Origin of the sequence: Serratia sp. (in: enterobacteria) (assembly GCF_052400455.1) — a bacterium.
Classification (GTDB): domain Bacteria; phylum Pseudomonadota; class Gammaproteobacteria; order Enterobacterales; family Enterobacteriaceae; genus Serratia; species Serratia ureilytica.
Genome location: NZ_CP185812.1, coordinates 1,765,051 through 1,822,721 on the forward strand (window position 1 = coordinate 1,765,051; position 57,671 = coordinate 1,822,721).

Sequence of the window (57,671 nt, forward strand, 5' to 3'; positions counted from 1 at the left end):
CTCGTTACAACAAATGGCGTTTGCCGGCGCGTAAAGTGGTCGCCAGATACCGGGCAAATGGCATTATATGGCGCGATACGACGCGCTCCGGCCAGTTATCGGTACTTTTTTTCGACAACGATTGGCAAATTAAGGGCTTTCGCGAACAATTAATGCCCCGTTGGTACCATCAGCGGTTTGGCGTAGAGGGTGATAATGAGTAAAATAGGCCGCTATTTCTTCCGATGCTGGTATTTGCATGATGAATGATAAAGATCTCTCGACCTGGCAGACATTCCGTCGACTCTGGCCGATGATCACTCCTTTTAAGACCGGGCTGATTGTAGCCGCCATTGCGTTGATTATGAACGCAGCGGGGGACACGCTGATGCTGTCTCTGCTTAAACCGCTATTGGACGATGGGTTTGGAAAAACCGACAGCAGCGTGCTGGTGTGGATGCCGTTGGCCGTCATCGCGCTGATGTTGATGCGCGGCGTAACCAGCTTTGTTTCAAGCTACTGCATTTCCTGGGTTTCCGGCATGGTGGTGATGCAGATGCGCCGCCGCCTGTTTGGCCACATGATGAGAATGCCGGTGGCCTTCTTCGATCAACAGTCCACCGGGACCCTGTTGTCGCGCATTACCTATGATTCCGAACAGGTGGCTTCCTCCTCTTCCAGCGCGCTGGTGACCGTGGTGCGCGAAGGGGCTTCGATCATTGGCCTGTTCATCATGATGTTCTATTACAGCTGGCAGCTGTCGGTGATCCTGATCGTGCTGGCGCCGATCGTCTCCATTGCCATTCGCCTGGTGTCCAAGCGCTTCCGCAACATCAGTAAGAACATGCAGAACACGATGGGGCAGGTGACAACCAGCGCCGAACAGATGCTGAAAGGCCATAAAGAAGTGCTGATCTTCGGCGGCCAGCAGGTGGAAACCGAGCGCTTTAATTCGGTCAGCAACCGCATGCGTCAGCAAGGCATGAAGCTGGTTTCCGCGTCTTCGATTTCCGATCCGATCATTCAGCTGATCGCTTCGCTGGCGCTGGCGTTCGTGCTGTTTGCCGCCAGCTTCCCAAGCGTGATGGAAACCCTGACCGCCGGTACCATTACCGTGGTGTTCTCGTCGATGATTGCGCTGATGCGTCCGCTGAAGTCGCTGACCAACGTCAATGCCCAGTTCCAACGCGGGATGGCGGCTTGCCAGACGCTGTTCTCCATTTTGGATATGGAACAGGAAAAAGATACCGGCACCCGCGAAGTGAAGCGCGCGAAAGGCGATATCGAATTCCGCAATGTCACCTTCTACTACCCGTCGAAGGAAACGCCGGCGCTGCGTGATATCAACCTGAACATCGCCGAAGGCAAGACCGTAGCGCTGGTGGGCCGTTCCGGTTCGGGGAAATCGACCATCGCCAACCTGTTGACGCGTTTCTATGATATCCAGGAAGGCGAAATTCTGATGGATGGCCACGATCTGCGCGAATACACCCTGGCTTCACTGCGTAATCAGGTGGCCCTGGTTTCGCAAAACGTGCACCTGTTCAACGACACCATCGCCAACAATATTGCCTATGCGCGTGAGAGCGAATACAGCCGCGAGCAGATCGAGAAAGCGGCCGAAATGGCGTACGCGATGGACTTCATCAACAAGATGGAAAACGGCCTGGATACGGTGATCGGTGAGAACGGCGTCATGCTGTCCGGCGGCCAACGCCAGCGCATCGCCATCGCGCGCGCGCTGCTGCGTGACTGCCCGATCCTGATCCTGGATGAGGCGACCTCTGCGCTGGATACCGAGTCCGAGCGAGCCATTCAGGCCGCGCTGGACGAACTGCAGAAAGACCGAACTTCACTGGTGATCGCGCACCGTCTGTCGACCATTGAAAAGGCGGACGAGATCCTGGTGGTGGAAGACGGCCGCATCGTCGAACGCGGTGAGCACGCCGAGTTGCTTGAGCGGCAGGGCGCCTATGCGCAGCTGCACCGCATGCAGTTTGGTCAATAATGATTGAGCGCATCTGGTCCGGCGGTTCGCTGCTTTATCTGGCGCTATTGCCGCTCTCGTGGCTGTATGGCCTGTTCAGTTGGCTGATCCGCCTCAGTTACCGCTGCGGCCTGCGTAAAAGTTGGCGTTCGCCGGTGCCGGTCGTGGTGGTGGGTAATCTCACCGCCGGCGGCAACGGCAAAACGCCGATGGTGATCTGGCTGGTGGAGCACCTGCAGCAACTGGGCTACCGCGTTGGGGTGGTGTCGCGCGGCTACGGCGGCAAGTCGGCGGTCTATCCTCTGGTGCTGGGTCAGAATACGTCGACCCGCGAGGCGGGTGATGAGCCGGTGCTGATTTATCAGCGTACCGGGGCGCCCGTGGCGATCGCGCCCAAGCGCGCCGAGGCGGTGCAGGCTCTGCTGCAACAACAGCCGCTGGATGTGATCATCACCGACGACGGCTTGCAGCACTACGCTTTACAGCGTGACTTCGAGCTGGTGGTCATTGACGGTGTGCGTCGATTCGGTAACGGCTGGTGGTTGCCGGCCGGGCCGATGCGCGAGCGCGCTGCGCGACTTGGCAGCGTCGATGCGCGCGTCGCCAATGGCGGCGTGGCGCAGGCCGGGGAAATTGCCATGCGTCTGCAGGCGCGTGATGCGGTGAACCTGCTGAGCGGTGAACGTCGCCCGGTGGCCGAGCTGCCGCGCGTGGTGGCGATGGCGGGTATCGGCCATCCGCCGCGTTTCTTCGCGACGTTGGAAAAGTTGAACGTCGAAGTCGTGCAGGAAGTGGCGTTTGCCGATCATCAGGAATATCAGCAGGCGCAGCTGGCGGCGTTGGTTAATGCAGATCAAACGCTGTTGATGACGGAGAAGGACGCGGTGAAGTGTCGCGCCTTTGCCCAGCCCAATTGGTGGTATCTACCGGTTGATGCGGTGCTACCGTCCGCTCAGGCTGAGCAACTGCTGCAGGATATCGAGTCCCTGCTGTCTAAGTAATCTCAGGATGCCAGCGTGACAAGCCCCAAGGCTTGCGCGCAGGCTTCCAGCGAGCGCTGCTGGGTTTGCTGATACAGCGCCAGCTCGTCGATCACCTCACTGCCCAACGCTTGTTCAAACGCTGCCCGGCTTGACGCCGCATTGTACTGTGTATGGCGGCTGTCCCCCAGATTCGATTGGAAAATCCCCGCCGCGCTGACCGGCAGAAAATCTTCATATACCAGTGGCTGGAAGCGAACGTGTTCTTTCTCGATCAGTTGCTCCAGGGTGCTGTGCTTATCCAGTGATTCTTTGGCCGCCAGACCGCATTCGGTCGGGAAATAGCGGAACCAGGCCAGCTGTTGCTCGCGCAGCGTGGCGTAATCATCCGGAAACGCCCGGAAGTTTTCTTCCAGCAGCTGATAATAGCGTTCGGCATTTTTCTCGCTCGGCGGCGCCTGCAGCGCATCGTTGGTGGCCTTCAGCAGGCGGTCGTAGAGTTCTCTTCCTTTAGTCGTCAGCGCCACACCGCGCTGTTCAATCTCGCCGAAGCGCGCGGTATGATGACCGGCGACGACGCGGCCGTCATGCTCGACGAAATCGACGCGTTCTTCCAACGCCTTGAAGCTGGTCTGGCGCAGCAGGATCGCGCGACGGCGACGCGGCGGGCCCTCAATGACCGCCTTGGGCGTAATGCCGCGGGCGGGCATCGCCTGCTGAACGCGATCGATATCCAGCGTGCGCGGTGTCAGATGATTGATATGCGGCCCTTTAAACGCCACCACGTCGGCGATCAAGCGATGCTGATCGTGCAACTGCCGGTATTCTTCGGCGCTGACCGTCGCCTGGTTGTGCCAGCGGAAGGTTTCCAGCGCTTGTTCGACAAATTCTTGCGCCTGCACTTCATTCAGCCCGCCTTGCGCTTCCTGCAGCGCGATCAGTTCCAACGCGCGATCGGTAAAGATGCGGCGGCGCGCCAGCAAGCGCTCGGCCAGCTCACGCAGCGCGGGATCTTCTATCAGCTCCAGGCGCAGCAGGGAGGTAAACACGCGGAACGGACTGATTTGCAGGGCGTCTTCGTGTACGGCGCGAAAGGCGGTCGAGTGGACGGGAACGCCTGCCACCGACAAATCATAGTAACCGACCGGCGCCATGCCCATCACCTGGAACAGACGGCGCAGGGTAGCCAGTTCGTCCGCCGTGCCGACCCGGATCGCGCCGTGGCGCTCCATCGCAAGGCGTTCGATCTCGCCGGTGATTTGCAGTTGATGAGCCAGTGCGGCATCTTCGCGCAGAACCTGTCGGTTGGTTTCCGCCACCAGTTCCAGCAGATCGCCGTACAGCGGTACCTCTTTTTGGTACATGTCCGACATCGCATGAGAGAATCTGGCGCGGATTTCATTAGGTGAAACGAACTGCTGGGCGGTCATGCGCATAGCTCCTTGATTCAGCATAATCTGAAAAATAGTGTTTTTAGCGGCAAAAGTGCTGGCGAAAAAGCCGTCTGCCTTGTTTTCCCCTCAAGTTTAGCCATCTGATTTGGGATTTGTTATAGACGTGGCAAGCATATTAGAGTTTTATGCGTTAGCTCTCATTTGCAGCGCACGGACGGACAAATGATGCCCCGGTGAGGAGGGGAACGCGATGGATCGGCCGCGGCGAGCGTTAAATTAAGTCATGCATATTCAGGGGGATAAAAATAAATTCGGCGTATTTATGAATTTAATGCAATAAACCCCTTGTGCATTCACCATTTTTATGAGTAAATGCAAGTCGGCCTGTGATCCAGACCTATTTATGTTCGAGTTTAGAGTTAAGCAGTTCCTCCAAAAACGTTATCATCCGATTCCGCTTCAAAGACGAACCTTCTAAGTACCTCCCATAAGTAATGTTTCTGAAATGGCCGCAATTGCCTCTTATGGCAGATTTTGTAAATATATTTAAAGGTAAAAGTAATGTCTAAGAAGACGGGTCAAGTTAAGTGGTTCAACGAAAGCAAAGGTTTTGGTTTCATTGAGCAGCACGATGGCGGCAAAGATGTATTCGTACACTTCTCCGCAATCATGACCGACGGTTTCAAGACCCTGGCTGAAGGCCAGCGCGTCGAGTACACCATCCAGGACAGCCCGCGCGGGCCGGCTGCCGCCAACGTAGTTGCTCTGTAAGAAGACAGGGAACGCGTATAAAGAGATCTTAATACAACCATGGTGACGCTTCAGCGCTGAGTCATGCGGAAGATATTAAGTTCAACAAGCCCGCCTTAGTGCGGGTTTTTTAATTTTTGCTCACGAGAGGTTTGTTACGAAAAACTTTAGGATGGGCTGGTAGCGTCCAGACAATATAAAAAATGACGTTGTCAAGGATGCTCAAGTAAAAGGATATAAGTTATGTTTAAAAATACTGTGTTAAAAATGGGCCGTGTGAAATGGTTTAATCAGGCCGAAGGCTATGGTTTTATTTCACCGGTAGATGGCAGCGACGAAATCTATGTCAATCGCAACGCTATCGCCAACACCAAAAATAAGTCGTTGAACGAAGGTCAGAACGTTGAGTTCTCGATCTATCGCAGCTCGCATGGGCTGTCCGCGGCAGACGTTATCGCGTTCTGATCGCATCCTCCTTCCTCGCCAGTGCCGGTGTCGCCACCCGCAAGCACTGGCGAAGATAAATCCCGCGATATCCACTATTATCAGGCCATTGCCTACTCGCCACGGATATCAGGATGACCACCCCGACCATTTCCCTTACCGCCGCTCGCGCGCTGCACCTTGCCGCCCAGGGGCTGCTTTCTCCGCTTAAACGCCAGGCTCGGCCCGATGACGTCGTGAGTGCGATCCAGCGCATGGGGCTGTTACAAATCGATACCATTAGCGTCGTTGCTCGCAGCCCGTATCTGGTGCTGTTCAGCCGTTTGGGAGCCTATCAGCCGGAGTGGCTTGAACAGGCGCTCGCCGGCCGCAAGCTGTTCGAGTATTGGGCGCACGAGGCCTGTTTCCTGCCGATCGAAGATTTTGGTCTGCTGCGCCACCGCATGCTAGCGCCGCATGATATGGGCTGGAAATACTCCGCCGACTGGGTGCAGCAGCATCAGGCCGCGATAGACAGCTTGCTGCGGCACATCGAACAACAGGGGCCGGTGCGCTCCGCGGATTTCAGCGCCGAGAAGAAGGGCAACAGCGGGTGGTGGGACTGGAAACCAGAGAAACGGCATCTGGAGATCCTGTTTACCGCCGGCAAGCTGATGGTGGCCGAACGTCGCAATTTCCACCGGGTTTACGATCTGACCGAAAGGCTGCTGCCGGCCTGGGACGATGCGCGGCATGCGCTGCCCGTGGAGCAGGCGCGCCGGCAGATGCTGTGCCGCACCTGCCGCTATCTGGGCATTTTCCGCGCCGAGTGGTTGGCGGACTACTATCGGCTGAAGCGCGTGGCGCCAAAAGCCTTGCTGGCAGCGCTGCAGGAGCAGGGCGAGATTACGCCGGTGCGGGTCGAGGGGCTGGAAGGGCCGTTTTATGTGCATGAATCACTGGCGGAACTGCTGCCGCTGGCGGAGCAGGGCAAACTCAAATCGACGGTCACCAGCCTGTTGTCGCCTTTTGATCCGGTGGTGTGGGATCGTCGTCGGGCGCTGGAGCTGTTCAACTTTGACTATCGGCTGGAGTGTTACACGCCGAAAGAAAAACGCCGCTACGGTTACTTCACGTTGCCGGTGCTGCATCGGGGCGATCTGGTGGGGCGGATTGATGCCAAGGCGCACCGGCGCCAGGGCATCTTCGAGATCATCAGTTTCCATGCGGAGCCGCAGGTGCGCTTCGGCAAACAGCGAACGCAGGATATCCGGCAAGCCATCGCGCGTACGGCTCATTGGCACGGCGCGCAACGCGTTGCGCTGGGCGACATTCCGGCGGCGTTGGCCGCTGAATGGGGAGCCGGCTGGGAAGTGGGATAACGAGCGACGCCGTCGGTGGGGTAAAACGAAGTTAAGCGCCGCTCGTTACAAAGGGGGCTCAGTGGCTGAAGTTAGCGAACAGAGCGATGATTTTATGCAGACGTTTGATCACGTATTACGGTCTTTTTTGTGATTTTAATCACAAAATTCTACGCCGTGTGGCGCCGCAGTTCAAGCCGTTGCGCGGGCGCCATGAGGAAATATCGGCGGCTTGGCGCCGCCGATGATTAACCTGAGGCCGGGCGTTATGCTATCCTCACAGCCTTCCCAGATGACCTATCCCCTTGCGGAGGATGCATGGACCACCGTTTACTCGAAATCGTTGCCTGCCCGGTATGCAACGGCAAACTCTATTTCAATAAAGAAAACCAGGAGCTGGTGTGCAAAGCGGACGGGTTGGCTTACCCGCTGCGCGACGGCATTCCGGTGCTGTTGGAAAATGAAGCGCGTGCGCTGTCGCTGGACGAGAAGCACGCATGAGTTTTATCGCTATTATTCCCGCCCGCTACGCCTCAACCCGTTTGCCGGGCAAACCGCTGGCCGATATTCACGGCAAGCCGATGGTGGTGCACGTGATGGAACGCGCCCGTGAGTCCGGCGCCAGCCGGGTCATCGTGGCGACCGATCACCCTGAAGTCGCCAAAGCGGTAGAAGCCGCCGGCGGCGAAGTGTGCATGACCAGCCCGGATCACCATTCCGGCACCGAGCGTTTGGCGGAAGTGATCGCGCACTACGGCTTTGCCGACGACCAGATCATCGTTAACGTGCAGGGCGATGAGCCGCTGATCCCACCCGTTATCGTGCGGCAGGTGGCGGAAAACCTGGCGGGCAGCCAGGCCGGCATGGCGACATTGGCGGTGCCGATCGACAGCGCCGAAGAGGCATTCAACCCCAATGCGGTGAAGGTCGTGATGGACGCGCAGGGCTACGCGCTCTACTTCTCGCGCGCCACCATTCCCTGGGATCGCGAGCGTTTCGCCGCATCGAAGGAGAGCATCGGCGACAGCCTGCTGCGCCACATCGGCATCTATGCGTACCGCGCCGGTTTCGTGCGCCGCTACGTCAGCTGGGCGCCGAGCCAGCTGGAGCAGATCGAGCTGTTGGAACAGCTGCGCGTGCTGTGGTACGGTGAAAAAATCCACGTGGCGGTCGCGAAAGCGGTCCCGAGCGTGGGGGTCGATACGCCGGAAGATCTCCAGCGCGTGCGCGACAGCATTCAACCCTGAGCCTGATTTCGTCGGCGCGGCGCGCAACGCGCCGACGATGCAATACCTCCCATTATTGATCCCCGTTTTGTTGATCTGCGTTGAAGAATTTTTCCGCTCACCGTTCGATGATGTTACGCATACCCCCCTTATTAGCCTGAGGTGAATGCCTTATGGAGCAGTTACGCGCCGAACTGAGCATCGTGCTGGGTGAGTCCGTCAGCCGGCTGGAGCGGGTGAGCGAGCAGCCTTATGCGCACATGTATTCACTGTACGATCGCCAGGGCAACGCTATCCCGCTGATGGCGAAAAGTTTTATCTGCCAGGGCATCGCCCAGCAGGAGGCGTACAAGCTGTCGATGCTGGCGCGCGACGGGGATATCCGCCTGCCCACGGTGTACGGCGTGGTATGCACCCACCAGGCGCCGTATACGGAAATCCTGCTGATCGAGCGTCTGCGCGGCGTGTCGGCCGAAGCGCCAACGCGTTCGCCGGATCGCTGGAACATGTTAATGGAGCAGATCGTTGACGGGATGTTGGCCTGGCACCGCATCGACAGCCATGGCAGCGTCGGCACCGTTGACAGTACGCAGGAGAATGACTGGTTTTGCTGGTATCAACAGCGGGTCGAAGTGCTGTGGGCGACGGTGGTCAATCTCACTACCCCGCAGCTGACCATGGCAGATCGGCGTTTGCTGTATCGCACGCGCGAAGCGCTGACCCATTTCTTCGTCGGTTTCGACGATCCCTGCGTCCTGGTGCACGGTAACCTGTCGCTGCGCAGCATGTTGAAAGATCCCAAAAGCGATCAGCTGTTGGCGATGCTTAATCCCGGTGTGGTGCTGTGGGCGCCGCGCGAATACGATCTTTTCCGCCTCTGTGAAGCGGGCATGCCCAGCCAACTGTTGTTCAGCTATCTGCAGCGGGCGCCGGTCGCCGACGCTTTCCTGGCGCGGCGCTGGCTGTACGTGGTGTGGGAAGCGGTAGGGCGTTTGATCCATACCGGCAAGCTGGAGCGGCAGCTGTTCGACTATGCGTCGCAACAGCTGCTGCCCTGGCTGGCCGGTTGAACGGGGCCTTACTCGGCGCCGGCGCTATCCGCGCCTTTCAGCCGCTGCCACAGACTGCCCAGCGTTTCATACCAGGCGCGCTCGGTATGGCCGAGGAACATGGACGACGGCGTGGCGCGATCCCAGATATTCAGCGGCGAGTCGATAGCCAATTGGTTGGCCGGGGCCGGGATCGGGTGCAGGCCCTTAGCCTCGAAGAAACGCATGGCGCGCGGCAGATGGTTGGCGGAAGTCACCAGAAGGAAGGGGTGTTCGCCGACCAACTTGGCGACCTGAGCGGCTTCTTCCTCGGTATCGCGCGGTTCCCCCAGGATCACCATGTCGCTGCGCGGCACGCCCAGGCTTTCCGCTACCAGCGCTGCCGTGGCGGCGTTGCTCTGCATGCGTCCGCCGGGCGCGCCGGTAAACACCATCCTGGCGCCAGGGTGCGCCAGATAGAGCCGCACGCCCTCCGTCACGCGCGGCAGACTGTTGCCGAGCAGGTTCGAGCTGGGTGCCCAGTCGGGATTGTAGGTATAGCCTCCGCCCAACACCACGATGTAGCTGACCGCATCGTTGCCGCGATATGTCTGGTATTCGGCTTCGATCGGCCGCAGCAGGCGGTCGGCCACCGGTTGCAGGCTGAAAAGCAGTAAAAACAGCCAGCTCAGCGTGAAAATCGTCTTACCGCTTTTTTGCCAGCGGGTGAACCACAGCAGCAGCAGCGCCAGCCCCATCAGCAGCATCAACAGCGGCAGCGGCATCAGCAGAGCGCCAAAGAACTTTTTCAGGTTGAACAGCATCGAAAATCAGATCCTTTTGAGTGAAAAAACGGCATCCAGGCATAAACAGGCCGCAAGAAGATACATTCTAAGCCAGTCTGTGCCAAAATAGCAGGTTTGAATGGGCGTGCGCTTTGCCGCCGACAAGACTGAGATCAGCGGAGCCGTTGTCCATGCAGGATCGTAATTTTGACGATATTGCTGAAAAATTTGCGCGTAATATTTACGGCACCACGAAAGGAAAAATCCGCCAGGCGGTGGTTTGGCAGGATCTGACCGGGCTGCTGGCCCAGTTGCCGCAGCGGCCGCTGCGCATCCTTGATGCCGGGGGCGGTGAAGGCCATATGGCTTGCCAACTGGCAGAATTAGGACATCAGGTGTTGTTGTGCGATCTTTCTGGTGAGATGATCCAGCGCGCCGCGCAGCTGGCGGAGCAGAAAGGTGTGAGCCAGAACATGCAATTCGTACAAAGTTCTGCGCAGGATATCGCTCAACATTTGGAACAGCCGGTTGATCTGATATTGTTTCATGCAGTGCTTGAATGGATCGCTGAACCCGTGGCGGCGCTGCAGGCGTTGTGCGATTGTCTGACGCCGGGCGGCGCGCTGTCGCTGATGTTCTTCAACGCCAACGGTCTCTTGATGCGTAACGTGGTGTTGGGTAACTTCCAATTGGTGGATCCCGAGGTCAGACGGCGCCGCAAGCGTTCGCTGTCGCCGCAATATCCGCACGATCCGCTATTGGTCTACGGCTGGCTGGAACAGCTGGGCATGCGCATCAGCGGCAAAACCGGCGTGCGGGTGTTCCACGACTATCTGCAGAGCAGACAGCTGCAAACCCAAAAATTTGAAGAGTTACTGGCGCTTGAACAGCACTATTGCCGGCAGGAGCCGTACGTGAGTTTGGGGCGCTATATTCACGTCATGGCGCATAAACCAAACCTGAAGGACGAACTATGAGTGAATTTTCCCAGACAGTACCCGAACTGGTCGCCTGGGCACGGAAAAATGATTTCTCTATTTCGCTCCCTACGGAGCGTCTCGCATTTCTGCTCGCTATCGCCACCCTGAATGGCGAACGGCTGGACGGCGAGATGAGCGAAGGTGAGCTGGTTGATGCATTTCGCCATGTCAGCAAGGGTTTTGAACAGACGCATGAAACGGTGGCGATGCGCGCCAACAATGCGATCAACGACATGGTGCGCCAGCGCCTGTTGAACCGCTTTACCAGCGAACTGGCGGACGGTAACGCGATTTACCGCCTGACGCCGCTGGGTATCGGCATTACCGATTACTATATTCGCCAACGCGAATTCTCCACGCTGCGTCTGTCGATGCAGCTGTCGATCGTGGCGCAGGAACTGAAGCGCGCCGCCGATGCCGCCGACGAGGGCGGCGACGATTTCCATTGGCACCGCAACGTGTTCGCGCCGTTGAAATATTCGGTGGCGGAAATCTTCGACAGCATCGACATGACGCAACGCGTGATGGACGAGCAGCAGCAGAGCGTGAAAAATGACATCGCGGCGCTGCTGAGCAAAGACTGGCGGGCGGCGATCTCCAGCTGCGAAATGCTGCTGTCGGAAACCTCAGGCACCCTGCGCGAACTGCAGGATACGCTGGATGCGGCGGGCGACAAGCTGCAGGCCAATCTGCTGCGCATCCAGGACGCAACCCTCGGCAACGTGGAGCTCGGCTTCGTCGACAAGCTGGTGTTCGATCTGCAGAGCAAGCTGGATCGCATCATCAGCTGGGGCCAGCAGGCGATCGACCTGTGGATCGGCTACGATCGTCACGTGCACAAATTTATCCGTACCGCTATCGATATGGATAAAAACCGCGTGTTCGCCCAACGCCTGCGCCAGTCGGTGCAAACCTATTTCGACCACCCGTGGGCGCTGACTCATGCCAATGCCGATCGTCTGCTGGACATGCGCGACGAAGAACTGGCGCTGCGCAGCGAGGAAGTGACCGGGGAACTGCCGCCTGATCTGGAGTTCGAAGAGTTCAGCGAGATTCGCGAACAGCTGGCGGCGATGATCGAAGAGGCGTTGAAGGTGTACCAGGAACAGCAGATGCCGCTCAACCTTGCAGCGGTGATGCGCGATTACCTGGCGCAATATCCGCGTGCGCGTCATTTCGACGTGGCACGTTTAGTGGTCGACCAGGCAGTGCGCCTCGGTGTGGCTGAAGCAGATTTCTCAGGGTTGCCGGCGGAATGGCAGGCAATCAATGATTACGGAGCCAAGGTCCAGGCCCATGTCATCGACAAATATTGAACAAGTAATGCCAGTCAAGCTGGCCAAAGCGTTGTCCAACTCGCTGTTCCCGGCGCTGGACAGCCAACTGCGCGCGGGTCGTCACATCGGTATCGATGAGCTGGACAACCACGCCTTTTTAATGGATTTCCAGGATGAGCTGGAAGAGTTTTACAACCGTTACAGCGTCGAGCTGATTCGGGCGCCGGAAGGTTTCTTCTATTTGCGCCCGCGCTCCACCACGCTGATCCCGCGTTCGGTGCTGTCCGAGCTGGATATGATGGTCGGCAAGATCTTGTGTTACCTGTATCTCAGCCCCGAGCGCCTGGCGCACGAAGGCATTTTCAGCCATCAGGAGCTGTACGATGAACTGCTGAGCCTGGCGGATGAGAACAAGCTGCTCAAGTTCGTCAACCAGCGCTCCACCGGTTCGGATCTCGATCGGCAGAAGCTGCACGAGAAGGTGCGCACCTCGCTCAACCGCCTGCGCCGCCTCGGCATGGTCTATTTCATGGGCAATGACAGCAGCAAGTTCCGCATTACCGAGGCGGTGTTCCGCTTCGGCGCCGACGTGCGCAGCGGCGACGATCCGCGTGAAGCGCAGCTGCGCATGATTCGCGACGGCGAGGCGATGCCGGTTGAAACCAGCCTGTCGCTTAACGATGAGAATGACGCTGAGGATCAGCAGGTTGATAACGCTCCTGACGGTGCAGAGGATGAACAGGAATGATTGAACGCGGTAAATTTCGCTCGCTGACGCTGGTTAACTGGAACGGCTTCTTTGCCCGCACCTTTGATCTCGATGAGCTGGTGACCACGCTGTCCGGCGGGAACGGGGCGGGGAAATCCACCACCATGGCGGCCTTCGTCACCGCACTGATCCCCGATCTGACGCTGCTGCACTTCCGTAACACCACCGAAGCGGGTGCCACCAGCGGTTCGCGCGACAAGGGCCTGCACGGCAAGCTGCGCGCCGGCGTATGTTACTCCACCCTCGACGTCGTCAACTCGCGCCACCAGCGCGTGGTGGTTGGCGTGCGTCTGCAGCAGGTGGCGGGACGCGATCGCAAGGTCGATATCAAACCTTTCACCATCCAGGGCCTGCCGACCGCGGTACAGCCGACTGAATTGCTGACCCAGACCGTGGGTGAGCGCCAGGCGCGCGTGCTGTCGCTGCAAGAGTTGAAAGAGCGCGTGGAAGAGATGGAAGGCGTGCAGTTCAAGCAGTTCAACTCGATCACCGATTACCACTCGCTGATGTTCGATCTGGGCGTGATCCCGAAACGCCTGCGTTCGTCCGCCGATCGCAGCAAATTCTATCGTCTGATTGAAGCGTCGCTGTACGGCGGCATCTCCAGCGCCATCACCCGCTCGCTGCGCGACTACCTGTTGCCGGAAAACAGCGGCGTGCGCAAGGCGTTCCAGGACATGGAAGCGGCGCTGCGCGAAAACCGCATGACGCTGGAAGCGATCCGCGTTACCCAGTCGGATCGCGACCTGTTCAAGCATTTGATCTCCGAGGCCACCTCCTATGTGGCGGCGGACTATATGCGCCACGCCAACGAACGCCGCATCCACCTGGACGGCGCGCTGGCGCTGCGCAGCGATCTGTTGGGCAGCCGCAAGCAGCTGGCCGCCGAACAGTATCGCCATGTGGAAATGGCGCGTGAGCTGAGCGAGCAGAGCGGCGCCGAATCCGATCTGGAAACCGATTACCAGGCCGCCAGCGACCACCTGAACCTGGTGCAGACGGCGATGCGTCAGCAGGAGAAGATCGAACGCTATGAAGCCGATCTGGAAGAGCTGACCTACCGCCTGGAAGAGCAGAACGAAGTGGTGGCCGAGGCGAGCGAGCAGCAGGCCGAGAACGAAGCGCGCGCCGAAGCGGCCGAGCTGGAAGTGGACGAGCTGAAGAGCCAGCTGGCCGACTACCAGCAGGCGCTTGACGTGCAGCAGACCCGCGCCATTCAGTACCAACAGGCGCTGCAGGCGTTGGAGCGCGCGCGCGCGCTGTGCCAACTGCCGGACCTGACCGCCGACAACGCTGAACAGTGGCTGGACACCTTCCAGGCTCGCGAGCAGGAGGCGACCGAAGCGCTGCTGATGCTGGAGCAGAAGCTGAGCGTGGCCGACGCCGCGCACGGCCAGTTCGAGCAGGCCTATCAGCTGGTGGGTAAAATCGCCGGCCAGGTCAGCCGCAGCGAAGCCTGGCAGTGTGCGCGCGAATTGCTGCGCGACTGGCCTTCGCAGCAACACCTCGCCGAGCGCGTTCAGCCGCTGCGTTTGCGCCTGAGCGAACTGGAACAGCGCCTGCGCTCGCAGCAGGACGCCGAACGCCTGCTGCAAGAATTTTGCAAACGCCATGGTCAGGAGTACCAGCCGGACGATCTCGACATGCTGCAGCAGGAGCTGGAAGAGCGCCTGGAAGCGCTGTCACAGAACGTCAGCGAAGCCGGTGAACGCCGCATGGAGATGCGCCAGGAGCTGGAGCAGATCCAGCAGCGCATCCGTGAGCTGACGGCGCGCGCGCCGGTGTGGCTGGCGGCGCAGGACGCCCTGAGCCAGCTCAGCGATCAGAGCGGAGAGCCGCTGGAAAACAGCCAGCAGGTGACCGAATACATGCAGCAGCTGCTGGAGCGTGAGCGTGAAACCACCGTCGAGCGCGACGAGGTGGCGGCCCGCAAGCGCGAAGTGGAAGCGCAGATCGAACGTCTCAGCCAGCCGGGCGGCGCGGAAGATCAACGTCTGGTCACTTTGGCCGAACGTTTCGGCGGCGTGTTGCTGTCGGAAATTTACGATGACGTCACCATCGACGACGCGCCTTACTTCTCGGCGCTGTACGGCCCTTCGCGCCACGCCATCGTGGTGCCGGATCTGTCGCTGGTGCGCGAGATGCTGGAAGGGCTGGAAGATTGCCCGGAAGATCTTTACCTGATCGAAGGGGATCCGCAGTCGTTCGATGACAGCGTATTCGCCGTCGAAGAGCAGGACAAAGCGGTGGTGGTGAAGATCGCCGATCGCCAGTGGCGTTATTCCCGTTACCCGGAAGTGCCGTTGTTCGGCCGCGCGGCGCGCGAAAACCGCCTGGAAGTGCTGCATGCCGAGCGTGAAACGCTGGCGGAGCGCTATGCCACGCTGTCGTTCGACGTGCAGAAAACCCAGCGTTCGCATCAGGCCTTCAGCCGCTTTATCTGCACCCATCTGGCGGTGGCGTTCGACGCTGACCCGGAAGCGGAGATCCGCAATCTGAACGCCCGTCGCGGCGAGATCGAACGTGCGCTGAACAATCACGAAGCGCAGAATCAGCAGCAGCGCCAGCAGTACGATCAGGCCAAAGAGGGCATTTCCGCGCTCAACCGCCTGATGCCGCTGGTGTCGTTGCTGAACGATGAAACGCTGCAGGATCGCGTCGACGAGATCCGTGAAGAGCTGGAAGAAGCGCAGGACGCCGCGCGCCACATTCAACAGCACGGGGTGTCGCTGACCAAACTGGAGCCGCTGCTGTCGGTGCTGCAGAGCGATCCGCAGCAGCATGAACAGCTGCAGCAGGACTACGCGCAGGCGCAAAGCGTGCAGCGTCAGGCCAAACAGCAGGCGTTCGCGTTGACAGAGGTGGTGCAGCGTCGCGCGCACTTCAGCTATACCGACTCCGCCGGCATGCAGAATGCCAACAACGATCTCAACGACAAGCTGCGCCAGCGCCTGGAACAGGCGGAAGCCGAACGCGCCCGCGCCCGTGAGCAGCTGCGTCAATATCAAACCCAGTTCACCCAATACAGCCAGGTGCTGGCCTCGCTGAAAAGCTCGTATGACGCCAAGCGCGACATGCTGAAAGAGCTGAGTCAGGAGCTGGTGGATATCGGCGTGCAGGCCGACGCCAACGCGGAAGCGCGCGCGCGTCAGCGCCGCGACGAGCTGCATGCGGCGCTGAGCAACAACCGCGCACGCCGCAATCAGTTGGAGAAACAGCTGACCTTCTGCGAAGCCGAAATGGACGGCCTGCAGAAGAAACTGCGCAAGCTGGAACGCGACTACCATCAGCTGCGCGAGCAGGTGGTGACCGCCAAGGCGGGCTGGTGCGCGGTGATGCGTCTGGTGAAAGACAACGGCGTGGAACGCCGCCTGCATCGCCGCGAGCTGGCGTATATGGATGGCGACGAGCTGCGCTCGATGTCGGATAAGGCGCTCGGCGCGCTGCGTCTGGCGGTGGCGGACAACGAACACCTGCGCGACGTGCTGCGTCTGTCGGAAGATCCGAAGCGGCCAGAGCGTAAGATTCAGTTCTATATCGCGGTGTACCAACACCTGCGCGAACGTATCCGCCAGGACATCATCCGTACCGATGATCCGGTCGAGGCCATCGAGCAGATGGAGATTGAGCTGGGCCGTCTGACCGAAGAACTGACCGCGCGCGAGCAGAAGCTGGCGATCAGTTCGAAAAGCGTGGCCAACATCATTCGCAAAACCATTCAGCGCGAGCAGAACCGCATTCGCATGCTGAACCAGGGGTTACAGGCCGTTGCTTTCGGCCAGGTGAAGAGCGTCCGTCTGAACGTCAACGTGCGCGAAGCGCACGCCACCCTGCTGGACGTGCTCTCCGAGCAGCAGGAACAGCATCAGGATCTGTTCAACAGCAACCGCCTGACCTTCTCCGAAGCGTTGGCCAAGCTGTATCAGCGTCTGAATCCGCAGATCGATATGGGGCAGCGCACGCCGCAGACCATCGGTGAGGAGTTGCTGGACTACCGCAACTACCTGGAGATGGAAGTGGAAGTGTACCGTGGCTCCGACGGCTGGCTGCGTGCGGAAAGCGGCGCCTTGTCTACCGGTGAAGCCATCGGTACCGGGATGTCAATTCTGGTGATGGTGGTGCAGAGCTGGGAAGAAGAATCCCGCCGCCTGCGCGGTAAAGACATCTCGCCATGTCGCTTGCTGTTCCTCGATGAAGCGGCGCGTCTGGATGCCAAATCGATCGCCACGCTGTTCGAGTTGTGTGACCGTTTGGAGATGCAGCTGATTATCGCGGCGCCGGAAAACATCAGTCCTGAGAAGGGCACCACCTATAAACTGGTGCGTAAGGTGTTCCAGAACCACGAGCATGTGCACGTGGTGGGGCTGCGCGGTTTCGCCAGCGAGCCGCCAGCGCTGGGTACTGCGCCGGTCGAAACGCCGTAACGCAGAAAAACGCCCTAAAAATCTGAAAATAGCCGCCGCAGGGTGGCTATTTTTTTGTGCGCGTGGATGATAGTCCTGCTTTTTTATCCGTTGAAAAGCGGTTAGTTTAATCAGATAAACAGTAATTCGACGTCCGCAGGGCGAAACGGCCTTTCTGTTTGTATACTGAAGCTATATGCAGTTTTTTGACGTTTTTTTTGTGAGCATACAGGGGGCAAGGGATGTTGCTTAAAAAGGGAAACTCTCTACGACGTTTGGCGCTGAGTGGCGCTATCGCCTGTAGTCTTGTGTCATCGTTTTCCGCATTGGCCACCGTAACGGCGTTACCGGTGGCATCAGCAGGCATGTCCGTTGCGCAGAGCCGTTCTGAACTGCTGGCCGCGTTGCCGCGCGGCATGGATCTGCACTACCTTTCCACGCTGGCGCCGCTGTATGCGGCGAATCATATGCAGCCGATGTGGCAGGATCGCGAGGCCGTTCAGCAGTTTCAACAGCAGCTGGCCGAGCTGGCGATGTCCGGCGTGCAGCCGCAGTTCACCCAATGGGTGAAGATGTTGACCAATCCGGCGCTCAATGACGTAGGCCGCGATGTGGTGCTGTCCGATGCGATGTTGGGCTATTTGCAGTTCGTGTCCGCTATCGGCGCCAACGGCACCAGTTGGCTGTACAGCAATATTCCCTACAAGCTTGGCTTGCCGCCCACTGCGGTGATCAACCAATGGCAGCTGGCGGTGCGTCAGGCGCGCACGCTGAGCTATGTGAATTCGCTCGCGCCGCAGCACCCGCAATACGCCAAGATGCATCAGGCGCTGCGCGATATGCTGGCGGATAACCGCCCCTGGCCGCAGGTGGGCAGCGGCCCGAGCCTGCGCCCAGGACAAATGAGCAACGATATTCCTGCGCTGCGTGAAATCCTGACGCGCACCGGCATGCTGGCCGCTTCGGCGCCGGAGGCCGAGCCGGAGCCGGCGGTCGTCTCGGCAAAGAGCAATGAGCCTGATGACGGCGGGCTGACGGTAGACGAAGAGAAGGGGCGTGTGACGGTCAGTCCGTCGGCGGCGCCGGTGACGGAGTTGACCGCTGAACAGACGCCGCCGCAGGTCGGCAGCGTGGTGAGCGACAACCTCTATACCAACGAGCTGGTGGAGGGCGTCAAACGTTTCCAGAAATGGCAGGGGCTGACGGCGGACGGCGTGATCGGCGTGCGCACTCGCGAGTGGCTCAACGTGTCTCCGAAAACCCGCGCCGCGCTGCTGGCGTTGAATATCCAACGTCTGCGAATTTTACCGGGGCATGTCGGCACCGGCATTATGGTGAATATTCCCAACTACTCGCTGACCTACTACCAGAACGGCAACGAAGTGCTGTCCTCCCGCGTTATCGTCGGGCGGCCGAGCCGCAAGACACCGCTGATGAGCAGCGCGTTGAACAACGTGGTGGTCAACCCGCCTTGGAACGTACCGACTACGCTGGTGCGTGAGGATATCGTGCCGAAGGCGATGCGCGACGGTAACTATTTCCAGAAACACGGCTATACCGTGCTGTCGGGTTGGAGCAACGATGCGGAGGTGATCAACCCGGCGATGATCGACTGGAGCATGGTCTCTGCGCGCAACTTCCCGTATCGCGTGCGCCAGGCGCCGGGTGCCACCAACTCGCTGGGGCGTTTCAAGTTCAATATGCCGAGTTCGGACGCGATCTACCTGCACGATACCCCGAACCACAGCCTGTTCCAGAAAGACATTCGCGCGCTCAGCTCCGGCTGCGTGCGGGTGAACAAGGCTTCCGATTTGGCGAATATGCTGCTGCAGGATGCCGGCTGGAACAATAGCCGCGTTTCCTCCACGCTGAAAGAAGGGAATACCACTTATGTGAATATTCGCCAGCGTATTCCCGTAAAACTGTATTATCTGACCGCCTGGGTTTCGGATGACGGCCAACCGCAATTCCGTACAGATATTTACAATTATGATAATACGGTGAGATCGGGCGCACAAATTTTGGCTCAGGCCAAAAAATTAATGCAGTAAATGCAGTAATTATAAATAAATAACGGTCAGAATGTTTGGCTATACCGCAGGCCCTCTTACCTGGGGGCCTGTAAACCTAGGCGTATCGCGGGTTGACTCAGCATACGCAGGCGGTTATGGTTCGGACAGTGCGCTGCTTTGTGCATTTATTTTGACATTCTTGCCGGGTTTAACAGAGTCATGGACAAAATTGATCATCATCGCCGTAAATGGCTGGCGCTAGGCGGCGCAGCTATGGGCATAGCGCTGCTTCCAGGGCAGGCGTTTGCCAGTCTTTCCACCGCTCGACCGCGTATTTTAGTGTTGAATAACCTGAATACCGGTGAATCTATTAAAGCCGAGTTCTTTGACGGCAAAGGCTACAATAAAGAAGAGTTGGTTCGGCTAAATCATCTGTTCCGCGATTATCGCGCCAACAAGGTTAAATCGATCGATCCCAGTTTGTTTGATCACCTCTATCGCCTGCAGGGGCTGCTGGGTACCAGCAAGCCGGTGCAGCTGATCTCCGGTTACCGTTCCGTAGATACCAACAACGAATTGCGTGCGCACAGCCGTGGTGTGGCCAAGCACAGCTACCATACCAAGGGCCAGGCGATGGATTTCCATATTGAAGGTATCCAATTGAGTAATATCCGTAAAGCGGCGTTAAAAATGCGCGCTGGTGGTGTAGGATATTACCCACGTAGCAACTTCGTGCACATCGATACCGGCCCGGTTCGGAGCTGGTAATCGCGGTGCCCTCAGTGAATAACGCCGCTCCTTGCGGAGGCGGCGTTATTGTCGTTGGAGCCTTATGAAATACCATCTTATTCCCGTTACCGCTTTTAGCCAGAATTGCAGCCTGATCTGGTGTGAAAACACGCAGCAGGCGGCGTTGGTCGATCCCGGCGGCGAAGCGGAAAAAATCAAAGCGGAAGTGGCGAAGCAGGGTGTGACAATCACGCAGATTTTGCTGACGCACGGCCATTTGGATCACGTCGGCGCGGCGGCGGAGCTGGCGGAACATTATCAGGTGCCGATTTACGGCCCGGATAAAGAGGACGCTTTTTGGCTGGATGGTTTGCCGGCGCAGAGCCGGATGTTCGGGCTGGAAGAGTGTGCGCCGCTGACCCCGACCCGTTGGTTGTCGGAAGGCGATGAGATGCAGGTGGGCGAGATGAAGCTCAAGGTGTTGCATTGTCCTGGGCACACACCGGGCCACATCGTCTTTATCAATGAGCAGGCGCGTTTGGCGCTGGTGGGTGACGTGCTGTTTAACGGCGGCGTGGGGCGCAGCGACTTCCCGCGCGGTGACCATCAGGCGCTGATCGCCTCTATTCGCACCAAGCTGTTGCCGTTAGGCGACGACATGCGCTTTATTCCCGGCCACGGTCCAATGTCGACCTTCGGTCACGAGCGCCAGACCAACCCGTTCCTGCGCGAAGAGCCGGCGGTGTGGTAACGATCATTTCCCGGCAGAAATAATTAAGGGGCGCATAGCGCGCCCCTTCAAACTGGTGGCTTTCGCCGACGCGCTTAGAGCACGGCGACGATGGCTTCACACAGCGGCGCCATATTGTCCGGCGTCATGCCCGCCACGTTCACCCGGCCCGAGTTCACAGCGTAAACGCCAAACTCTTCACGCAGACGCAGCACCTGCTCTTTGGTCAGGCCGCTGAACGAGAACATGCCGTTCTGCTGGATGATGAAGCTGAAGTCCTGCTGCGCGCCTTTCTCCTGCAGGGTGTTCACAAACAGCTGACGCATGCGGTGAATGCGTTGGCGCATATCGGTCAGCTCTTGTTCCCACATCGCGCGCAGCGCATCGTTACCCAGAATGGTGGCGACAACGGCGGCACCGTGTGACGGCGGGTTGGAGTAGTTGGCGCGAATGGCCGCTTTCACCTGGCTGAAGGCGCGATCGGCGGTTTCGGCATCGGCGGCTACAATAGTGCAAGCGCCGACGCGCTCATTGTACAGACCGAAGTTTTTCGAATAGGAACTGGCGACGATCAGTTCTTTATGTTTGGCGGCGAAAATACGCAGGCCCTGCGCATCTTCTTCCAGGCCGTTGGCGAAGCCCTGATAAGCGAAGTCGAACAGCGGCAACCACCCGTTGGCGACGGAAAGTTCAGCCAGCTGCGCCCACTGTTCCGGCGTTGGATCGATACCGGTCGGGTTATGGCAGCAGCCGTGGAACAGCACGACATCGCCGGCCTGCGCCTGTTTCAGGCTGTTCAGCAGGCCGTCAAAATCCAACGCGTGGTTGGCGGCGTCATAGTAGGCGTATTCCAGCACTTCCAGGCCCACGGCGCTAAAGACGTTCTTGTGGTTCGGCCAGCTTGGGTTGCTGATCCAGATGCGTTTGGCGCTGGTCTGGTTGGCGATAAAGTCTGCCGCCACGCGCAGGCCGCCGGTGCCGCCAGGCGTCTGTGCGGTGCGCGCGCGGCGATCGGCGACGATCGGGCTCTCTTTACCGAACAGCAGTTCTTGCGTGCAGCTGGCGAACGCCGGGATGCCCTCAATGCCGAGATAGTTTTTGGTGGTCTCATTTTCCAACAGATACTGTTCAGCTTTCTTTACGCTGGTCAGCACCGGAGTTTTACCGGTTTCGTCTTTATAAACGCCAATGCCTAAATTGATTTTATTCGGGCGGGCGTCGGCGCGGAAAATGTCGGTCAGGCCCAGGATCGGGTCGGCGGGTGCGGCGGTGATTTTTTCAAACATGTCAGGTGCTTCCAAATCTCGGAGTTAAGCAGACAGAAGCATCAGGGTAGCGCCAGTTATCGGCTTTGCCAACCGTTTGCGATAAAAACACCGCGATCTTATGAACGTGAAGGATTCGACAGAAAAAATGATGGGGAAGGGGGAATCGGCAGGATAAAAAGTTACCGGCTGATACAAACAAAAACAGGGCCGAAGCCCTGTTTTTTTAACTTAGCCGACGGTGAACCGCCGATAAGCGAGACAACTTAGAACTGGTATACCAGACCAACGCCTACGATATCGTCAGTTGCGATGCCGTTAGCTTTGGTGAAGTCGTTGTCATCCAGCAGGTTGATTTTGTAATCAACGTAGGTGGACATGTTTTTGTTGAAGTAGTAAGTGGTACCAACAGAAACATATTTAACCAGGTCAGCGTCGCCGCCGTTGAAGCGAGCGCCGTTCGCGGTGCGGCCAGCCAGATCCTTGCCTTTAGACTGCAGGTAAGACACTTCTGGGCGCAGACCGAAGTCGAACTGGTACTGAGCGGTCACTTCGAAGTTCTGAGTTTTGTTAGCGATAGTCAAGTCAGACTCGCCGTATGGGGTCATGTTGCGAGTTTCTGCATACATCGCCGCCAGGTAGACGTTGTTGGCGTCGTATTTCGCGCCCACGGTCCATGCGTCAGCTTTGTCGCCTTTAGCGGTAGCGTTAAGCTTCTGATCGTCGGTACGGTTGGAGGACGCATAGGCAGCGCCGAAGCTTACGCCTTCGCCGATGTCATAAGTAGAGGAGAGGCCCCAGCCGTCGCCGTTCTGTTTTTTCAGAGCACGGCTGTCGTTCTGGTTTTTACCCTGGTACTGAACGGCGAAGTTCAGACCGTCAACCAGACCGAAGAAGTTGTTGTTACGATAGGTCGCAACGCCGTTGGTACGGCCGGTCATGAAGTTGTCGGAGTAGGTGTAAGTATCGCCACCGAACTCTGGCAGCATATCGGTCCAGCCTTCCACGTCGTACAGTACGCCGTAGTTACGGCCGTAGTCGAAGGAGCCGTAGTCAGCGAATTTCAGACCGGCGAAGCCCAGACGGGTTTTGGTGCCTTCGGTGCCCTGAGATTCGGCGTGGTTGGACTGAACGTTGTATTCCCACTGGCCGTAACCGGTCAGTTGGTCAGTAATCTGGGTTTCACCTTTGAAGCCGAAACGAACATAGGTCTGATCGCCGTCATTACCTTTGTCTTTGGAGAAGTAGTGCAGACCGTCAACTTTGCCGTACAGATCCAGCTTGTTGCCGTCTTTGTTGTAGATTTCAGCTGCGTTTGCTGCACCAGCAGCCAACAGAGCCGGGATTACCACTGCAAGAATGTTGCGCTTCATCATTATTACCCTCATTGGTGTTATTCGGACACCTTTGCCACTGCCGCCAATAATTCTTTGGGAACTATTGTTGATAGATTGGTGTCGTCCTGTGTCTGAACGCAGTGTTCCATTCACAGGCGGGTTAATCTAGGACGAAAATGATACCAATGTCCCAATCAGGTTGCAAAAGGAAAGTATGTGTAACTAAATGTAATTTTTCGGGAACTTTGTGACGTGCGTCAATATTAAAAAATGCGAAAGGCCAGCGATGCTGGCCTTTGTTTTGTAACGAAATCGTTTAAAAAACGTGTGATCGTATAAATTAGAAGCTTGCGTTACGCGGCGTGCGCGGGAATGGAATCACATCGCGCACGTTTTGCACGCCGGTGACATAGGCGATTAAACGTTCAAAGCCTAGGCCGAAACCGGAATGCGGCACGGTGCCGTAGCGGCGCAGATCGCGATACCACCAGTAGTCTTCTTTATTCAGCCCCATCTCTTCCAGACGCTGATCGAGCACGTCGAGGCGTTCTTCACGCTGCGAGCCACCGATGATTTCGCCGATGCCCGGCGCCAGCACGTCCATGGCCGCGACGGTCTTGCCGTCTTCGTTCATGCGCATGTAGAACGCTTTGATGTCTTTCGGGTAGTTTTTCACCACCACCGGCGCCTGGAAGTGTTTCTCCGCCAGGTAACGTTCATGCTCGGAAGAGAGATCGATGCCCCAGGAAACCGGGTTTTCGAAGGTTTGGCCCGAGGCCAGCAGGATCTCAATGGCGTCGGTGTAATCCACCTGGGCGAAATCGGAAGACACGAAGCGCTCCAGACGAGCGATAGCGTCTTTATCCACGCGCTCGGCGAAGAATTTCAGATCGTCGGCACGTTCATCCAGCACCGCCTGGAACACATACTTCAGCATGCTTTCGGCGAGGCCGGCGACGTCGTCCAGCGTAGCGAAGGCCACTTCCGGTTCGATCATCCAGAACTCCGCCAGGTGGCGGCTGGTGTTGGAGTTTTCGGCGCGGAAGGTTGGGCCGAAGGTGTAAACCTTCGACAGCGCGCAAGCGTAGGTTTCGCCGTTCAGCTGGCCGGAAACGGTGAGGAAGGCTTCCTTACCGAAGAAGTCTTCGCTGAAATCGACGGTGCCTTTGTCGGTGCGCGGCAGGTTTTCCAGATCCAGCGTGGACACGCGGAACATCTCGCCGGCGCCTTCGGTATCGGAGGCGGTGATCAGCGGAGTAGAGACCCAGAAATACCCATTTTCATGGAAGAAGCGGTGGATCGCCTGCGCCAGAGTATGACGTACGCGCGCCACGGCGCCGATCAGGTTGGTGCGCGGGCGCAGGTGAGCCACTTCGCGCAGGTATTCGATGCTGTGGCGCTTGGCCGCCATCGGGTAAGTGTCCGGATCGTCGACCCAGCCGACCACTTTGATCGCGGTAGCCTGCAGTTCGAAGCTCTGGCCTTCGCCCGGTGAAGCGACGACTTTGCCGGTGACTTCAACCGAACAACCGGTGGTCAGATGCAGCACTTCATCCTGATAATTCGGCAGAGAATTATTAACGACGGCCTGTAACGGATCAAAGCAGGAACCGTCATAGACGGCCAGGAAGGAGATACCAGCTTTTGAATCTCTCCGGGTACGTACCCAGCCGCGTACGGTGACTTCACTGTCAACCGCAGCACGACCTTGCAGTACGTCGACTACAGGCACTACGCTCATAGATTTCTCTCTTTAATAATTTGGTTTAGAAATAGCTTACAACCCAAGAATATGGGGGTAATGGCTATGTTACTTGCCGCGGTGCAGAGCACAAGCAGAAATCATCGGATTGTCGCAACATTTATCGCGGCTGACTGAAAAGAGGGCGTTCGGGATAAAAATAAAAAAGCCGGCGCGTAAACCGGGCCGGCTTTCTTTCTCTCTATATAGAGATAGAGAAGGTTCAGCTGGCTTTCTTCACCAGCGGCAGATCGAAGGCCTTGCGCAAGGCCCGCACGAATGCCTGGTCCTGGCAGATGGTCTTGCCGGGGCTGTCGGAGAGCTTAGCCACCGGTTTGCCTTTGCATTCGACCAGCTTGATCACGATATTCAACGGCTTAACGCCCGGAATATCACAGGTCAGGCGCGTGCCGATACCGAAGCTGAGGTTGATGCGCTGATAGAAGTGGCGATAGAGCGTCAGCGCTTTTTCCAGATCCAGGTTGTCCGAGAACACCAGCGTTTTGCTCATCGGATCGATGCCCAGTTTCTGATAGTGGGCAATGGCTTTCTCACCCCACTCGACGGGATCGCCCGAATCGTGGCGCAGCCCCTGATAACACTCGGCGAACTGCGGACCGAAGTCGCGCAGGAAAGCATCCATGGTAATGCAGTCGGTGAGCGCGATGCCAAGCTGATCCGGGTATTCATCCAGCCAGGCCTGCAGTGCGGCGCGCTGGCTGTTGGCCAGCACCGGGCTTATCTGCTGATGCGCCTGGAACCATTCATGCGCCTGCGTGCCGACCGGCGCCAGGCCGAGCTGATGCGCCAGATCGTAATTGCTGGTGCCCGACAGGTACGGGAATTCGGCCTGCAAGGTGCTGACGATGGCCTGTTGTACGCCCTGGGAGAAACGGCGACGGGTGCCGAAGTCCATCAGCTTGAAGCGTGAAAGATCCAAATCGCCCGCCAGCGTCTTGAACTGCGCCAACTTGGTTTGCAGGTGGGCTACCGCCTGTTCCGGCGTCGCCAGCGGAGAACGCCGGCGGTGCACCACTTCGCTGATCACCGCCAGCAGCGGCACTTCCCACATGATCACTTCACGCCACGGCCCGGCGATGCGGATTTGCAGCTTGCCGTCGCGGTTGTCGATGGTCACCTGCTGCGGATCGTATCGGAACGTGCGCAGCCAGCTCAGGTAATCTTGACGGAAGAAGGGCAGACCCGAAAGGTAAGCGAATTCTGCGTCGGTCAGCGCCAGCTGGCTCATCAGGGCGACCTGCGCGCGGATCTCGTCGGCATATTCGCCCAGCAGTTCGTCGCCGCGGCAGCGGAATTCCGCCGCCACGCTGATCGCGGGATAGCGATGGAACACTGCTTGCTGCATATGAAGCTTGTAAGCATCGGTATCAAGCAGTGATGTCAAAATCGGGGAAGCGTATTGAGTCATAGCGCGTTACAGCATCCTCGTCAGGCGCGTGTCCAAATCCGGATAATCATAAAAGTGGGGGTGGAGTATACCCGGATTATCCTGTTATTGAAGCTGCATCACACCATAAATCACCGAAGCGGGTCGAGGATTAAACGTGCCTTTATGGCGGGCTGGCGACGGCGGCGGGGGAAAAAAGCCAGATATGCCTGTAAGGTGAATGACTTAGCCTAATTAGTCATAAAAATTATAATGTTAATTATTTTAAACAACAAATCAGATAAACCCGGCCTGGGTGTGCACGCTGACCCGATCCTTGCCGTTCTTTTTGCAAAAATAGAGCGCTTCGTCCGCCTGTTTTATCGCCGCCTGCAGCGCAGTGAACGCGTTGACCGGCGCAATGCCGCAGCTGGTGGTGAAACGCACTTGCCGCCCGTCGGCCAAATTTAGCGTCAGGCGATGGGTGCGGGCGCGCAATTGCTCCATGATGTCCCGCGCGTTGTCCAACGAACAGTTGCCCAGCAGCACCGCGAACTCTTCGCCACCGTAGCGGCAGAAGATGTCGCTGGCGCGAAACGCGCGTTGCAACAGATGGCCGAATTCCACCAGCGCCCGGTCACCGACATCGTGGCCGTAGCTGTCGTTGAGCTGTTTGAAGTTGTCGATATCGATCAGGCAAAAGGCCTGCGGGTAGCTACCGTCGCCCAATAGCTGGCATTCGAGGAAGAATTTACGGCGGTTATAAATGTTGGTGAGCGGATCGAGGAAGGAAGAGGCCTCAAGCTCTTTAATCAGCAGCTGTTTCTCGCTTTCCAGCGAGACCTTGTCCAACTGATATTGTCTGAGCTGTTGAATGGCGTCGCTGATGGCGATCAGTTCCCGGCTGTAGAAGGCGTCGTTGCGATCGATATTCATCTCGCCGCGCGACAGCCGCACGATATTGTTGTGGGTTTTGGTCAACCAGCGGTTGATGTTGGTGCAGAACACCAGCGCCGGCAAAATGAACAGCAGCACCCCCAGACCGGCGAGCGCGATCATGCCGTAAATGGTGGTCTGGCTGTCATAAATCTTGTGACGCGAAGCGACGGTTTCCAGCTCGAAACTGCGTTGATACAGCGTCTGAGAAAGCCCGCTCAACTCGTCGACATAGCGCGAGATCAGCGCGGCGGGATAGGGCTTTTGGGTATTGATGGCGGTGTATAGCCCATCGGTAATCTGCTTGAGGCGTTCGGTAGACACCTGGGTGAGCAACTGATTGACGATGCTGGTGGTTTGCACGTCGTCGTAGTTGAGCTTCATGAAGATCAACCGGGTGCTCAGCGCGTTCAGGACGCCGGTCAACTGAATGGACTTCAGATAGGCGTCTTTGCGATCGAGCGGGCTGACGTTGACGTCGATAATCTGATCGCTTAACTCCGTCAGCGACATATTCAGTCGGTTGTTGAGGCGAATGGCCTCGAGAAACATAAAGGAGTCGGTATCCACCATTCGGGTATCGTAGGTGTAGCGGTAATAGCTCTTGCTGGTTTGCGAGATGTAATAGGCGCTGTTGATGTTGAACAGGTTGGCGTTGGCGTTGTTGACCTGCGAAAGCTGCAGGTTGTCGTTATCCAGCAACTGTTCCATCAGGCCGATCATCGACAGCGCGGCGATTTTTTGCCGCACACCCAGCTCCCTGGCGACCGTGTCGTTCAGATGCTCGCGGATCCGTGCGATTTTCTCGCGCGCCACCCGATCGGCGGCCAGACATTGCGCGCGAGTGATTTGCGGATCGATCAGGCTCAAGCGTTTGAGGCGGTGAGCCTGCAGCGAAGCCTGAAAGGCCTCGGAGATTTCTTTGGCGCGATCGATCTTATACAGGTTGAGCTGGTTATCGCGGTACTCGGTATGGGCTTCGAGCAGTTCCTCGACGATGAACAGCGAGAAGGAGGTCATCAGGCACAGGGTGAAAAAATAGATAGCGTATTTGATTTTCATAGTGCGAGTCATCCCTGAGCCTGATTCGGCAATTATACCATCATGCCGCCTGTGCCGCCTCAACAATGCCGGAGCGCCGCGAAGGCGGTTTTTTAGCATTAAATGCTGATTTTTATTTAGCCATTGGTCACCCGCGCTGCCATCTGGTGGGTGAACTATGATTTGCCTCTGATTTCTTTATCGCGCTTGCCCGGCGGATCTGGGCTTTTCAGCCAGCTGTGATACAGTTTATTCACAATCAGGTTCGCCGAGCGCCGCAGGGGAAATCTCCAGCGACGGCGCGGAGGAGAAGAGCGGCCTGGCACCTATAACTCACTGAGACGTTTAAGGGTTTTTATGACACAACAGCCACAGGCAAAATATCGCCACGATTATCGCGCGCCCGATTACACCACGACCGACATCGATTTGGACTTCAGTCTGGACGCGGAAACCACGCGCGTGACCGCCGTCAGTAAAATCAAACGTCAGGGCGCAGCCGACGCACCGCTGGTGCTGGATGGTGAAGATCTCACGCTGGTGAGCATTCAGGTCGACGGTCAACCGTGGAGCGCCTATCGTCAGCAGGATAACCAGCTGATCGTCGAAGCGTTGCCGGCACAATTCACTCTGACCATCGTCAACGATATTCACCCGGCGAAAAACACCGCGCTGGAAGGGCTGTATCTGTCCGGCGATGCGCTGTGCACGCAATGCGAAGCCGAAGGCTTCCATCATATTACCTATTACCAGGATCGCCCGGACGTGCTGGCGCGCTTTACCACCCGCATCGTGGCCGACAAGGCGCGCTATCCGTTCCTGCTGTCGAACGGCAACCGTATTGGCCAGGGTGAATTGGCCGATGGTCGCCACTGGGTGCAATGGCAGGATCCGTTCCCGAAACCTTGCTACCTGTTCGCGTTGGTGGCGGGGGACTTCGACGTGCTGCGCGACAGCTTCACCACCCGTTCCGGCCGTAAGGTCGCGCTGGAGCTGTTTGTCGATCGCGGCAACCTGGATCGCGCCGACTGGGCGATGACCTCGTTGAAAAACTCGATGAAGTGGGACGAGACCCGCTTCGGTCTGGAATACGATCTCGACATTTATATGATCGTGGCGGTCGATTTCTTCAATATGGGCGCGATGGAGAACAAAGGGTTAAATATCTTTAACTCCAAATACGTGTTGGCGAAGGCGGAAACCGCCACCGACAAAGATTACCTGAACATCGAAGCGGTGATTGGTCACGAATACTTCCACAACTGGACCGGCAACCGCGTCACCTGCCGCGACTGGTTCCAGCTCAGCCTGAAAGAGGGGCTGACGGTGTTCCGCGATCAAGAGTTCAGTTCCGATCTGGGCTCGCGTTCGGTCAACCGTATCGATAACGTGCGCGTGATGCGCGGCGCGCAGTTCGCCGAAGACGCCAGCCCGATGGCGCATGCCATTCGTCCGGATAAAGTCATCGAGATGAACAACTTTTACACCCTGACGGTGTATGAGAAAGGTTCTGAAGTGATCCGCATGATGCACACCCTGCTGGGGGAAGAGAACTTCCAGAAAGGGATGCAGCTCTATTTCGAACGCCACGACGGCAGCGCCGCCACCTGCGATGACTTCGTACAGGCGATGGAGGACGCGTCCAACGTGGATCTGTCGCGCTTCCGCCGTTGGTATAGTCAGTCCGGCACGCCGCTGTTGACGGTGCGCGACGAGTACGATGCGGAAACTCAGCAATATCGCCTGCATGTCAGCCAGAAAACCGCGCCGACCGCCGATCAGCCTGAGAAGTTGCCGCTGCATATCCCGCTGGATATCGAGCTGTACGACAGCGAAGGCAACGTCATCGCGCTGCAGAAGGGTGGCCTGCCGGTCAACAACGTGCTGAACGTCACCGAAGCGGAGCAGACCTTCGTGTTCGACGGCGTGGCGCACAAGCCGGTGCCGTCGCTGCTGCGTGAATTCTCTGCGCCGGTGAAACTGGATTATCCGTACAGCGATCAGCAACTGACCTTCCTGATGCAGCACGCGCGCAATGAGTTTGCGCGTTGGGATGCGGCGCAGAGCCTGCTTGCGACCTACATCAAACTGAACGTGGCGCGGCACCAGCAGAAGCAGCCGTTGTCGCTGCCGCTGCACGTGGCCGACGCGTTCCGTGCGGTGTTGCTGAACGAGACGCTGGATCCGGCGCTGGCGGCGCAGATCCTGACGCTGCCGTCGGAGAACGAAATCGCTGAACTGTTCGCCACCATCGATCCGGAAGCGATCGCCGCGGTGCACGAAGCGATCGTTCGCTGCCTGGCGCGGGAGTTGGCCGATGAGTGGCTGGCGGTGTATCACGCCAACAAGACCGACGGCTACCGCGTGGAGCACGCCGACATCGCCAAGCGCGCCTTGCGCAATGTGTGCCTGGGTTATCTGGCGTTCGGCGAAGATGCGGCGCTGGCGGACCAACTGGTGAGCGAACAGTATCGCCAGGCGGATAACATGACCGACTCGCTGGCGGCGCTGTCCGCTGCGGTTGCGGCCCAGTTGCCGTGTCGCGATGCGCTGTTGGCGGCGTTCGACGAGCGCTGGCATCAGGATGGCCTGGTGATGGACAAATGGTTCGTGCTGCAGGGGAGCAGCCCGTCGGCGGATGTGTTGAGCAAGGTGCGTGCGCTGCTGCAACACCGCTCGTTCAGCCTGAGCAACCCGAACCGCACCCGCTCGCTGATCGGCGGCTTCGCTTCCGGCAACCCGGCGGCGTTCCATGCGGCGGATGGCAGCGGTTATCAATTCCTGGTGGAGATCCTCAGCGATCTCAACCAGCGCAACCCGCAGATCGCCGCGCGCCTGATCGAACCGCTGATTCGCCTGAAGCGTTACGACGCCGGTCGCCAGGCGCTGATGCGCAAAGCGTTGGAACAGCTGAAAGGGTTGGAAAACCTGTCCGGCGATCTGTACGAGAAGATCAGCAAGGCGCTCGACGCCTAATCTTTTCACCGTGAATACCCAAAGGGACGGCCTGCGCCGTCCCTTTTTTCGTTCAATTCGCCGCCTGGCGTGGGCTGGCCGCGGTGACCGGCGGCGATAACACCCGCTCCAGCACTTCAGCTTCCAGTTCCGCCAGCCTGGCTGAACCCTTACGGCGTGGCCGCGGCAGATCGATGCTCAGATCCAGTCCGATGTGGCCCTCTTCAATCAGGATCACCCGATCCGCCAGCGCGATGGCTTCGCTGACGTCGTGCGTCACCAGCAGTACGGTAAAACCGTGCTGTTGCCACAGCGATTCTATCAGCCCTTGCATCTCGATGCGCGTCAGGGCATCCAGCGCCCCGAGCGGTTCGTCCAGCAGCAGCAGGCGGGGGCGGTGGATCAACGCGCGTGCCAGGGCGACCCGCTGCTTTTGTCCGCCGGACAGCGCCGCCGGCCAGTCGCGGGCGCGATCCGCCAAACCGACCGCGGCCAGCGCCTGCAGCGCCGCGTCGCGCCACTGGCCGCGCAGCCCCAACCCCACGTTGTCGATCACCGTTTTCCACGGCAGCAGGCGCGCATCCTGAAACATCAGCCGGGTATCCTCTTTGGCGGCGGCAAGCGGCGCATTGCCGCTGAGCAGCACGCCGCTGCTGGCCTGTTCCAGGCCGGCCAACAGACGCAGCAGGGTGCTCTTGCCGCAGCCGCTGCGGCCGACCACCGCCACGAACTGCCCGGCAGAGATACGTAGCTGAATGTTATCCAGCACGGTGCGGTTGCCGTAACGTTTGCCGATGGACTCCAGCGTCACCGGCGTGCCTTGCGCAAGGCGAGCGGGAAGGGTCATAGCGCTTCTCCCTGTTTCAGTTGATAGGCCGGATGCCAGCGCAGCCAGACGCGTTCCAGCAGTTGCGCGCCCACGTCCGCCAGCTTGCCGAGCAGGGCGTACAGCACGATCGCCACCACCACCACGTCGGTTTGCAGAAATTCACGCGCGTTCATCGCCAGATAACCGATGCCGGAGTTGGCCGAGATGGTTTCGGCGACGATCAGCGTCAACCACATGAACCCGAGGGCGAAACGCACGCCGACCATAATCGACGGCAACGCGCCCGGCAGCACCACCTGCGTGAACAGGCGAAAACCGCTCAGACCGTAGCTGCGCGCCATCTCCAGCAGGCCGCGATCGATGTTTTTGATGCCGTGATAGGTATTGAGATAAATCGGGAACAACGTGCCGAGCGCCACCAGAAAGATCTTGGCGGATTCATCGATGCCGAACCACAGGATCACCAGTGGGATTAGCGCCAGGTGCGGCACGTTGCGGATCATTTGCACCGAACTGTCCAACAGGCGTTCACCCCAACGCGACAGCCCGGTAATAAAGCCGAGAATCAGTCCGATGCTGCCGCCGATGCCAAAGCCGATCAACGCGCGCTGGCTGCTGATGCTCAGGTGCTGCCACAGTTCGCCGCTTTGGCTCAGGCGCCAGAAGGCGGCCAGCACCGCACTCGGCGCCGGCAAAATGCGGTTGGACAGCCAGCCGGTTTCGACGGCGACTTGCCAGATGATCACCAGCGCCAGCGGCAGCGCCCAAGGGGCCAGCCGATACAGGATGCGTTGCGCGTTCTTTGCCATCGGGGCGCTCCTCAGCTCTGCGACACTTTTTGCGGAACATAGATGTTGGCCACCACTTCGCCCTGCGGGCGCACCGGTTGAAGGCGCGTGGGCGTTTCCTCCTGCGCCAGATCGAGGTGCGGAAACAGCAGTTCGCCGACGCGGTAGGCCTCTTCCAGATGCGGATAGCCGGAGAGAATAAAGGTATCGATGCCCAGATCGGCGTATTCCTGCATGCGCGCCGCGACCGTCGGGCCATCGCCCACCAGCGCGGTGCCGGCGCCGCCGCGCACCAGGCCGATGCCGGCCCACAGGTTCGGGCTGATCTCCAGATTATCCTTCTTGCCGCCGTGCAGCGCCGCCATGCGCCGTTGGCCGACGGAGTCGAAGCGGGCAAAGGCCTGCTGCGCGTTGGCGATGGTTTCCTCATCGAGGTGAGCGATCAGCCGATCGGCGGCGCGCCAGGCTTCTTCGGTGGTTTCCCGCACGATGACGTGCAGACGGATGCCGAAGCGTACCTGCCGGCCCTTCGCCGCCGCTTTGGCGCGCACCTCTTCGATCTTCTCTTTGACCTGTGCCGGCGGCTCTCCCCAGGTGAGGTACATTTCTACCTGCTCGGCGGCCAGATCCTGCGCGGCGGCGGAGGATCCGCCGAAATAGAGCGGCGGGCGCGGTTGCTGCACCGGCGGGAACAGCAGTTTGGCGCCTTTCACCTGAATATGCTTGCCGTGGAAATCGACGGTTTCACCTTCCAGCACCCGGCGCCAGATATGAGTGAACTCGGTCGAGGCTTCGTAACGCTCTTCATGACTGAGATGCAACCCCTCCGCCGCCAGCTCTTCCGGATCGCCGCCGGTGACCAGATTGAACAGCGCGCGCCCGTTGGACAGGCGATCCAGCGTCGCCGCCTGACGCGCCGCCAGCGTAGGGGAGATGATACCCGGCCGCAGCGCGACCAAAAATTTCAGCCGCTGGGTGACTGGGATCAGCGAGGCGGCCACCAGCCAGGAGTCTTCGCAAGAGCGACCGGTGGGGATCAGCACGCCGCCGAATCCCAGCCGGTCCGCCGCTTGGGCGATTTGTTGCAAGTAACCGTGATCGACGCTGCGAGCGCCCTGTGCGCTGCCAAGATAGTGGCCGTCGCCGTGGGTGGGTAAAAACCAGAAAACGTTCAGGCTCATCGTCAATGCTCTCCCGTATTTATTGCGCGCTTGGGCGCCAGATGCGTTGCGAGATGTCGACCTTCACCGGCACCAGCCGGTTGGCGTAAAACAGGTCGGCGGTTTGCTGCTGCGCGGCGATCGTATGCGCATCGAGCGGTGTGATGGCGGTCGGGGGACGGTGATCCAGATAGCTGGCGATCACCGGTTCCGGCAGCCCCATGGCGTTGGCCAGCAAGGTCACGCTTTGCGCCCGGTCGCTGCGGGTGAGCGCATCGGCCTGGGTCAGCACCGTCAGGACCTGGCTGATAAAGGCGCCATTGGCTTCGACATAAGGGCGCGCCGCCAGATAGAAGGAACCGGTCTGGTTCAGATCGGTGCCGTCGCCGAGCACCCGAACGCCGCCCTGCAGCAGCGCGGCGGAATAATAAGGATCCCAGATAGCCCAGGCATCGACGTTGCCCTGCTGGAATGCGGCGCGCGCATCGGCGGGGGTCAGGTAGGCGGGTTGGATATCCGTAAATTTCAGGCCGGCCTTTTGCAGCGATCGCAGCAGCAGGTTGTGTGAGCTGGATCCTTTCTGAAATGCGACCTTATGGCCTTTCAGATCGGCGACGGTTTTGATCGGGCTGTTTTCCGGCACCAGGATCACTTCCGCCTTCGGTTTGGGCGGCTCAACGCCGACATACAGCAGGTCCGCCCCGGCGGCCTGCGCGAAGATCGGCGGAATATCACCGGTGCTGCCCAGATCGATGCTGCCGACGTTCAAGGCTTCCAGCATCTGCGGGCCGGCGGGAAATTCAATCCAGCTGATGCGGGTGGCGGGGAAGCGCTCCTCCAGCAGCCGGTGGCTTTTCGCCAGCACCAGACTCACCGATCCTTTCTGGTAACCGATGCGAAATTGCGCCGGATCCTGCGCGACGGCGGCGTTGGCCCAGACCAGCGACAGCAGGCCGGTGAAGGCCGCTGCGTTCAGCCAACGTCGCAAAGCGTTGCGTTGTTTCATTCAGGCTCTCCTTTTCCAGGCATTTCAGGCGGTTTGACGCGCCGTCAGCGGCGAGGCGACGCGCAGCGCGGGCGGTTTGCGGCGCCCAAGCGCCAAATAGAAACTGGCGAGCGCTTCTTCCAACCGGGTGGCCACGGCGTCGGTGAGCGTGGCGCTTTCGCCGGTCAGCTGGATCTGACTGTCGTCGGCGAACACGCCGTGCAGCACCTCTTGCGCTTTGAGCGCCGCCAGCACCGGTTTCAGCGCATAGTCCACCGCCAGCATGTGACCGACAGAACCGCCGGTCGCCAGCGGCAGCACCACTTTATGGTCCAGCGCGCGTTCCGGCAGCAGGTCCAGCAGGGTTTTCAGCGCGCCGGAGAACGACGCTTTATAAACCGGTGTGGAAATCAGCAGGCCGTCGGCCTGCGCCAGCTGGTCGGCAAACGCCTTGATCGCCGGACTGTTGAAGTTGGCGTACAGCAGATCTTCGGCATCGAAGTCGTGCAGGGTATAGGCCGTCACCTCCACCCCTTGTTGCCGCAGCCAGTTCTGACTCAGCGAGAGCAGCGCGGCGGAACGTGATGGGATGCGTGGGCTACCGGCCAGTGATATAACGCGCATTGCCACTCCTTATAACTAAAAGTTAGGTTTAATTAGAAAATTAATGGGAAGTGTTTTAAACCTACCAGCAACCGGGCGCGTTTTTTAAATCTCATTTTTTGATTTGGATATGCGTAAAAGCGGATTGGCGCCGATTTGGCGATGAAGAGTGAAAACGATTGCGTAAAAACGGCTTTTTTTGCCTTTAATCAATTCCAATTAGGCGGGGGATACCGGATAATACGCCCCCGGTTTGCAACCGGGAAATCAGGAGAGTCCATGTACTACCCCCTCATCAGGAAAGCGTTGTTCCAGCTCGATCCGGAGCGCGCGCACGAAGTGACCTTTCGTCAGCTCAGCCGTATTACCGGCACCCCATTAGCGTTTCTTGTCCGTCAGTCCGTGCCGACCAAACCGGTCAGCTGCATGGGGCTGTCGTTTAAAAACCCGCTGGGATTGGCCGCCGGTCTGGATAAAAACGGCGAATGCATCGATGCGTTCGGCGCGATGGGCTTCGGCCATGTGGAAGTCGGCACCGTGACGCCACGTCCGCAACCGGGCAACGACAAGCCGCGCTTGTTCCGCGTGGTTGAGGCGGAAGGCCTGATTAACCGCATGGGGTTCAATAACCATGGCGTGGACAATCTGGTTGAAAACGTTAAGAAATCCCATTTCGGCGGCATTCTTGGGATCAATATCGGCAAGAATAAAGACACGCCGGTCGAGCAGGGCAAAGACGATTATTTGATCTGCATGGATAAAGTTTATCCGTATGCCGGATATATCGCGATTAACATCTCTTCACCGAATACGCCGGGGTTACGATCCTTACAGTATGGCGAAGCGTTGGACGATCTTTTGGCTGCGATTAAAAATAAGCAGCAGGAATTACATGCGCGCCATCACAAATATGTGCCGGTAGCGGTAAAGATCGCGCCGGATCTTTCTGAAGAAGAATTGATCCAAATTGCCGATAGCCTGGTGCGGCATAATATCGATGGCGTGATCGCCACCAATACCACGTTGGATCGAAAATTGATCCAAGGGCTGAATTACTGCGAACAAGCGGGCGGGTTAAGTGGGCGTCCGTTGCAATCACGCAGCACCGAAGTGATCCGTCGCCTCTCCACCGAACTGCAAGGGCGTCTGCCGATTATCGGCGTAGGCGGCATCGATTCGCTGACGGCGGCGCGCGAAAAAATGGAGGCCGGCGCGAGCCTGCTGCAAATTTATTCCGGATTTATCTATCACGGCCCGCGTTTGATTAAAGATATCGTTACCCATATCTAATATTTTTCCTCTCATTTTATTCCGGGGGTTTATTTCTGCCCCCGGCTCGTCTATATTTTGTTCGTTAGCTTAAATATCGTTCGCGGAATTATCCGATGTTTAAGCTATTTCATCGGTGATAAAATCGCCTTTTAGGGTGAGTGCGGCGTTGGCATGGGCAGCGAGAAGGATACGAAATGAAGATAAAACCTGACGATAATTGGCGTTGGTATTTTGATGCCGAACACGATCGGCTAATGCTGGATTTAGCTAATGGTATGATCTTTCGTTCACGTTTCCCGGCCAAAATGTTAACGCCGGACGCCTTCGATGAATGCGCTTTTTGCGTGGATGACGCCGCCCTTTATTTCACCTATGAAGAACAGTGCAAGCAGGTCAAGCTGAGCCATGAACAGCGCGCCGAGCTGGTGTTGAATGCGCTGGTCGCCTACCGCTTCCTGAAACCGCTGATGCCGAAGAGCTGGCATTTCTCGCAGCAGCACTACCCGTTGCAGCCGAAGAACGGCGAGCTGGCGGCGGTGAAAGTGATGGAAAGCGGCGCGGAAGCGCGCCTGCTGGTGGTCGAGGCCGGGGATAACGCCAGCCTGTGCCTGCTGGCGCAAAATCAGCTGACGGTCGCCGGCCGCACCATGGTCTTGGGTGACGCCATCAAGGTGATGCACGATCGGCTGAAACCTTGCGCGCAGGATGAAAGCGCCGCCCCGGCTTACGACAGGGCGGTATAAGGCGGATTACGCCAACGTCAAATCAGTTTTCGGGATGCAGCTGCAGCACAGGATGGTGCCGTTGTCGCCCAGCGCGCTTTTCTTCAGGGGCGCGACTTCACCGCTCAGCAATGTAATGCGGCAGCTGCCGCAAATCCCGGCGCGGCACGAGTAAGGCACGCGAATGCCTTGCTGTTCCAGTTGTTCGAGCAGGATCTGCTGGTTATTGCCGGTAAATACCTTTCCTTCATATTCGATCGTGACGCTGTGCGCGCTGTCCTGCGGCGCCTGCACGCTCTCCACCACTTTACCTGCGCCATAAGGGCGCGGCGGCTTGGTTGACAAGACTTCCACCGTATCGCCCACGCGAATGATGCCGCTGTTGCGCGCGATCATATTCTGGCCGAAATCGATGTCGCCGTTGTCGGCGGAGCGGAATTTTTGCAGCGTGCTGAGCGGTTCGCCGCTCGGGTGCTTGCGGCCACGCTCGGTGCTGACGGTGGTGAGCACGCAGCGGCTGCAGGGTTTCACCAGATCGAACATCACGTCGCCGACGCGGATCACCTGCCAGCCGTCTTCAGCCCAGGCGGTAGCGCCGCTCACCACCAGATTGGGGCGGAACTGTTCCAGCTTGATGCTGCCGGGGCAACGCTGCTGCAGGTCGTTGAACGAGGCTTGGTTAATCAGCAGATAAGGGTAGCCGTCGGCAAACGTCAGCGGGATTTCAGGGTGTTTCTTGACCCGGCGGGTCAGCTCCGGCCCCAGCCAGCGCAGCTGCACGTCGCGCTGGAAATAGCCGCTCAGCCAGCGGTTGATCTCATCCGGCGCGATCAGCGCGGTGAAATGGTTGCCCCACACCTCGGTCGGCTGCGGCGTGGCTGCGAAGTCGCTGAAGCGAATGGCGGCGCTTTCACCGTCCGGCGCGGTCAGAAACAGCCCGTCCGGCAACAGCGCCGGCGTGAACAACACCATCTGCGGATATTGGCGCGCGGTAATAAAGGTGCCGTCCGGTTCGGTGATCATAAAGTTGCGGTCAAAGGCCAGACCGCTGCTGCCGACCTGGGCGTAGGAAAGCTGCAAGCCGCGCAGTGATTTAACCGGATGGACGTAGAGTCTGGAAAGCGTGATCACCCTTATCTCCGTACGATGATTAAATAGAAGGGAGCAACTTTATGACAAGCGGTGCGGATTAGCTATAATGCGCAACAATTTTCTTTTTGGTGATAAGTACGATATGAACTCTCTGTTTGCCAGCACGGCGCGTGGATTGGAAGAACTGTTAAAAAGCGAGCTGGAAACGCTTGGCGCTCACGACTGCAAAGTGGTGCAGGGCGGGGTACATTTTCAGGGTGACGATCGTCTTCTGTACCAAAGCCTGCTGTGGAGCCGCCTGGCTTCGCGCATTTTGTTGCCGCTGAACGAATTCCGCGTGCACAGCGACCTGGATCTGTACCTCGGCGTGCAGGCGATTGACTGGCCGAGCATTTTTGGCGTGGATAAAACCTTCGCCGTGCATTTCAGCGGCGTGAACGAAGAGATCCGCAACAGCCAGTATGGCGCGCTGAAGGTGAAAGACGCCATCGTTGACAGCTTCACCCGTAAGCTCGACCAACGCCCGACGGTTGCCAAACAGCAGCCGGACATTCGCGTTAACGTCTTCCTGCAACGCGATATGGCCAGCGTGGCGCTCGATCTGAGCGGCGAAGGCCTGCACCAGCGCGGCTACCGCGATCTCACCGGCCAGGCGCCGTTGAAGGAAAACCTGGCGGCCGCCATCGTGTTGCGTTCCGGCTGGCAGCCGGGCACGCCGATGCTCGATCCGATGTGCGGCTCCGGCACGTTGTTGATCGAAGCGGCGATGATCGCCGCCGATCGCGCGCCGGGCCTGCACCGTCAACACTGGGGCTTCAGCGCCTGGAATGGTCACAACGCCGAACTGTGGCGTGAAGTCACCACCGAAGCGCAGGTGCGCGCGCGTCGCGGCCTGCAGGAAACTACCTCTCGCTTCTTCGGTTCCGATATCGATCGTCGGGTGATTGAGATGGCGCGCGGCAACGCCCGCCGCGCCGGCGTCGCCGAGCTGATCACCTTCAACGTCGGCGACGTCGCGCGCTTGACCAACCCGCTGCCGGAAGGCCCGCACGGCACGGTGATCAGCAACCCGCCGTACGGCGAGCGTCTGGAAAGCGAACCGGCGCTGATCGCGCTGCACAACATGCTGGGCCGCGTGATGAAAAGCGCCTTTGGCGGTTGGCAGCTGTCGCTGTTCAGCGCCTCGCCGGAGCTGTTGAGCTGCCTGCAGCTGCGCGCCGAGCGCCAGTTCAAGGCGAAGAACGGCCCGCTGGAGTGCGTGCAGAAAAACTATCAGCTGGCGGCAAGCCCGGCCGGAAACGCTACCGGCGGCGTGCAGGTGGCGGAAGATTTCGCCAACCGTCTGCGCAAGAATTTGAAGAAGCTCGACAAGTGGGCGAAGCAACAAGGCATCGAATGCTACCGCCTGTACGACGCCGATCTGCCAGAATACAACGTCGCGGTGGACCGTTACGGCAGCAAGGTGGTGGTGCAGGAGTATGCGCCGCCGAAAACCGTCGATGCGCAGAAGGCGCGTCAGCGCCTGTTCGATGTGATCAACGCGACGCTGGCGGTGCTGGAATTGCCGTCGAATCAGCTGATCCTGAAAACCCGCGAGCGGCAGAAGGGCAAAAACCAGTACGAGAAACTGGCGCAGAAGGGCGAGTTCTTGCTGGTGGAAGAGTATAACGCCAAGCTGTGGGTCAACCTGACCGACTATCTCGATACCGGCCTGTTCCTCGATCACCGCATTGCGCGCCGTATGCTGGGCGAGATGAGCGGCGGCAAGGACTTCCTCAACCTGTTCGCCTATACCGGCACCGCCAGCGTGCATGCCGGGCTGGGCGGCGCGCGCAGCACCACCACGGTGGACATGTCGCGCACCTACCTGGAATGGGCGGAGAAGAACCTGCGCGCCAACGGCCTGACCGGCCGCCAGCATCGGCTGATCCAGGCCGACTGCCTGTCGTGGCTGAGCAATGCCAATGAACAGTTCGACGTGATCTTCATCGATCCACCGACGTTCTCCAACTCCAAGCGGATGGAGAACACCTTTGACGTGCAGCGCGATCACCTGGCGCTGATGAAAGATTTGAAACGGTTGCTGCGCCGCAACGGGACCATCATGTTCTCGAACAACAAGCGCGGTTTCCAAATGGATATGGCAGGGCTGAGTGCGCTGGGCCTGGAGGCGAAAGAGATCACCGCCAAGACGCTGTCGCAGGATTTTGCCCGTAACCGTCAGATCCACAACTGCTGGCTGGTGACTCACGCCGGCGAAGGAAAATAATTACTATGTCGTTAATCAGCATGTCCGGCGCCTGGCTCTCTTTCAGCGATGCGCCATTGTTAGACAACACCGAAATTCATATCGAAGACAACGAGCGCGTGTGTCTGGTCGGGCGCAACGGCGCCGGCAAATCCACGCTGCTGAAAATCCTCGGCAAAGAGATCCCGCTGGACGACGGCCGGGTGATCTACGAACAGGATCTGATCGTGGCGCGTCTGCAACAGGATCCGCCGCGCAATATCGGCGGCAGCGTGTTCGATTTCGTGGCGGAAGGCGTCGCGGAGCAGGCGGAACACCTGAAGGCGTATCACGCGATCTCCCACCTGGTGGAAAGCGACCCGAGCGAGAAAAACCTGGCGCGCATGGCGCAAATCATGGAGATCCTCGATCACCAGGGGCTGTGGCAGCTCGACAGCCGCATCAGCGAAGTGCTGCTGCAGCTGGGGCTGAACGGCGACGCAGAGCTTTCCTCGCTGTCCGGCGGCTGGCTGCGCAAAGCGGCGCTGGGCCGCGCGTTGGTGAGCTCGCCGCGCGTTTTGTTGCTCGACGAACCGACCAACCACCTGGATATCGAAACCATCGACTGGCTGGAAGGTTTCCTGAAAGAGTTCGACGGTAGCATCGTCTTCATCTCGCACGACCGTTCGTTTATCCGCAACATGGCGACGCGCATCGTCGATCTGGATCGCGGCAAGCTGGTTTCCTGGCCGGGCAACTACGATCTGTACCTGCAGAGCAAAGAAGAAGCGCTGCGGGTGGAAGAGCTGCAAAACGCCGAGTTCGACCGCAAGCTGGCGCAGGAAGAGGTCTGGATCCGTCAAGGCATCAAGGCGCGCCGCACCCGCAACGAGGGCCGCGTGCGCGCGCTGAAGGCGCTGCGCGTCGAGCGTTCAGAGCGCCGTGAAGTGATGGGCACCGCCAAGATGCAGGTGGAAGAGGCGACCCGCTCCGGCAAAATCGTATTCGAGCTGGAAGACGTCAATTATCAGGTTGGCGAAAAGGTGCTGGTGCGCGGTTTCTCCGCCCAGGTGCAGCGCGGCGACAAGATTGCGCTGGTGGGGCCGAACGGCTGCGGCAAAACCACGCTGCTGAAACTGATGCTCGGTCAGCTGAAAGCCGACAGCGGCCGCGTGCACTGCGGCACCAAGCTGGAAGTGGCCTATTTCGACCAGCACCGCGCCGATCTCGATCCGGAGCGCACGGTGATGGACAACCTGGCGGAAGGCAAGCAGGAAGTGATGGTCAACGGCCGTCCTCGCCACGTGCTGGGCTACCTGCAGGACTTCCTGTTCCACCCGAAACGCGCGATGACGCCGGTGAAGGCGCTGTCGGGCGGTGAGCGTAACCGCTTGCTGTTGGCTAAGCTGTTTCTGAAACCGAGCAATCTGCTGATCCTCGATGAACCAACCAACGATCTCGACGTCGAAACGCTGGAGCTGCTGGAAGAGCTGATCGACGGCTATCAGGGCACTGTGTTGCTGGTCAGTCACGATCGTCAGTTCGTCGACAACTCGGTGACCGAGTGCTGGATCTTCGAAGGCAATGGCGTGATCAACGCCTTCGTCGGCGGTTACTACGATGCGCATCACCAGCGCGCGACAGCGAAACCGATTCGTCAGGCGGCGCCGAGCGCGAGCAAACCGGCGGCGGAGAAAAAGGCCGAACAGCCGAAGAAAGCGGCGGCCAAGCTGAGTTACAACCTGCTGCGCGAACTGGAACAGCTGCCGCAGCGGCTCGAACAGCTGGAAGCGGAAATCGAAGCGCTGCAGGCGCAGATGAGCGATGCCGACTTCTTCACGCGGCCGCACAGCGAAACGCAAGAAGTGCTGACGGCGTTGGCTAACGCCGAGCAGGCGCTCGAGCAGGCCTTCGCCCGCTGGGAAGAGCTGGAAGCGATGAAAAACGGCTGACCGTTGCGATACCGCCCGCGCGCTGCTGCGGGCGGTATCGACGTGCCGGTGAGCAACGTTATTTAGGAGGAATATGGTGTGTTCCCACAACAATCATCAGCAGCATAGTCATTCCGCACCCTCGGCGGCGCAGCAGGATAACCTGATGCTGTGCCCGCAGTGCGACATGCTGGTGGCGCTGCCGCCGCTGGCCTATGGCAGCAAAGCGGTATGCCCGCGCTGCAAAACCACGCTCAGCGCCCGCTGGGACGAGCCGCGCAAGCGGCCGATCGGTTACGCGCTCAGCGCCTTGTTCATGCTGGTGCTGGCCAACATTTTCCCGTTTATCAACATGCGCGTCGCCGGCCTCGGCAACGAAATCCGGCTGATCCAAATCCCGGAAGTCATGGTGGCGGAAGACTACGCCAGCATGGCCACCTTGTTTATGGTGTTCGTGCAGCTGATCCCGGCGTTTTGCATGGTGGCGATCATCCTGCTGTGCGCCAGGGTGCGCTTGCCGCTGGGTCTCAAAGAGTGGATGGCCCGGGTGCTGTTCCAGTTCAAGACCTGGTGCATGGTGGAAATTTTCCTCGCCGGGGTGCTGGTCAGCTTCGTCAAGCTGATGGCCTACGGCGACATCGGCATCGGCAGCAGCTTCGTGCCTTACTGCCTGTTCTGTCTGCTGCAGGTGCGCGCTTTCCAGTGCGTGGATCGGCGCTGGCTGTGGCAGGATATCGAACCGGCGCCGCGGCTTAATCGCCCGCTGACGGTGGGGCGCACCGGCATGCGCCAGGGCGTGCGCTCCTGCGCGTGCTGCACGGCGATCCTGCCGGCCGATCAGGTGCGCTGCCCGCGCTGCCACACCAAGGGCTACGTGCGTCGCCGCCACAGCCTGCAGTGGACGCTGGCGCTGCTGGTGACCTCTGTCATGCTGTATATTCCGGCCAACCTGATGCCCATCATGGTGACCGAGGCGCTGGGTAACAAGATGAATTCCACCATCATGGCGGGGGTGATCCTGCTGTGGGGGGACGGCTCTTATCCGGTAGCGATGGTGATTTTCATCGCCAGTATCATGGTGCCGTCGCTGAAAATGTTGGCGATCGGTTGGCTGTGCTGGGATGCGAACGGCAGGAAGAAACCGCGCGCCGACAGCGAGCGTATGCATCTGATTTATGAAGTGGTCGAATTCGTTGGTCGTTGGTCAATGATCGACGTGTTTGTGATCGCCGTGTTGTCGGCGTTGGTGCGAATGGGGCAGTTGATGAGCATTTATCCCGCGACGGGCGCCGTGCTGTTCGCGCTGGTGGTGATCCTCACCATGTTCGCCGCCATGACATTTGATCCCCGGCTGACCTGGGATCGCGCAAGTGAAACAATAAACAAGGAGCCGCAAGGTGACGGAAAATAATCATAGCGTCGCGGACGTCGAGAAGATCAAACGCTGGTCGCCGGTGTGGATCATTCCCATCGTGACCGCGCTGATCGGCGCCTGGATCCTGTTTTACCACTTCAGCCATCAGGGGCCGGTGGTGACGCTGGTGACCACGACGGCGGAAGGGCTGGAAGCGGGTAAAACCAAAATCAAAAGCCGCAGCGTTGACGTCGGCGTGGTGGAAACCGTCACGTTGAGCGATGACCTGAGCAAGGTGATGGTGCAGGCGCGTCTCAATTCCGGCATGGAGAAATTGCTGCGCCAGGATTCCGCCTTCTGGGTGGTGAAGCCGCAGATCGGCCGTGAAGGGGTCTCCGGGCTGGGCACGCTGCTCTCCGGCGCCTATATCGAACTGCAGCCGGGCAACAAAGGCAAAGACGGCAAAGACAACTATCAGCTGCTCGATGCGCCGCCGCTGGCTTCCCCGGACGCCAAAGGGTTGCGCATCGTGCTGGACAGCGAGAAGTCAGGCCAGCTCAACGCCGGCGATCCGGTGCTGTTCCGCGGCTATCGCGTCGGGTCGGTGGAAACCAGCTACTTCGACCCTAAAGAGCGCGCCATGCGCTATCAGCTGTTCATCACCGCGCCTTACGATCAGTTGGTCACCACCAACGTGCGCTTCTGGAAAGACAGCGGCGTGGCGTTTGACATGTCGGCACAGGGCATGCGGGTGGAGATGGGCTCGTTGACCACGCTGTTTAGCGGCGGCGTCAGCTTCGATGTGCCGGACGGCTGGGATCGCGGCGAACAGGCGAAAGAGAAAGCGGAGTACCGGCTGTTCGACAACCAGCGCAGCACGCAGGATTCGCTGTATACCGTGCATAAAGACTACCTGCTGTTCTTCTCCGATTCGGTACGCGGCCTGCAGCCGGGCGCGCCGGTCGAGTTCCGCGGCATCCGTCTGGGGACGGTGGCGCAGGTGCCGTTCTATAAAGACGGCATGGCGCAGCGTCTGGATAACGACTACCGCATTCCGGTGCTGATCCGCATCGAGCCGGATCGCTTCCAGAAACAGCTGGGCGGCAACTTTGATATTGAAGGGCACTTGAAAGATGCGGAATCCCGCGGCATGCGCGCCTCGATGAAGTCCGCCAACCTGCTGACCGGTTCGCTGTACATCGATCTCGACTTCTATCCGCAGGAAAAACCGTGGAAAGGGCCGCGCGAGCTGTTTGGTTATCCGCTGATGCCGACCACCAGCGGCGGTCTGGCGCAGATCCAGCAGAAACTGATGCAGACGTTGGATAAGATTAATTCGATGCCGATCAATCCGATGATCAGCGAAGCGACCAAGACGCTGGCGGAAAGCCAGAAAACCATGAAGTCGACGCAGCAGACCATGAAGTCGTTGAACGACATCATCGCCAGCAAAGAGATGCAGGCGCTGCCGCAGGACATGCAGAAAACGCTGCTGGAGCTGAACCGCAGCATGAAAGGGTTCCAGCCTGGTTCACCGGCTTACAACAAGATGGTGGGCGACATGCAGCGCCTCGATCAGGTCTTGCGTGAGCTGCAACCGGTGTTGCGCACCCTGAATGAGAAGAGCAACGCGCTGGTGTTTGAAGCCGCCGGCAGCAATGACCCTCAGCCGAAGAAGGCCACGAAATGATGAAATGGATCCCGGTAGCCCTGGCGCTGTTGCTCAGCGCCTGCAGCAGTTCGCCTCAGAAGACTTACTATCAGTTGCCGGCGCTGGGCGCGCCGGCCGTGGCCGGCAGCAGCGCCGCCTCCACGCGCCAGCTGTGGCTGGAGCACGTGAGCGTGGCGGATTATCTGGCGCAGAGCGGCGTGGTGTATCAGACCAACGACGTGCAGTATGTGATAGCCCAGAACAACCTGTGGGCCAGCCCGCTCGATCAGCAGCTGCAGCAAACGCTGGTCACCAACCTGAGCAGCGCGCTGCCGGGGTGGGTGGTCTCTTCGCAGCCGATGAGCAGCGATCAGGATGTGCTGAACGTGACCATCAGCGGCTTCCACGGCCGCTTTGACGGGAAAGCGATCATTCGCGGCGAGTGGGTGCTGAACCGCCAGGGGCGTTTGATCAAAAGGCCTTTCAACCTGGAGCTGAAACAGGGTGAAGACGGCTATGATGCCCTGGTGCGCACTCTGGCGCAGGGGTGGCAGCAGGAAGCCCAGGCTATCGCAGCACAGATGGGCGGCATTTAGTCATAATTTGGTCTAAAATCGTCTAATCCCTGTCGGCGTGAAAAGTCGTTTTTTCTCGCTGGCAGGGATTTCTATTTTATTTCAATTGGTTAACCCCTTCCCCTGCAGATCAGCCACTTAGCATTTTCCTCGGGCGTAGCTCACAAATATGACATTGGCGTGAATTTTGCGCATTGATCTTCTCTTCTTTTAGCGCTATTGATTACTCGTGGCTGCGCAAAAAGCAGCCATTGTTTTCTTTCCACCAGACCAAAATGAGGGAAACGAGGCATGAAGAGACAGAAACGCGATCGTCTGGAAAGGGCGCATTCGAGAGGGTATCAGGCAGGTATTTTAGGGCGTTCCAGGGAACATTGTCCCTACCAATCATCAGTGGACGCCCGGTCTCAATGGCTGGGAGGTTGGCGAGAAGCCATGGAAGACAGGGCTGTGACCGCTTAAGCGGCTCCCTGTCAAATAAAAGGAATAACCTCCGCCCCTTGGCGGAGGTTTTTGTTTCAGGCGCTTATTCATCCCGCCAGCGTTTCAACAAAATACTCGCATTCACGCCGCCAAAGCCGAAGCCGTTTGATAAGGCGTAGGTCATGTTCATCGATTCCGCCTGTTTCGCGACCAGATGCAAACCTGCCGCCGCCGGGTCGGGGTTATCCAGATTTAGCGTGGCAGGGGCTATCTGATCGCGCAGAGCCAAGGCGGTAAAGATGGTTTCCAGCCCGCCAGCGGCGCCCAGCAGGTGCCCGGTCGCTGATTTTGTTGAGGTCACGGCGACAGTCCCGGCCGTGCCAAACAGGTGTTTGATGGCGTTGATTTCGCCCAAATCCCCTACGGGTGTCGACGTCGCGTGCGCATTTAAATGCTGTACCTCCTCGGGAACGACGTTCGCCTGCTTCAACGCGATTTTCATCGCCCGATAGGCGCCGTTGCCGTCTTCAGCGCCGGATGTCATATGGTAGGCGTCGGCGCTGGTGCCATAGCCGACGATTTCCGCGAGCGGGGTGGCGCCGCGCGCCAGCGCGTGTTCCAGCGTTTCAATGACCAGCATGCCGGCGCCTTCCCCCATGACAAATCCGTCCCGGGCGCTGTCGAAGGGCCGAGAGGCATGTTGCGCCAATTCGGCCGGAGCGGTGGACATGGCGCGCGCGGCGGCGAACCCGCCCAGGCTGACGGTATCTATAGCGGCTTCGGTACCGCCGCACACGGCGATATCGGCTTCATCATTGCGGATCATACGCACTGCGTCGCCAATGGCTTGCACGCCGGCGGCACAGGCGGTGACCGGCGCGCCAATCGGCCCCTTGAAGTGGTGTTTGATTGAAACGTGGCCGGCCGCCAGATTGACCAGGAATGAGGGGATGGTGAACGGCGACAGCCGCTTGGCACCGCGGCTGTCGGTTGTGCGCACCGCTTGGGCAATCGCCGGGAAACCGCCAATACCCGAGGCAATGACGGTGGCTGTGCGCTCTTGTTTTTCGTCCGTATCGGCTATCCAGCCGGCCTGACGAATGGCTTCGTCCGCCGCCGCCATAGCAAACAGGATAAAGCGGTCCATTTTCTTTTGGTCCTTGGGGGCGACGGAGGCGTCGGGGTTGAAGCCCGCTTCAGCATCTTGCGCCAGCGCCGGGACCTGTCCTCCGACCTTGACCTGTAAATCTGCAACGATCTCGTCAGGCAACGCTCGAATGCCGGATTCTCCTTTTAACAAACGTTGCCAGATGGCTTCAACACCGCACCCTAGCGGTGAAACGGCGCCCATGCCGGTAATGACGATACGACGATTGCTCATGATGGCTCCTTGGTAAATTCGGGTAAATCGGCGAGGCGCCGCTGCCGCATCAGTTCGGCGCGTTGATGTATGCCGTCGCTTGCCGCCGGCCCTGGCGCCAGCGTAATGAACTGCGGCGGCACCGGCTGTTGGGTATCACGATTGACCAACTGGACTTGGATCGGCCGATCGTTACGTCCGTCGACCAACAGGGCGCTAACGTCCCCGTCGGTCAGATGATTGTTGCCCCATTGTGAGAGCGCCGCCAACACCGGGAGAAAATCGTTGCCGCGCTCAGTAAGCAGGTAGTGATAGCGCACCGGCCGCGTTTGATAACGTTCTTTATACAGAATGCCGTGGGCCACCAAATCCTTCAGGCGACGCGCCAGTAGCGTGGGTGACATCCCCAGACTTTGTTGGAATTCGTCGAACCGGGACAGCCCCTGAAAAGCATCGCGAAGGATCAGGATGCTCCACCATTCCCCCACGCGATCCAATGCACGCGCTACGGGGCAAGGCGCGTCGCTAAAGCGGGTTTTTTGCATACCTTCCTCACTAAGTACAATAATTGTAGTTACTATGCTAGTCATGTTAGAGGATCTTGAGGGGCAAGAGAATAACCGGACGCAAAAAACCGCTATCGCACTGATGCGGGTATTGAGGGAGGCCGCCTTTCAGGCTGCCTGTTGCTTTGGCCGCTTCGGGTAAGCATAGGACAGAGAGCTGTGGCGGAAGACATTTCGGTGTCGGGCGATGAAATAAGGAGCACCCAACGTCTTCATATCGCCCAACAGCGCATTTTCGCTATCGGCCCTAATCCTCTTTGATGAGAACTGAATAATAAGATGATGCTAACGGCGGCTAAAAAGAGGGGCGGGAGTCTTTGAAAGGCCGGGAAAGGATAAGAGAAAGAAATGCCATCACGTCGAACATGACGGCATGCGAAGAGCGTTAGAAGAGAAGGCGGTGGCCGCCTTCTCGTCAGCGTGATTAGAACGCGGTGGTATCTTTGAACAGGCCCACTTTCAGATCGGTGGCGGTATAGATCACTTCACCGTCAACCAGCACTTCGCCATCGGCGACGCCCATGATCAGCTTGCGGGTGATGACGCGTTTGAAGTTAATACGATAGGTTACCTTTTTCGCGGTCGGCAGCACCTGGCCGGTGAACTTGACTTCACCGACGCCCAGCGCGCGGCCTTTGCCTTCGCCACCGAGCCAACCGAGGTAGAAACCGACCAGTTGCCACATCGCATCCAGGCCCAGGCAGCCCGGCATGACCGGATCGCCGATAAAGTGGCAACCGAAGAACCATAGGTCCGGATTAATATCCAGCTCCGCTTCCACATAACCTTTGTTGTGAGTCCCGCCGTCTTCGGTCATTTTGACCACGCGGTCCATCATCAACATGTTACCCGCCGGCAACGGTGGGCCACCGGCGCCGAACAGCTCGCCGCGGCCGGATGCTTCGAGGTCTTCTTTCGTATAGGAATCGCGTTTATCTACCATGTTCTCAGTAAGCCTTATTTTAATGAAGGACGCAGGTTAGCTAACACGTGTACGCTGAACAAGTCCGATCAGCCGTGGTTGAACCAGTTGAGCCAGCGTAGCGGCCATGGACGGCGGCGTTCCTGCAGGCTCACCTGCGCAATCCGTTCCTGAATGGCCGCCAACAAATTCGGCTGTTGTTCGTCAGAGTAGAGGCAACCGGTGAGCAAAGGCAAGGCTTCCGCCGCGCTCTCTACCGCCCACAGGTGGAATTGCCCCTCGCGCACCGCGTCAACGACATCCTGACGCAGGCACAGGTGGCGCACGTTGGTCACGGGCAGTATGACGCCCTGTTTGCCCGTCAGGCCTCGGCGTAAACAAACCTCGAAGAAACCTTCGACCTTTTCGTTAACGCCCCCTATCGGCTGTACGTTGCCGAATTGGTCAACGGAGCCGGTGACGGCGATCTGTTGTGTGATCGGCTGTTGTGACAGGGCGCTGATCAGGGCGCACAGTTCAGCCAGCGAGGCGCTGTCGCCGTCCACTTCACCGTAAGATTGCTCAAAAACGATCGAGGCGGAGAAGGGCAACTGCTGATCCAGATCCAGTTCGGCGATCACGAACGCTTGCATGATCATCATGCCTTTAGCGTGCAGGTTGCCGCCCAGCTCGGCCTTGCGTTCGACGTCGGTAAATTCACCGTCGCCGAGATGCACAACGCAACTGATGCGCGATGGTTCGCCGAAGCTGCGTGGGTGGCCGGGATAATCCAGGACTGACAGGCCGTTGATTTGCCCAACCACTTCACCCTCGGTCTCGATCAGGATCTGACCCAGTTCGATCTCATCCTGCATACGCTCGGCGAGATAGCTTTCACGCCATTCGCGGGCATTCAATGCCGCTTCAAACGCTTTGGCCGTAATGCGGTCTTTTTCGGCGTACAGTGCAGCTTCGGACAACTGCTGCCCAAGCCAAACCGGAGAGAGTGGCAGGATGCCCTGATCGCCACTATAACGCACCGCCTGAACGATCAGCGGCAGCCAGGCATCGGCCGCCAACATCGGTAACTGCCGCTCGGCGATCACACCGTTGACGTAGCCGCACCACTGCGCCATATCATCAACTTCAGTCAGTTGCAGATCGTCTTCATATTCGCCATAGACCGCTTGTTCACTCAGTTCTGGCTCGATATCGTGGAAATCGGCCAGGCCGTGGCGGTCGCCGACTACAATCAGCCGCAGATCCAGCGGCATCGGCGGAATGGCGACCGGCAGCGGGCGGGTTTCGTCAGGCGAAACCCAATGGAACTGACGCTGGCCGATCATTTGCTTCAACCGTAGCCATAGCAACGGCTGGGCCAGCAGCGCCCGGGCTGACAGGATCAGAATACCGCCGTTGGCCTGGTGCACCAGGCCGGGCTGCAGAGTGATGTCGCCATTGTGGATCCGCACGCAACCAAACAGCTGCTCCGGTTCAATCCACTCTTCGAACACGCAGGCACCGCCGGCAGCGAAAGGTTCATCGCCATGGCTGGCAGGCTCTACGCTGACCTTGCCATCCTGAATGACATAGTGGCTGCCGAGGCATGCCGTGTTTTGCGGCAGCAGTGGTTTGACGGCGTTAGCGATCAGTTCCAGGTATTCTCGCGTTTCTTGCGCTTTCAACAGCATGAATCGCGGTGGCGATTGGGGGTGACAAAATAGCGTCAGGGCATTTTCCAGCCGAGGCTGAATGGCGGAAAAGGGCACGGGTGCCAACTGAGCGGCGGTATCAAATATCGCCTGATAAGGCGTTACGTCCGGCAATAAAGATTGCCATTCAAGTCGGTTATTGGTCAAAGTGTTAGATGCAATCGTTAAAAAGGGAAAGGGCGATTATACAAGAATAACGGCAGCTTGATACATGTGGAGTGCCAGTTGGCATCAGGGAGTTTGACATCGCGCGATGACTGTGCAAAAAACAGTCTAAAAGACGGCTTAATTGCCGGGGAAATTCGGCGTAAAGCTGTTATGCTTATTTGAAGTTACGCGGTCACTGAAGAGCTCAAGATGAAATATCAGCAACTGGAAAATCTGGAGAGCGGTTGGAAATGGAAGTACCTGGTGAAGAAGCACCGGGAAGGGGAACTCATTACCCGCTACATTGAAAACAGCGCTGCTCAGGAAGCGGTTAACGAGCTGCTGAAGCTGGAAAATGAGCCGGTAAAGGTACTTGCATGGATTGCCGCTCATATGAATCCGGATCTGGATAACCGGATGAAACAAACGATCCGCGCCCGCCGCAAACGTCATTTTAACGCAGAACACCAGCATACGCGTAAAAAATCTATCGATCTGGAGTTTTTGGTTTGGCAACGCTTGGCTGCCCTGGCGCGTCGTCGCGGTGTGACGCTGTCGGAAACCGTCGTGCAGCTTATCGAAGATGCTGAGCGCAAAGAGAAGTATGCGAATCAGATGTCGTCGTTGAAAGAAGACCTGAAGGCGATTCTCGGCAAAGAACCTAAGTAAACGGGGCAGAGCGCCTTCGTTGCACCAGGTCTTGAATGCTCTGACAAAAACAGGACGAAAAAAACCCCGCATTGCGGGGTTTTTTATTAGGCGAGTAAACTTAGCCCTGAGGCTGAGTTACAACGTCTTTGATACCTTTAACTTCGATCTCTACGCGACGATCTGGTGCCAGGCATTCGATCTGAGCTTTGGTAGCGCGACCAGCTTTGTAGCCACAGGTGTTGCCAGTAACTGGATCAGCTTTGCCCATGCCACGTGCAGAGATTTTGTCTGACGGGATGCCTTTGGAGACCAGGTAGTCAACAACGCTTTGTGCACGTTTTTCAGACAGTTTCTGGTTGTACTGAGCGGAACCTACTGCATCGGTGTAACCCAGAACCACTACGGAACCGTCTTTAGGATCCATGGAGCTCAGCTGGGTGTACAGCTGATCCAGAGCCTGCTGACCTTGTGGCTTCAGAGTTGCTTTGTTGAAGTTGAACAGCACGTCAGACTTCAGAGTGAAACGCTTGGTTTCAACAACTGGAGCCGGAGCTGGAGCTGGAGCAACTGGAGCAACTACGTCATCCTGACCGAAGCGGTAAGAAACGCCCAGGCTCAGCATGGTGTTGTCTGGACGCGCACCAACGGTACCTGCATCACCGATGTTGCTTACGAACTGGTAGTCCAGGCGAGTAGCCCAGTTTTTGGTCAGTGCGTATTCAACACCAACAGCAGCCAGCGGAGAAACGCCGGTGTCGTGGTCGCTCAGGCGAGTGCCGTTGCCGTAGTTAGCTTTGGAGTCTGCGCGCCATACCATACCACCCAGACGAGTGTAGATGTCCAGATCGTCAGCAATTGGGTAGCTCAGTTTAGCGGCCAGTTGAACGCCCTGCGCTTTGAAAGCACCGTTGTTCACGCTGCCTTTGTAAGGCATACGGCCAAGCCAGTCATAGCCCAGTTCGAAGCCCAGGTATTGGTTTGCCTGGTAGCCCAGGAACGCGCCTGCACCCAGCTGATCTTTGTGGGTTGGGCCGTTGCCGATACCGTTCTGGTAACCGTTGCCGTAGAAGCCAACGTCATGGTACTGGGACCAACCCAGTTTAGCACCGGTGTACCAGGTGTTATCTTTTGGAGCGGCTTGCGCTACGGTAGCGAAACCTGCCAGTGCCACTGCTAATGCGATAGCTGTCTTTTTCATTTTGCGCCTCGTTATCATCCAAATAGGCAATGAGCTTTAAAGCTGTTTTAAGCCCTTGGTTAAATTCCTTCGCCAAGGTTTAAGCCCTCGTTTGTTACTCGCCAGTTTTTCTGACGTTATAGAGCAACCTTGGCGATGTAAAGTCTACAACGTGGCGCGAAAGTTACAAGTGTGATGTGATAAGGCTCTAAAAAAAAACGCAGAATCGTACATATTTGCTAACATTCTCAGCTCAAAAAAACGGCGATCAACAGGGCGTTTTCCCTTGCCAAACCGCGGCTGGACTAGCTTTTTGCCTTATCCCGCAAAGGTTCCCTTTACGGGGTGCGAAAATGATGGGAAAAATCCTAAATTTACTTAATGATACAAAGAAGAGTGAATTTTTAGGGTAGAACACTGTCCGTGAGTCGGGCTAATGTCACGTTGTGGACGCATGATAAACCCGTATGCGTTACCCAATTCTGCCGCACGTCTTAATTTTAGACGATCCTCCTCCGTTAGCTCGGGCAACCAGCCGAGAACCACGCTGTAATTCCCCGTTTGCAGCGCTTTTTCCATTGCCTCAACCGTATTCACCGGGCTGATCTGGCTCAATTGCACCACTTTATCCACCGGCAGGCCGGATTGCTGCAGCCATTGTTTGCTTAATTTTTGCTGCGGCGTGAGCCACAGAAGCCAGCGAGACTGCTTGCCCAGTTGCTGCAGCAGGGGCAACAGCAGTTGAGCCACTGCGGGCTGGCGTTCGTTGTAAACAAGTTCACTGATCAAGCCATTCTCTTTGCCGACATCCGTGTTCTTCGCAACATTGCGCGTTGTATAAGAGCCATGGCCGAAATGAGGTTGGTAGAGTGATTGAGTACGCATAAAGTTCCCGCCCGTCGTGTTACTGTATGTTTGTACAGTATCCCTGATTTAGGATAAGATCAACCCAAATTTTCGTAGCGGCTCGCATAATTGCGATCATTTTTTGTACCGACGGTTTTTGTGATTGGCAGGCGGACGGATAGTGCGTATTTTTCTAATTAGTTGTTCACGTTACTTTTTTCATTGATGAGAGAAATAATACGGCCAGAACCTAAAGGCCAGAACCTAAAAAGGAGGAACGCTATGAAAAGGATGTCGACGAGAAGAATCGCGCAGGCTAAAAATTGCTTTGCGGCATTGGGGGCCATCACGACTCGGTCGCAGTTCGGCGGTTACGGTCTGCTGGCTGAGGGCGTCATGTTTGCGGTGATAGCGGAGGGTGAGCTGTATTTGCGAGCTACGGCAAGCATGGAACCCGCCTTTCGCGCCCGCGGAATGGTCAATATGGTCTATTCCAAACGCGGTGTGCCCATTACCTTGCGTTATTACTGGGTTGACGAGTCGCTGTGGCGGGAACGCAACGAGCTGGTGGGGCTGGCCTGGCAAGCTGTCAGGGAGGCGCGCCGGGAGCAGCGGCTTAAGGCTGGCGATCACGGCCGACTGAAGGCATTGCCGAATATTGACGTCAATATGGAACGTCTGCTGTGGCGAGCGGGCATTCGCAACGCTTATGACCTGCGGCTGCATGGCGCCAAACGCAGCTATCTCCGTTTATTGAAACAGCAGACTAATTTGGGGCTACGAGTGCTGCTGTCGCTGGGCGGGGCGATAGCCGGTTATCATCAGGCGGCGTTGCCGGCCGAATTACGCAGCGAGTTAGTGCGTTGGTTCGATCATACGATGGCGATGCGCCGCCATGGGCATGAGCCGGTTATTCAGGGCCCATCGAACGGGCCCTGAATAGTTAGGCTGCCTTATTGATTTGGGCATGCAGCGCGGTGAGCTCCGGCAGCAGTTCGAGCACCAATCCCACCTGCTGCAAGACCAATTGTTCTTTGCTTTCAGGTTCCGGAACGGCTTTGCTGATGCGCTCCGCCAGCTGTTCCAACGCCTGCGCAATGCGCTGGCTGTTCCGTTCTTCCTGATGCAGGGCGCCGTCCACGTAACACACGGCGTCATTGAGCAGATCGAGCGTGGCCGGGGTGTTCAGCCGCTCGCGGTGCGCCCCCAATGCGGAGATATAGCTCAGGAGCGTGTGGTTCAGACAGAGCAAGCGGAAGGCGGCTTCCTGCAGCGCTTTGTCGGCCTTGGGATCGGCTGACATGTTGGAGATGACCGAAGCCAGTTCCGCATCGCTGTTATGGGCATCTCGTCGTGCGATGCGGTAAGCGAGGCCGTTATCCTTACCTTGATGATATTGCACCAAAATGGCGTCCAGATAGCGGCAGTTGGCATTCAGCGTTTTATCCACCACCGCCGGCAGTTGGCGGAACTTCCAGTCTGGCCAGATGAAGCTGACGGCCGCCCAGGCGATGGCGCAGCCCAGCAAGGTATCGTAAACGCGCGGGGCGGCCACTTCGAATCCTTCACCCAACAGGTTGAAGCACAGCAACACCAGCAGCGTGATGAACATCGTCGCGTGGGCATATTGCACGGTGCGGAAAGCGAAGAATAGGACGCCGGTGATGACGATCAACACCAGTTGCCCTTCTACGGAAGGCACGAAATAGAGGATTGGCAGGCCGATCAGGATACCTGCCAGAGTGCCGATGATGCGCAGTGCCAGGCGCCGGCGGGTGGCGTTGTAGTTCGGTTGGCAGACGAACAGGCTGGTCAGCAGGATCCAGTAACCGTGCTGCATACCGGTGAACTGGATAAAGGCGTAACCGACGCACAGCACCACCGACATGCGGATCGCATGGCGGAACAGGGCCGACTGCGGCGTTAAATGGCGGCTGATGCGCAGCCGGATGTCGCTCCAACCGGTCAAACGATCGTCGGCCAGGCTGTTCTCTTCCGCTTGTCCGCTCGCCAGCGTTTGCTCGGACTCGATATTGGCCAACTGCGCATCTATCGCATGCAGGTTTTTCAGCAGATGCGCCAGCGCCTTGGTCTGTTCGCTATTGCCTTGGGTTTCGGCGATGCGCGCCAACGCCTCCTGAATGCGGCTGAAAGCCGGCTCAAAACGCGGGTTGTGCTGGTACTTTTGCCGCAGCAGGATAGATTGCGCCAGCTGGCGGCAGGCGCGCGCCTGCATACTCAGCAAACGCTGGAAGCGGAACAAAATGTCGCTGTGACGGAATTGCCGGCTGAGCGCAGGGTATTGAACGTGAGAAGAACTGGCGCGTTCGTGGATATCCTGCGCGACAAAATAGTAGTGCAAGGTGCGACGGGTGCCGCGCTGGCCGCGATCGCCTTTCAGGCGTGTCAATAACGAGGCTTTGGTCTGGTTGAGTAACGCGACCAACGCGCTGTTGGCCATTGCGACGTCCATCCATGGCAGATCGGCGTCGCGTTCGGCGTCGGGATCGAACAGGTTGGCTTTGGCGTCCAGATAATTGGCCAGTTGATCGTAACAGCGCGCCAGGTTTTCTTGCAGCGGTCGGATCGGGAACAGCAGGTGGCCCGCCAGCGTCAGCAGGTTGTACCACAATGCACCGATCACCAGCAGCAGCGGTTGCTGATACCAGGCATCGTACATGGAAGTGCCGAGCATGGTGTAAACCGCGATCAGCAGCGCACCGAAGGCGATGGTGGCGTAACGTTGCCCCAAGGCGCCCAGCAGGATAAAACCGCAGGTCGAGGTGGTTAAGCCAAGCGCGAACAACCAAGGGTAGGGAAACAGCAGCTCAATCGAGGCGGAAGCAATAAAGAAGCATACCAACGTGATCAGCAGATTGCGTAATCTGCCGGCCAGGCGGTCGTCCAAATCAGTCAGGGCGGCTGCCACCACGCCCAGCGTTAACGGGATAGTCAGCTTGGGAATGCCGAGCCACCAGGGAACGGCGGTGGTGCCGATCAGCGCAATGAGGATGCGCAAGTGATACAGCAGGTTGCTGTTGTAAGTATAACGACGAACTGCGGGTGCAAAAGAGAGCACGAAAAACTCCTCAAACGGAGAAAAAATTAACGCTGTTGATAGTGGCGGCGAGCATTCTCAATACGGGCTTGCTGAGCCATTTCTACCGAGACGACGCGGCGTCCCACCGGCCACAGCGCGATGGCGGCTATTTTGAAATTGGCGA

Annotated in this window: 47 protein-coding genes and 1 pseudogene (2 of these 48 only partly in view); 27 read left to right on the forward strand and 21 right to left on the reverse strand. The window is 58.3% G+C overall.

Going from position 1 to position 57,671, the window contains the following annotated elements; translation table 11 throughout:
* The 3 genes and pseudogenes from ACORQT_RS08405 to lpxK form a co-directional block, all read left to right on the forward strand.
* Nucleotides 1–203, forward strand: a pseudogene (locus tag ACORQT_RS08405) (ComEC family protein) (it extends 2,028 nt beyond the left edge of the window).
* 35 nt (nucleotides 204–238) lie between these two features.
* A complete protein-coding gene (msbA, locus tag ACORQT_RS08410; RefSeq protein WP_033642563.1) occupies nucleotides 239–1,987 on the forward strand; it encodes a lipid A ABC transporter ATP-binding protein/permease MsbA in 1,749 nt (582 codons plus the stop codon).
* Nucleotides 1,987–2,967 carry a tetraacyldisaccharide 4'-kinase gene (gene lpxK / locus ACORQT_RS08415; protein ID WP_164057180.1) on the forward strand — a complete coding sequence of 327 codons (981 nt, stop codon included), beginning with the start codon at nucleotides 1,987–1,989 and terminating at the stop codon, nucleotides 2,965–2,967. The genes msbA and lpxK overlap by 1 nt, the downstream gene beginning before the upstream one ends.
* Before the next feature lie 2 nt (nucleotides 2,968–2,969).
* Here the strand turns inward: lpxK and hglS are convergent, their stop codons facing one another.
* The gene (gene hglS, locus ACORQT_RS08420) at nucleotides 2,970–4,376 is read right to left on the reverse strand and encodes a 2-oxoadipate dioxygenase/decarboxylase HglS (protein WP_060659708.1); all 1,407 of its coding nucleotides are present in this window, start codon (nucleotides 4,374–4,376) and stop codon (nucleotides 2,970–2,972) included.
* Nucleotides 4,377–4,901: 525 nt separating this feature from the next.
* Between hglS and cspE the strand changes: the two genes are divergently transcribed.
* The 6 genes from cspE to ACORQT_RS08450 all read left to right on the forward strand — a co-directional run bounded on the left by cspE (nucleotide 4,902) and on the right by ACORQT_RS08450 (nucleotide 9,170).
* Nucleotides 4,902–5,111 (forward strand): transcription antiterminator/RNA stability regulator CspE, encoded by a 210-nt coding sequence (gene cspE, locus ACORQT_RS08425; RefSeq protein WP_004928244.1) that lies wholly within the window; start codon nucleotides 4,902–4,904, stop codon nucleotides 5,109–5,111.
* Nucleotides 5,112–5,333: 222 nt separating this feature from the next.
* Nucleotides 5,334–5,555 (forward strand): cold-shock protein, encoded by a 222-nt coding sequence (locus ACORQT_RS08430; protein WP_004928241.1) that lies wholly within the window; start codon nucleotides 5,334–5,336, stop codon nucleotides 5,553–5,555.
* A gap of 113 nt (nucleotides 5,556–5,668) precedes the next feature.
* Nucleotides 5,669–6,895, forward strand: coding sequence for a winged helix-turn-helix domain-containing protein (locus ACORQT_RS08435; RefSeq protein WP_164057179.1), 1,227 nt, complete (start codon nucleotides 5,669–5,671; stop codon nucleotides 6,893–6,895).
* Between the two features lie 297 nt (nucleotides 6,896–7,192).
* On the forward strand, nucleotides 7,193–7,375 hold the full coding sequence (locus tag ACORQT_RS08440) for a Trm112 family protein (RefSeq protein WP_004928237.1): 183 nt from the start codon (nucleotides 7,193–7,195) through the stop codon (nucleotides 7,373–7,375).
* Complete coding sequence (kdsB, locus tag ACORQT_RS08445) at nucleotides 7,372–8,121, forward strand: 3-deoxy-manno-octulosonate cytidylyltransferase (protein WP_033642567.1); 750 nt, start codon at nucleotides 7,372–7,374, stop codon at nucleotides 8,119–8,121. The genes ACORQT_RS08440 and kdsB overlap by 4 nt, the downstream gene beginning before the upstream one ends.
* 152 nt (nucleotides 8,122–8,273) lie before the next feature.
* The gene (locus ACORQT_RS08450; RefSeq protein WP_047024941.1) at nucleotides 8,274–9,170 is read left to right on the forward strand and encodes a YcbJ family phosphotransferase; all 897 of its coding nucleotides are present in this window, start codon (nucleotides 8,274–8,276) and stop codon (nucleotides 9,168–9,170) included.
* A gap of 8 nt (nucleotides 9,171–9,178) precedes the next feature.
* Here the strand turns inward: ACORQT_RS08450 and elyC are convergent, their stop codons facing one another.
* Nucleotides 9,179–9,952: an envelope biogenesis factor ElyC gene (elyC, locus tag ACORQT_RS08455; RefSeq protein WP_042784114.1), complete on the reverse strand. Its 774-nt coding sequence runs from the start codon at nucleotides 9,950–9,952 to the stop codon at nucleotides 9,179–9,181.
* 152 nt (nucleotides 9,953–10,104) lie between these two features.
* Between elyC and cmoM the strand changes: the two genes are divergently transcribed.
* The 7 genes from cmoM (at nucleotide 10,105) to ACORQT_RS08490 (ending at nucleotide 20,834) form a co-directional block, all read left to right on the forward strand.
* A complete protein-coding gene (cmoM, locus tag ACORQT_RS08460; RefSeq protein ID WP_033642570.1) occupies nucleotides 10,105–10,890 on the forward strand; it encodes a tRNA uridine 5-oxyacetic acid(34) methyltransferase CmoM in 786 nt (261 codons plus the stop codon).
* Nucleotides 10,887–12,209, forward strand: coding sequence for a chromosome partition protein MukF (mukF, locus tag ACORQT_RS08465; RefSeq protein WP_004928228.1), 1,323 nt, complete (start codon nucleotides 10,887–10,889; stop codon nucleotides 12,207–12,209). Before cmoM ends, mukF begins: the two co-directional genes overlap by 4 nt.
* Nucleotides 12,190–12,918 carry a chromosome partition protein MukE gene (gene mukE, locus ACORQT_RS08470; protein WP_004928226.1) on the forward strand — a complete coding sequence of 243 codons (729 nt, stop codon included), beginning with the start codon at nucleotides 12,190–12,192 and terminating at the stop codon, nucleotides 12,916–12,918. The genes mukF and mukE overlap by 20 nt, the downstream gene beginning before the upstream one ends.
* Nucleotides 12,915–17,363: a chromosome partition protein MukB gene (gene mukB, locus ACORQT_RS08475; protein ID WP_444859358.1), complete on the forward strand. Its 4,449-nt coding sequence runs from the start codon at nucleotides 12,915–12,917 to the stop codon at nucleotides 17,361–17,363. Before mukE ends, mukB begins: the two co-directional genes overlap by 4 nt.
* A 221-nt stretch (nucleotides 17,364–17,584) precedes the next feature.
* Nucleotides 17,585–19,393 carry a L,D-transpeptidase gene (gene ldtD / locus ACORQT_RS08480; protein ID WP_071991639.1) on the forward strand — a complete coding sequence of 603 codons (1,809 nt, stop codon included), beginning with the start codon at nucleotides 17,585–17,587 and terminating at the stop codon, nucleotides 19,391–19,393.
* A 180-nt stretch (nucleotides 19,394–19,573) separates the two neighbouring features.
* A complete protein-coding gene (locus tag ACORQT_RS08485; protein ID WP_004928217.1) occupies nucleotides 19,574–20,122 on the forward strand; it encodes a YcbK family protein in 549 nt (182 codons plus the stop codon).
* A gap of 64 nt (nucleotides 20,123–20,186) precedes the next feature.
* A complete protein-coding gene (locus tag ACORQT_RS08490) occupies nucleotides 20,187–20,834 on the forward strand; it encodes an MBL fold metallo-hydrolase (protein WP_033642573.1) in 648 nt (215 codons plus the stop codon).
* Nucleotides 20,835–20,908: 74 nt separating this feature from the next.
* Here ACORQT_RS08490 and ACORQT_RS08495 read toward each other — a convergent pair whose 3' ends face one another.
* From ACORQT_RS08495 to ACORQT_RS08515, 5 genes are all read right to left on the reverse strand, one after another.
* Nucleotides 20,909–22,099, reverse strand: coding sequence for an amino acid aminotransferase (locus tag ACORQT_RS08495; protein ID WP_033642574.1), 1,191 nt, complete (start codon nucleotides 22,097–22,099; stop codon nucleotides 20,909–20,911).
* Nucleotides 22,100–22,344: 245 nt separating this feature from the next.
* Nucleotides 22,345–23,454 carry a porin OmpC gene (gene ompC / locus ACORQT_RS08500; RefSeq protein ID WP_033642575.1) on the reverse strand — a complete coding sequence of 370 codons (1,110 nt, stop codon included), beginning with the start codon at nucleotides 23,452–23,454 and terminating at the stop codon, nucleotides 22,345–22,347.
* Nucleotides 23,455–23,755: 301 nt separating this feature from the next.
* Nucleotides 23,756–25,156 (reverse strand): asparagine--tRNA ligase, encoded by a 1,401-nt coding sequence (gene asnS, locus ACORQT_RS08505; protein WP_033642576.1) that lies wholly within the window; start codon nucleotides 25,154–25,156, stop codon nucleotides 23,756–23,758.
* Between the two features lie 223 nt (nucleotides 25,157–25,379).
* Nucleotides 25,380–26,585: a nicotinate phosphoribosyltransferase gene (gene pncB, locus ACORQT_RS08510; RefSeq protein ID WP_444859359.1), complete on the reverse strand. Its 1,206-nt coding sequence runs from the start codon at nucleotides 26,583–26,585 to the stop codon at nucleotides 25,380–25,382.
* Between the two features lie 255 nt (nucleotides 26,586–26,840).
* A complete protein-coding gene (locus tag ACORQT_RS08515; RefSeq protein WP_042784121.1) occupies nucleotides 26,841–28,541 on the reverse strand; it encodes a GGDEF domain-containing protein in 1,701 nt (566 codons plus the stop codon).
* A gap of 336 nt (nucleotides 28,542–28,877) precedes the next feature.
* Between ACORQT_RS08515 and pepN the strand changes: the two genes are divergently transcribed.
* Complete coding sequence (pepN, locus tag ACORQT_RS08520) at nucleotides 28,878–31,496, forward strand: aminopeptidase N (RefSeq protein WP_072627941.1); 2,619 nt, start codon at nucleotides 28,878–28,880, stop codon at nucleotides 31,494–31,496.
* Nucleotides 31,497–31,548: 52 nt separating this feature from the next.
* Here pepN and ssuB read toward each other — a convergent pair whose 3' ends face one another.
* The 5 genes from ssuB to ssuE are packed head-to-tail and all read right to left on the reverse strand — an operon-like array spanning nucleotide 31,549 to nucleotide 35,861.
* The gene (gene ssuB, locus ACORQT_RS08525) at nucleotides 31,549–32,322 is read right to left on the reverse strand and encodes an aliphatic sulfonates ABC transporter ATP-binding protein (protein ID WP_072627940.1); all 774 of its coding nucleotides are present in this window, start codon (nucleotides 32,320–32,322) and stop codon (nucleotides 31,549–31,551) included.
* Complete coding sequence (gene ssuC, locus ACORQT_RS08530; protein WP_033650683.1) at nucleotides 32,319–33,113, reverse strand: aliphatic sulfonate ABC transporter permease SsuC; 795 nt, start codon at nucleotides 33,111–33,113, stop codon at nucleotides 32,319–32,321. The genes ssuB and ssuC overlap by 4 nt, the downstream gene beginning before the upstream one ends.
* 11 nt (nucleotides 33,114–33,124) lie before the next feature.
* Nucleotides 33,125–34,273, reverse strand: coding sequence for an FMNH2-dependent alkanesulfonate monooxygenase (gene ssuD / locus ACORQT_RS08535; RefSeq protein WP_072627939.1), 1,149 nt, complete (start codon nucleotides 34,271–34,273; stop codon nucleotides 33,125–33,127).
* Nucleotides 34,274–34,292: 19 nt separating this feature from the next.
* Nucleotides 34,293–35,258 carry a sulfonate ABC transporter substrate-binding protein gene (locus tag ACORQT_RS08540; protein ID WP_033642582.1) on the reverse strand — a complete coding sequence of 322 codons (966 nt, stop codon included), beginning with the start codon at nucleotides 35,256–35,258 and terminating at the stop codon, nucleotides 34,293–34,295.
* A gap of 24 nt (nucleotides 35,259–35,282) precedes the next feature.
* Nucleotides 35,283–35,861, reverse strand: a complete 579-nt coding sequence (ssuE, locus tag ACORQT_RS08545; RefSeq protein WP_072627937.1) for an NADPH-dependent FMN reductase — start codon at nucleotides 35,859–35,861, stop codon at nucleotides 35,283–35,285.
* Between the two features lie 258 nt (nucleotides 35,862–36,119).
* Here ssuE and pyrD point away from each other — a divergent pair, with 258 nt between their 5' ends.
* Both pyrD and ACORQT_RS08555 read left to right on the forward strand, forming a co-directional pair.
* Nucleotides 36,120–37,130: a quinone-dependent dihydroorotate dehydrogenase gene (gene pyrD, locus ACORQT_RS08550; RefSeq protein ID WP_019454516.1), complete on the forward strand. Its 1,011-nt coding sequence runs from the start codon at nucleotides 36,120–36,122 to the stop codon at nucleotides 37,128–37,130.
* 176 nt (nucleotides 37,131–37,306) lie between these two features.
* Complete coding sequence (locus tag ACORQT_RS08555) at nucleotides 37,307–37,855, forward strand: cell division protein ZapC (protein WP_004928171.1); 549 nt, start codon at nucleotides 37,307–37,309, stop codon at nucleotides 37,853–37,855.
* A 6-nt stretch (nucleotides 37,856–37,861) separates the two neighbouring features.
* Here ACORQT_RS08555 and ACORQT_RS08560 read toward each other — a convergent pair whose 3' ends face one another.
* Entirely contained in the window at nucleotides 37,862–38,965 is a 1,104-nt protein-coding gene (locus ACORQT_RS08560; RefSeq protein WP_033642584.1) for a YcbX family protein, read from the reverse strand.
* A gap of 103 nt (nucleotides 38,966–39,068) precedes the next feature.
* Here ACORQT_RS08560 and rlmKL point away from each other — a divergent pair, with 103 nt between their 5' ends.
* The 6 genes from rlmKL (at nucleotide 39,069) to rmf (ending at nucleotide 47,126) form a co-directional block, all read left to right on the forward strand.
* Nucleotides 39,069–41,195, forward strand: a complete 2,127-nt coding sequence (gene rlmKL / locus ACORQT_RS08565) for a bifunctional 23S rRNA (guanine(2069)-N(7))-methyltransferase RlmK/23S rRNA (guanine(2445)-N(2))-methyltransferase RlmL (protein WP_089192583.1) — start codon at nucleotides 39,069–39,071, stop codon at nucleotides 41,193–41,195.
* A gap of 5 nt (nucleotides 41,196–41,200) precedes the next feature.
* Nucleotides 41,201–43,105: an ABC transporter ATP-binding protein gene (locus ACORQT_RS08570; RefSeq protein WP_046686785.1), complete on the forward strand. Its 1,905-nt coding sequence runs from the start codon at nucleotides 41,201–41,203 to the stop codon at nucleotides 43,103–43,105.
* A gap of 76 nt (nucleotides 43,106–43,181) precedes the next feature.
* Nucleotides 43,182–44,495: a membrane integrity-associated transporter subunit PqiA gene (gene pqiA, locus ACORQT_RS08575; RefSeq protein ID WP_369825817.1), complete on the forward strand. Its 1,314-nt coding sequence runs from the start codon at nucleotides 43,182–43,184 to the stop codon at nucleotides 44,493–44,495.
* On the forward strand, nucleotides 44,482–46,128 hold the full coding sequence (gene pqiB, locus ACORQT_RS08580) for an intermembrane transport protein PqiB (protein WP_033642587.1): 1,647 nt from the start codon (nucleotides 44,482–44,484) through the stop codon (nucleotides 46,126–46,128). Before pqiA ends, pqiB begins: the two co-directional genes overlap by 14 nt.
* Nucleotides 46,125–46,685 (forward strand): membrane integrity-associated transporter subunit PqiC, encoded by a 561-nt coding sequence (gene pqiC, locus ACORQT_RS08585; RefSeq protein ID WP_033650689.1) that lies wholly within the window; start codon nucleotides 46,125–46,127, stop codon nucleotides 46,683–46,685. Before pqiB ends, pqiC begins: the two co-directional genes overlap by 4 nt.
* A gap of 270 nt (nucleotides 46,686–46,955) precedes the next feature.
* Complete coding sequence (gene rmf / locus ACORQT_RS08590; RefSeq protein WP_004928150.1) at nucleotides 46,956–47,126, forward strand: ribosome modulation factor; 171 nt, start codon at nucleotides 46,956–46,958, stop codon at nucleotides 47,124–47,126.
* Nucleotides 47,127–47,190: 64 nt separating this feature from the next.
* On the opposite strand, the gene fabF is transcribed toward rmf, so the two are convergent.
* The 4 genes from fabF to ACORQT_RS08610 all read right to left on the reverse strand — a co-directional run bounded on the left by fabF (nucleotide 47,191) and on the right by ACORQT_RS08610 (nucleotide 51,773).
* Nucleotides 47,191–48,468: a beta-ketoacyl-ACP synthase II gene (gene fabF, locus ACORQT_RS08595; RefSeq protein WP_164057177.1), complete on the reverse strand. Its 1,278-nt coding sequence runs from the start codon at nucleotides 48,466–48,468 to the stop codon at nucleotides 47,191–47,193.
* Entirely contained in the window at nucleotides 48,465–48,992 is a 528-nt protein-coding gene (locus tag ACORQT_RS08600) for a winged helix-turn-helix transcriptional regulator (RefSeq protein ID WP_033642590.1), read from the reverse strand. Before ACORQT_RS08600 ends, fabF begins: the two co-directional genes overlap by 4 nt.
* A 445-nt stretch (nucleotides 48,993–49,437) precedes the next feature.
* Nucleotides 49,438–49,956, reverse strand: a complete 519-nt coding sequence (gene fabA / locus ACORQT_RS08605; RefSeq protein WP_004928144.1) for a bifunctional 3-hydroxydecanoyl-ACP dehydratase/trans-2-decenoyl-ACP isomerase — start codon at nucleotides 49,954–49,956, stop codon at nucleotides 49,438–49,440.
* Nucleotides 49,957–50,024: 68 nt separating this feature from the next.
* Nucleotides 50,025–51,773: an AAA family ATPase gene (locus ACORQT_RS08610; RefSeq protein ID WP_164057176.1), complete on the reverse strand. Its 1,749-nt coding sequence runs from the start codon at nucleotides 51,771–51,773 to the stop codon at nucleotides 50,025–50,027.
* A gap of 210 nt (nucleotides 51,774–51,983) precedes the next feature.
* On the opposite strand from ACORQT_RS08610, the gene matP reads away from it, so the two are divergent.
* Complete coding sequence (gene matP / locus ACORQT_RS08615; protein ID WP_033642591.1) at nucleotides 51,984–52,442, forward strand: macrodomain Ter protein MatP; 459 nt, start codon at nucleotides 51,984–51,986, stop codon at nucleotides 52,440–52,442.
* A 100-nt stretch (nucleotides 52,443–52,542) separates the two neighbouring features.
* Here the strand turns inward: matP and ompA are convergent, their stop codons facing one another.
* Together ompA and sulA are read right to left on the reverse strand one after the other, a co-directional pair.
* A complete protein-coding gene (gene ompA, locus ACORQT_RS08620) occupies nucleotides 52,543–53,622 on the reverse strand; it encodes a porin OmpA (protein ID WP_046899347.1) in 1,080 nt (359 codons plus the stop codon).
* A 357-nt stretch (nucleotides 53,623–53,979) separates the two neighbouring features.
* Complete coding sequence (gene sulA / locus ACORQT_RS08625; RefSeq protein WP_033642592.1) at nucleotides 53,980–54,486, reverse strand: SOS-induced cell division inhibitor SulA; 507 nt, start codon at nucleotides 54,484–54,486, stop codon at nucleotides 53,980–53,982.
* Nucleotides 54,487–54,729: 243 nt separating this feature from the next.
* On the opposite strand from sulA, the gene ACORQT_RS08630 reads away from it, so the two are divergent.
* Complete coding sequence (locus ACORQT_RS08630) at nucleotides 54,730–55,386, forward strand: TfoX/Sxy family DNA transformation protein (RefSeq protein ID WP_033650692.1); 657 nt, start codon at nucleotides 54,730–54,732, stop codon at nucleotides 55,384–55,386.
* Nucleotides 55,387–55,390: 4 nt separating this feature from the next.
* Here ACORQT_RS08630 and yccS read toward each other — a convergent pair whose 3' ends face one another.
* Entirely contained in the window at nucleotides 55,391–57,526 is a 2,136-nt protein-coding gene (gene yccS / locus ACORQT_RS08635) for a YccS family putative transporter (protein ID WP_182073982.1), read from the reverse strand.
* Nucleotides 57,527–57,552: 26 nt separating this feature from the next.
* Nucleotides 57,553–57,671, reverse strand: the 3' portion of a protein-coding gene (locus ACORQT_RS08640; protein WP_025302313.1) for a YccF domain-containing protein. Its footprint extends 334 nt past the window's final position; 119 of the gene's 453 nt are visible here — the last part of the coding sequence; its start codon lies beyond the right edge, outside the window; the stop codon is at nucleotides 57,553–57,555.

What these genes read in the sequence shown, in the direction of transcription:
- ACORQT_RS08430 (WP_004928241.1), top strand. Translation starts at nt 5,334, where the DNA reads ATGTTTAAAAATACTGTGTTAAAAATGGGCCGTGTGAAATGGTTTAAT.
- ompC (WP_033642575.1), bottom strand. Translation starts at nt 23,454, where the DNA reads ATGATGAAGCGCAACATTCTTGCAGTGGTAATCCCGGCTCTGTTGGCT.
- cspE (WP_004928244.1), top strand. Translation starts at nt 4,902, where the DNA reads ATGTCTAAGAAGACGGGTCAAGTTAAGTGGTTCAACGAAAGCAAAGGT.
- msbA (WP_033642563.1), top strand. Translation starts at nt 239, where the DNA reads ATGATGAATGATAAAGATCTCTCGACCTGGCAGACATTCCGTCGACTC.
- ACORQT_RS08570 (WP_046686785.1), top strand. Translation starts at nt 41,201, where the DNA reads ATGTCGTTAATCAGCATGTCCGGCGCCTGGCTCTCTTTCAGCGATGCG.
- ACORQT_RS08440 (WP_004928237.1), top strand. Translation starts at nt 7,193, where the DNA reads ATGGACCACCGTTTACTCGAAATCGTTGCCTGCCCGGTATGCAACGGC.
- fabA (WP_004928144.1), bottom strand. Translation starts at nt 49,956, where the DNA reads ATGGTAGATAAACGCGATTCCTATACGAAAGAAGACCTCGAAGCATCC.
- pncB (WP_444859359.1), bottom strand. Translation starts at nt 26,585, where the DNA reads ATGACTCAATACGCTTCCCCGATTTTGACATCACTGCTTGATACCGAT.
- ACORQT_RS08600 (WP_033642590.1), bottom strand. Translation starts at nt 48,992, where the DNA reads ATGCAAAAAACCCGCTTTAGCGACGCGCCTTGCCCCGTAGCGCGTGCA.
- ssuE (WP_072627937.1), bottom strand. Translation starts at nt 35,861, where the DNA reads ATGCGCGTTATATCACTGGCCGGTAGCCCACGCATCCCATCACGTTCC.
- cmoM (WP_033642570.1), top strand. Translation starts at nt 10,105, where the DNA reads ATGCAGGATCGTAATTTTGACGATATTGCTGAAAAATTTGCGCGTAAT.
- asnS (WP_033642576.1), bottom strand. Translation starts at nt 25,156, where the DNA reads ATGAGCGTAGTGCCTGTAGTCGACGTACTGCAAGGTCGTGCTGCGGTT.
- rlmKL (WP_089192583.1), top strand. Translation starts at nt 39,069, where the DNA reads ATGAACTCTCTGTTTGCCAGCACGGCGCGTGGATTGGAAGAACTGTTA.
- ssuB (WP_072627940.1), bottom strand. Translation starts at nt 32,322, where the DNA reads ATGACCCTTCCCGCTCGCCTTGCGCAAGGCACGCCGGTGACGCTGGAG.
- ssuD (WP_072627939.1), bottom strand. Translation starts at nt 34,273, where the DNA reads ATGAGCCTGAACGTTTTCTGGTTTTTACCCACCCACGGCGACGGCCAC.
- elyC (WP_042784114.1), bottom strand. Translation starts at nt 9,952, where the DNA reads ATGCTGTTCAACCTGAAAAAGTTCTTTGGCGCTCTGCTGATGCCGCTG.
- pqiC (WP_033650689.1), top strand. Translation starts at nt 46,125, where the DNA reads ATGATGAAATGGATCCCGGTAGCCCTGGCGCTGTTGCTCAGCGCCTGC.
- sulA (WP_033642592.1), bottom strand. Translation starts at nt 54,486, where the DNA reads ATGCGTACTCAATCACTCTACCAACCTCATTTCGGCCATGGCTCTTAT.
- mukB (WP_444859358.1), top strand. Translation starts at nt 12,915, where the DNA reads ATGATTGAACGCGGTAAATTTCGCTCGCTGACGCTGGTTAACTGGAAC.
- pyrD (WP_019454516.1), top strand. Translation starts at nt 36,120, where the DNA reads ATGTACTACCCCCTCATCAGGAAAGCGTTGTTCCAGCTCGATCCGGAG.
- ompA (WP_046899347.1), bottom strand. Translation starts at nt 53,622, where the DNA reads ATGAAAAAGACAGCTATCGCATTAGCAGTGGCACTGGCAGGTTTCGCT.
- matP (WP_033642591.1), top strand. Translation starts at nt 51,984, where the DNA reads ATGAAATATCAGCAACTGGAAAATCTGGAGAGCGGTTGGAAATGGAAG.
- kdsB (WP_033642567.1), top strand. Translation starts at nt 7,372, where the DNA reads ATGAGTTTTATCGCTATTATTCCCGCCCGCTACGCCTCAACCCGTTTG.
- pepN (WP_072627941.1), top strand. Translation starts at nt 28,878, where the DNA reads ATGACACAACAGCCACAGGCAAAATATCGCCACGATTATCGCGCGCCC.
- fabF (WP_164057177.1), bottom strand. Translation starts at nt 48,468, where the DNA reads ATGAGCAATCGTCGTATCGTCATTACCGGCATGGGCGCCGTTTCACCG.
- ACORQT_RS08490 (WP_033642573.1), top strand. Translation starts at nt 20,187, where the DNA reads ATGAAATACCATCTTATTCCCGTTACCGCTTTTAGCCAGAATTGCAGC.
- hglS (WP_060659708.1), bottom strand. Translation starts at nt 4,376, where the DNA reads ATGACCGCCCAGCAGTTCGTTTCACCTAATGAAATCCGCGCCAGATTC.
- ACORQT_RS08495 (WP_033642574.1), bottom strand. Translation starts at nt 22,099, where the DNA reads ATGTTTGAAAAAATCACCGCCGCACCCGCCGACCCGATCCTGGGCCTG.
- ACORQT_RS08515 (WP_042784121.1), bottom strand. Translation starts at nt 28,541, where the DNA reads ATGAAAATCAAATACGCTATCTATTTTTTCACCCTGTGCCTGATGACC.
- ssuC (WP_033650683.1), bottom strand. Translation starts at nt 33,113, where the DNA reads ATGGCAAAGAACGCGCAACGCATCCTGTATCGGCTGGCCCCTTGGGCG.
- mukE (WP_004928226.1), top strand. Translation starts at nt 12,190, where the DNA reads ATGTCATCGACAAATATTGAACAAGTAATGCCAGTCAAGCTGGCCAAA.
- ACORQT_RS08555 (WP_004928171.1), top strand. Translation starts at nt 37,307, where the DNA reads ATGAAGATAAAACCTGACGATAATTGGCGTTGGTATTTTGATGCCGAA.
- mukF (WP_004928228.1), top strand. Translation starts at nt 10,887, where the DNA reads ATGAGTGAATTTTCCCAGACAGTACCCGAACTGGTCGCCTGGGCACGG.
- ACORQT_RS08485 (WP_004928217.1), top strand. Translation starts at nt 19,574, where the DNA reads ATGGACAAAATTGATCATCATCGCCGTAAATGGCTGGCGCTAGGCGGC.
- ACORQT_RS08630 (WP_033650692.1), top strand. Translation starts at nt 54,730, where the DNA reads ATGAAAAGGATGTCGACGAGAAGAATCGCGCAGGCTAAAAATTGCTTT.
- ACORQT_RS08450 (WP_047024941.1), top strand. Translation starts at nt 8,274, where the DNA reads ATGGAGCAGTTACGCGCCGAACTGAGCATCGTGCTGGGTGAGTCCGTC.
- ldtD (WP_071991639.1), top strand. Translation starts at nt 17,585, where the DNA reads ATGTTGCTTAAAAAGGGAAACTCTCTACGACGTTTGGCGCTGAGTGGC.
- rmf (WP_004928150.1), top strand. Translation starts at nt 46,956, where the DNA reads ATGAAGAGACAGAAACGCGATCGTCTGGAAAGGGCGCATTCGAGAGGG.
- ACORQT_RS08435 (WP_164057179.1), top strand. Translation starts at nt 5,669, where the DNA reads ATGACCACCCCGACCATTTCCCTTACCGCCGCTCGCGCGCTGCACCTT.
- lpxK (WP_164057180.1), top strand. Translation starts at nt 1,987, where the DNA reads ATGATTGAGCGCATCTGGTCCGGCGGTTCGCTGCTTTATCTGGCGCTA.
- ACORQT_RS08540 (WP_033642582.1), bottom strand. Translation starts at nt 35,258, where the DNA reads ATGAAACAACGCAACGCTTTGCGACGTTGGCTGAACGCAGCGGCCTTC.